Genomic DNA, 57,671 nt, shown 5'->3' on the forward strand with positions numbered 1-57,671 from the left:
CAAAACCTAAGATAATGAATCCTAAAAATGTGAACAACATCCATAATAAGTTGAGATATGCTAGCCTGGTAACCCATTCACAGATCTTATATAATCCTCCCATCCAACCATTCGACTCCATTTTGGTTCACTCCCTTTAAAAAAGATATTATTTAAAATTATATATTATCTGGAATCAAACCTTTGGAATATCAATATTTTTACTATTTTTTTCAAAAAATTTACTTTGTTAAACTTTTCGTATATACGTGATAACTAAAAAGGCGAGAAGTATCTTTAAAGCATTGAACTTCTCGCCATTATCAATTTATATAGATTTACTAGCTGAAGAAATCGTTCACCATTTTTCTAACAAATAATCTACATCAGCATTAAGAACGTTATATGTCTTATCAGAAATAAACTTATTTTCTTTATGATTGTCCAGTAACTGTTTGAATTTCTTCAGATGATGAGATGCCTTTTCCATTTCATCTTTTTCTACATAATTATCTACAGAATCCAAATGAGCTTGTAAGGATTGAGCAGCACCATGGTTGGTGAACTCTCCAGCTTCTTCAAAACCTTCTATAAGTATTTGCATATCAGCTGCACTTGTAGTTACATTTATCACATAAGACGCTTCTTTCACGTTTCCTGCTTTATCCTCGGCTTTCACTCCAAGATAATGTTCTCCAAGCTTACCTGCTAAAGCAATAGCTGTTCCTTCTTTGTACACTTTACCGTCAAAAGTCGCGGTTACTTCAGCGATACCACTTTCGTCATCATTGGCTTCCCAAGTAAATGTTACACTTTCAGTTTCCTTTACTGTTAATGCTTCATGGAACGCTTCTCCATTGGCCATTGTATTTATTGATGGTGCTGTTTTATCTTTCTTCACCATCAACGCATTGAATATCCAATGTTTTCCCGATTCGCCAGTAAACTCTAAGTCTACCTTTCTACCAGTTTCACCGCCGTCTATCCCAAAAGAAAGCACTTTAAACTCACCTTGAGCTGTACCCCCTGTTTCAGCAACCTTTGTTCCCTCAACAGTGATCATTGTATTTCCTTGACCATACTGACGATCTCCTGATATGACATAAACAGTATGGTAACCTGCAGGTATTGACAAACCAAGTGTAGCAGGGTTAAATGAAGCGATAAGATCTTTTCGTAATGAATCTACTTCTCCTCGATCTCGACTATCAGGTACTGTACCAATCCAGCCATACCCTTTAGCAGAATCCCATTTTTCATTCGGTGATAATGGATTATATTCTCCAAAAACTGTACTAGTAGAAGTACCAGCATCTAATGCAAATGCTAAATCCTCCGCTTTAGGTATTGCTACAATTCCATCTGCATTTTCCACTTCTTTACTATCGTATTTGACAGTCGTTTCTAAATTGAAAATAGCAGGAGCACCATTAGAAGGCGGGATTATAGGTATAGTTACTTCTTTTGAGTCAAGGCTGTCTACCTGTAATGTTATTTGCTCTGTTTTCCAACCAAATGGAACATTTGCATTTACTGTTATTTCCTTGTCGGATTCAGTATTGTTCGTAACTGCTGTTGTTAGCGTATACTGATTTCCGTAAAGTAACACATCTGAATCAAGTTCTAATTCTCCGACACTGACCGGAAGAACTACTGCAACTTTTACATTGAGGACTTTGTTCAATAATTCAGGGAAAGTCGCTTTTACAACTACATTACCTGGCTTTGAGAACTCATCCGCATCATACGACCATGTTACTGGTGTATTAAATGTTCCACCCTTAGGAATTGTAACATTAACAACACTCGGTAATATTGGTGTCTCACCAACCAATACCTTCTCAGGTATCTCAGTATTAATTGTGACTTTTCCCATTCTATCTAAAATATCCAACTTCCACTCATCATACCAATTTAAGACAACTTCATCTTCTTGACCAAATTCAATTGGTAGCCAAATATATCTTGAATTCGCTAAATCATTCCTATTCCATCTGTCACCCATAAAAATAAATTTTCCATTTTCAGGATCAACCGGTATAACAAATGTACTTTGGCTTCCATGGGTTGTACTTGCACCATCACCAAGTACAGGATTTCCCATATCAGTCCATTCTCCTAAAACGGAATCTGATACATGGTATCTAGCAGGATTTGCATCCCATCCAGTTGCTCCAGAGGTAATCAAATAGTATTTTCCATCATATTTGAACATGGCAGGTGCTTCACGATGCCCGTTATAAATCGCACGAATAAAGTCTTTACCATATTCATCACCTGAGATCGCTGTATAGTCTTCATTTAGTTTTGAAATATACAAGGAATAGTTTTCTTCACTAGAATAAATGATATAAGCCGTGCCATCATCGTCTACAAATAGATTCATATCTCTAGACATACCAGTATTACGAACCTTGTATTCATAACCCTCTGGCATTTTGTTTAAGCGATTACTTTCTATATATTCAAAAGGACCTGTTGGTGAATCACTAATCGCAACTCCAGCCTTTGCTTTAGCATAGTTTGAATCTGACCCTTCATATGGACCATCAACATGTAACCATAAAACATACTTATCCGTTTTCTCGTTATATATTACTTTTGGACGCTCTAAAACGCCACGTGCTGTATTGATATCACTAAAAATAACATCTTTTTCTGCTGCTGAGAGATTTTTATATAAGTCAATAAAATACGGGTCCGTATCCATGTCTTCACGGTTTTCAATAGCTTTCATGACAACGCCTTCATCTTTCCAGTTATATAAGTCTTTCGATGAATAGGCATGTACTCCTGTAGCTGGTAAATAGCCTTTTGTCTTATCCTCCCCATACCAGTAGTATGTTTTCGTCTTTTCATCATACATGATGCCCCCACCATGGGCTTGGATGATTTCTCCGTTCGTGTCTCTCCATTCTTCCCCTGGTTTAAAGGAATCATTTATAACCCCTTCTGCAGAAACTTGAGTATAAAAAGCACAAATCGTAAATATAAAGCTTATCATTAGTAGTAGTAATAATTTTTTGTCCTTTACCACGGACACCCCTCCTTGTCATAAAAAGTTTACTAGCCTAAATAACAAAACCACAACTAAACTTAAAATTTATAATGCATTTAACAAATTAATGCTAAAAATCACCTCCTTAAAAAGAGAACCAATTAATATATAGCTGATAAATTTATAATTATTAGGTGCAATAATTAAAATTGAAACATCATAATAGACATCAATTGACACCGGTTTCATTTTTGTGAAATGCAAGGGATGATTAAATTGTTAGTTTGATTGTTTATTCACTGAATGGCTTAACACTTTGAAAGAAAATTCACCTGTGTATAAGGAAGTAGAAGAAAATGCAGTTTTTTATAGAGCGCTTTCATAATGTTGTTCTCTCAATAAAGTTGATTTATTAAGTCCGCTCCTTTTAGAAATGAATATGGATATAGATAGATATGTTTAACCAGATTCATTATACACAATTACGTTTACATCTCTATAACATTATTTTGATAAGATATACTACTTTTTTTACTTGTTCACTCGTAGTCCACCTATTTTCACAAAAAACTTTATAATATATAGTACAAACAAAACTGATATTTAGTATGCATTAAAGGTAGGTAATAATTCTCCTTAGAACTGGCTTCAAATCTTAACTTAGCAAGCAGATTCTTAATGGTTTTCAACTTTCGAGGAGGTATTTTCAAAATGAAAATAAGTAATGAGCTACTAATAAGCGTTTACAGTAAAGCGATGAAAGTAAATGTCGATCCATACTTTATTAAGCTACTAAAAATAGAAATTCAAAAAAGAAATCTAGGATCAATTCGGTAATAAGTTTGTATCTCATTTGCAAATAGACCAATGAATGTAATCTATAAGATTACATTCATTGGTCTATTTTTTTATTTGGCTCTATTAAACTTGGTTGTTGATTTCCACTGTAGGCATTCACTTTCCAATCACCATAAAATGAACAACGAGCTTTAACAGAACCCTTTTTAATTAATAATATTCTCTAGCTGTGATAAGTAGGATTCATTACTTCTAAAATTAAAAGAAGACCTTTCGGAATGCAAAAGGTCTTCTAATAATTTAAGTTATCGCATTAAAAAAGGAATAGTAAAAACGTAAGATTATTAGATTGTTCATATAGAACATTTTCTACTGTTTTACAATCTTTATTCTTCCCATTTGCTTATTAGTTTTTGTGATGCGTTTTTTACTTTTTTAACGAAGGCAATTTTTAAAAATAACATTTATTATTAAGGCTGTTTTCTAAGAGATTGTTGCTTTTAAAACAAATTCAGGTTGATTTGAGCGGCAGTGCTAGACTCCTGCGGGAGTAGCGGGACAGGTGAGACTCATGCAGGCGTTTACGCCGAGGAGGCTCACCGCCCGCCCCGCGGAAAGCGAGCATCTCTCGCTGCAATCAACCACACTGCATTACTTGGTAAATAACAACAAAGTTTGCGAAAACAGCCATTGTTAAATATATGACTATATTTAACAAACTCTTAAAGAGAAATGTCCTCCCTTCTTAAACTGTAGAAGAGAGGCCCTGTTAAGAAACAAATAAATAACTCTCATTTATCCTTTTAATAAAAACTTATAATAAAATTTTCTTCCCGGTTTTTGCACTTTCCACTGCACCAAAAACCATCTCCATGCTTTTTATGTTATCACTGCAATCGGTTTCTGCTAAACGATTTTCTTCAAGTGAGGCAAACATTTCATCTAGACAGCCCCAATGTCCTTCTTGTCCCTCCCAATTGCTCTGTACTTCTATGGTTTTAATAGGGTCTATGAATTCAGTTGGTTGAGAATGATCAATCACTTCATAGAATGGTAAACGATTACCATCCCAGCGTGCACTACCCTTGCTGCCTGTAACACGCCAATCCGCTTCCCATGAGGTTTGCATTCCAATGGCACACCAAGAGCCACGATAGGTAAACACCGAGCCGTCATTCATTTCAAAAATACAGATAGCTGATGCATTACCGTTGTACCAAGATCCAGGTGGATTATATTCATGACAGTAAACCGATATTGCGTCCGCACCAGTAATGAATCTGGCCTGATCAAATGTATGAATAGCCATATCGACAATAAGGGGACTGTCCATCATATCTCGAAATCCTCCAAAATGAGGGCCGAGGAAAAAGTCTGCGTGGATTGAGCCCACTTTACCTATTACTTCACTTAACAATAAGTATTGATATGCACGAATTTGTTTTAAATATCTACGGTTTTGCATGACAGAGTACTTTTTTCCTGTTTTTTGAGACATATGTAATACTGCTTTAGCATCTTCTAGAGATTCTGCTATTGGTTTTTCACCAAACACATTACACCCTGCTTCAAATGCTGTCGTTACTATGTGTTTATGTGCTGCAGGAATGGTTACATCAAATACAAGATTTGCATTTGTTTCCTTAATCGCTTGTGATAAATCAGAAAAAGCAGGAACATTTAAGCTTCGACGCTCTGCCATACTTATCGCAGCATCTATATTCACATCGACTAATCCTACAATATCAGCATTTTTACGGCTTGCAGCGTAATCCAACCATGTGTTGGACATACTACCACAACCTGCCACAACTATTTTATGTTCTATCATGTGACTATCCCCTTTAATATATGATTTAAGCTTAATCACTTAATACCATTCCATTTTCATGTTAGCTAATCACTATGCACTTAGTTGAAAAAAATGTCCTTATTCCAATACTCAATTCCCTTTCATTCTTATAGCAACTGAAATACAAGTTCTACACAACATGTATTTTCCGGCTTTTTCACAGTAAAGTCCAAAATAAATAATTCTTCAGTTTCACCAAAATGATTTAAAAATTCCTTCTCACCGATCACTAAATTTAATTGATTGCGGTCAAATTTTAATTTTACTTTTTGATTTCCTTCCAGAATGACGCCCTCCTGATCTTCAGTAATTTGAAGTACAGGGGTGATAAATCTTTCAACAATTGATTCTGGATTTTCAGAGAACTGAAAAGTGTCTGTCAAAATCAGCTCTGGTTTCTTATTTTTTATCCACGTAAATCTTCGCGATAACGTTTCTAATGATGCAATGTTATATGCGTTTGCTATATTCATTTCCAATGTATCTATATCCTGCTCTATTGATACATCTGTTATTGTTGCGTTGTGAGAAACTCCCTCAGCTTGAAATTGATTATTTATGATTGGAACAGAATGGCCCTGTGAGCCATTACAAAAAATTGTATAGCGGTCTTCACTAAAGTAAGCATCACTGTATAACCCACTACCTAAATCTTTAAAGAACGTTTCACCATTTTTTTGTAAAATAAAATGACCAATGTCATTATGATTATGCGGCTCATCGTTGTGACCACCTTTACAAGCAAAAACATAGGGATCATTTCTAGAAATAAACCATTGTGAGTCACTAAGAAAATATGTTTTATCGTGCCAAGGCTTACCCTCAACTTGTTCATTAAACCAAAGTAAATTTCGGAACGCTGGCGCCCATCGACTACAATGATCTTCAGTATATGGAGCACGGAGTCCTTTCTCAGGGACTTCGATGTCTTGATAAATCTTTTTTAAATAATGACTAAGACCTAAAAATACTGTTGCCTGTTGATTAGAATCGGAAAAATTAACAACTTGATTTTTATGTATAAAGCATTTCTGTTGGAAAAGGGCAATTTGATGTACTTTTTCTGAATGAAACAAATCAATTTCCCCTGCTGTTTTTTTCTGCAATAAATCAGCAAAATAAACATAGAAACCAAAACCATACTGCCAATATCCATACCCTTCCATACATGCACCATCATCGTTAAACCCTTTTAAATAGTATCCCATGCTACTAAGAACACGTTCTAAAATGACTGAAAGGATTTCTTTATCTTCAATCAAATGTAATGCAGCTGAACCAATCGATCCTGCACAAACAGAAGCCCAGTTATGTGTTGATGTTTCCCAGCCAAATTGTGGTTGATTAAAAAATGGTAATAAAACTCTACGGTAGACTTCCTCTTGCATTCGTCTTTGTATTAATGGGTCAAGAATCTTCTTTGTTAATGTTAAAATTTCGCTTAGTGTAAATGCTGTTTCAGCAGCAAATAAATCGATAGAATAACTAGATTCTTGTATCGATTGGAGCGAAACATCCATATCTGTTGCCATTTCAGGACTATTCTTTAAATGAGCAGGTAAACACCATGAATACTCATTACATATTGACCAAATTGTATTTTCTAACTGTTCTAAGTAAATTGGATGATTTGGTTCAAGCAAAGCCATAAGGGCAAACGTATTTAACCGTCTTCTTTTTGCAAAATAAACTTTTTCGTACTCAAGTCTGGAACCTGTTTCTCTAAAAATAGTAAAGTTTGAAAATGATAATTCTTTATCAGGTTCACGGAGTAGTCTTTCCGCCTCAGCCCTAATCTCTTCAAGTAAGGGCTGATATGAGTTTTTATGCTTAATTGAATGAAACCAAATATCCTGCTCCTCTTGGTTTGAAAATAAAAGTGAAACATTCTTTCTGTACATTAATTTTTTTATTTGATCAGATTTCATATACAAGTTCAGATCCACCTCATTTGTATTCAAAAGTATAAATCAATTTCACTAGAAAAAAAGTCGAAGAAATGAAGGACGTTTCAAAGGTTGAAACTACGCCTAACATTCTTTCGACGATTCTCGTATGATTAAATGTGTATCTATTAACTTGCCTTTTTTATTCGTTTTTCCCGCAATTATATTATCAATGGTCTTCATTATCTCATTAACTAGGATCTCATAATTATGATTAACGGTTGTTAGACTAGGATAAACAATGTCAGACGGATAAATATCATCAAACCCAACGAAGGAAAAATCATTGATAGAGATATTTTGATCTCTACATTCTTTGACAGCACCATAAATGATCAAATCATTTATCCCGATAATTGCTGTGGGTAGAGACTCGTTTTCCAATAATTTTTTCATCGCTACTCTTCCAGATTCTACTGAGAAATCCGAAAAAATTTGCCAATCCTGGTTAAATTCCAAGTGGAATTCTTTTAGAATACGTTTGAAACTACTTAGCTTATTATCGGCAGAGGAAATCCCTTTAGAACCTCCTATTAATGCAATTTTTGAATGCCCCAATGAAACTAAATGCTTCACAATCGAACGAATTCCTTCTTCCTCATTTGTTCGAATCGTATAAGATTTAACACCCTTCATTTTACCGTTTATCATAATGATTGGAACACGACTCATAACTTCCTGCATTTCAGTTACTTCATACATATCTGGATTTGTTTTATTAATTCTTCCACCCATGAAGACAATGCAAGCTGCTCTTCTTTCAGTAAATTCACGAAGGTGAGTTGACTCCATTGCACTAATATTCATTGAATTTCTTAGTAAAATAGTATATCCTTTTTCGAGCGCCTTCTTTTCTACTTCAATATAAATTTGGGAAAAGAAAGGATTTGTAATATCAGGTAATATAAACCCAATTAAATCCGTCTGCTGCTTCGTTAACCTTCTTGCTGCTTCGTTAGGTGAAAAGTCTAATTCTTTCATAATAGCTAGAACTTTTTGTCGTGTACTTTCCTTAACTACTGGATTACCAGTTAATACTCTTGAAACAGTTGTAGGTGATACACTTGCTTCTTTTGCAATGTCATAAATTGTAAAGTTTCTTTTATTCACTTTCATGAACCCCTCTTTTGAAACCGGTTGCAATTAAACTATAAACCTTCGAAAATTTCTTGTCAAATGATATTTTCATTTACATTTAGATTCTTATTCATGCATCCATAATGCCTACTTTCATAACTCCTTTCTTAATGAAGATTCAATTTAAATATTATCAAATTTGTATTGACAAAATGACTTAAAAAAAGTATATTGAAACCGGTTGCAGTTGTTAGAAAATTCTAAATCAATTCTCCTCCCCCCTCTTTTGAAAAATAGTTATTCGTTAAAATAATAACTTCTTACCCCAAGAATGACACACCTTAACATCAGCTTCTTGTTGGATCTGTATACATAAATCTTTCTTCCTTACAAGAAGTAGAGTGAATTTCAAATCTATCAATATCCAACCCTATAAGGAGGAATGCAATTGTCTAAGGTAGTAAAATTTTTTTCACTATTACTGACAATATTAATTCTCGTATCATCAACTTATTCGATCACACCAGCTTTTGCAGCAGGCACAAAAAGTGAAAATACAACAGGCTTTTCTGATCAAGAACTTAATGATAATGATTATATCCTTTATTTTGTGAATGCTGGTGATCCAACTCCTTCAACTGTTGAAGGAATAGATAAAATGGGACTATATGCTAGTAAAACGGAGCAGATGTATGGCGCTGATCCTGTCACAGGGAAAAAGTGGGGACTGGTTACCACGACAAGCAATACAACTGTTAATAATGCAGAAAACAAATATGGATCTCTGCGATATTATAATGGTCCACAAATACGTGAGAAGGCATTGAACTATAAGTTTGAATTACCTGACGGTGAGTATGATCTTACTCTAGGCTTTAAAAATCCATGGAGTGGTCGAAGTGTTAATATTTTCGGTGAGGGACAAAATCTATCAAATGGAGATTTTGATATTGGTAGCTATTCCGCTGAAAAAGAGGTTACCTATCAACAGGTTTCAGTAACAGACGGAGAATTGGATGTTGCTATTCAAGGACCTTCAACTGCTAGTCTAACAAACTATAATGATCCTTTGGTTAATTACATCATTGTAAAAAAATATATAATCATTCCACTTTCTGATTTGGAAGCAAAAATTAATACCGCAAAGGTTGAAGCGGAAAAAACAGATACTTATACAAAGGTCAGCCTAGATGCACTTAAAATGGCAATCGAACAAGCAGATGCTTTGGTTAAAGAAATCAATGACGATAACTTAGATATAACCACAAAAGAAATACAGACAGAAATTCGTGCAAAAATAAAGAATTTGGAAACATCATTAGCAGGGCTCGCGCTAAACATTCCAAATGAATCCTTTAAACCTGGGGAAGTATGGAGAGATACAAACGGCGCGGTCATCCAAGCCCATGGCGGCGGAATCATGTACGATGAAGAAACTAAAAAATACTTCTGGTATGGTGAAGATAAAACAAACGGTTATCTTCCAGCAAGAGGTGTAAGAGTTTATTCCTCTACAGACCTTTATAATTGGAAGGATGAGGGTCTTGCATTAACTGCAATTGAATCGATGGAACAATTTGCTTCAGATCCATTGATTTCAAAACTTTATGAAGGCAGAACAGATAAAGCTGATATTTTAAATGATATTGGTACAGACAGGGTAATAGAAAGACCTAAAGTCATTTATAACGAAAAAACGAAGAAATATGTCATGTGGATGCACACGGATGGCCCTTCAGAAACATCGAATGCAATATATGCAAAAGCTGAAGCTGGTTATGCATTAAGTGACTCACCTACAGGTCCTTTTATCTATCAAGAGAGTAACCGGATGGACCGAGCTCCTGAGGATGCAGAATATAATGGCCAGCCTAATCAACCAGGGATGGCGCGTGATATGAACTTATTTAAGGATGATGATGGTACAGCCTACCTCATTTATTCAAGTGAAGAAAACATGACGATCTATATATCAAAACTGAATGAAAGCTATACAGATGTTGTTGGTTGGCATAGAGATGGGAATGTCGAACGTGATACGACTTATAAAGCTGTATATGGCGAGGATTACGTTAGGGTATTTCCAGGTGCACAACGTGAGGCACCTGCAATGTTCAAATATAATGGGAAGTACTATATGATCACTTCTGGAGCAACTGGATGGGCACCTAACCCAGCTAGATTTACAGTTGCTGATGAGATTTTTGGAGAATGGAAGCCATTGCGCGATCCAGCAGTTGGAGAAAAATCCTCCACAACATTTGATTCACAAAGCACTAATGTTATTCCTGTTGATCCTGAAAAAGGGAAATTTATATTCATGGGTGACAGGTGGAATTCAAGCAAATTACAGGATTCCCGCTATGTATGGCTTCCAATTGAATTTGGACAAGATGATGAAATTATTTTGCAATGGTATGATGAGTGGAAATTAGATATTTTAGACAGAATGGGAAGAGTTACAATCAACACTGAATTACCCGAAAAGGTAGCCGTAGATCAATTGCCAAAACTACCAAATGTTATTCAGGTTACAAATTCAGAAGGAAATCAATTGGAAACGCCGGTATCTTGGGAAATTAATGCTGAAGATTTTGCAAAGCCTGGCACTGTTATTGTTGAAGGTACACTTTCTGAATTAGCAAATAAGGTTATTAGGACAAAAATACTTGTCATTCCTGATCATGTAACTTATTTTGTCCATGCTGGTGGTGCTGAAACTAGCGATTACAAGTTATGGTCTTCTTATATGCAAAAAACGCTTATAAACAAAGAGATTATCGACCAAAAATATGATCCAGAGAATGGGCAATCATGGGGATATGTAGGAGATCGTACTAAACCTGCCGGCAGTGAAGGTGGCGATCTATTCTCTGCATTACGATACCTACTAAGTGGCTCTGGAGATGACCTTTCTTATAAATTTGATTTAAAAAATGGAAAATATACAGTTTATACAGGGCTTTATGACCCTTGGTATACTTCCACAAGAGGAAGCAGAAAAGCGGATATTTTACTGAATGGTGAAACGAAAACGAAAGGATACGTCTTTACGGATTCATATGACGTACTTGGCTACAATAATGTGAACATTACGGATGGAAAGCTTGACCTTACTGTTCGTAGGGTACCTGGTTCTCCTGATCCTCAAATTAGCTGGATCATGATTGTTGAGGAAGATACAACAGCACCTACTGGAGATTTTACGATTAACTCTGGAGCAGAATTCACGAATGATCAACATGTAAATCTTTCCCTGAATGCAGAGGATGATTTAAGTGGAGTGAATCAAGCACGCTTTTCTAGTGACTCAGAAAATTGGACTGAATGGGACAATTATGCTTCATCAAAGGATTTTGTTTTACCAACAGGTGATGGTGAGAAAACAATATTTGTTCAATTTAAAGACAATGCCGAAAACATTAGTCCTACCTATCAAAAGCAAATTTCGTTAGATACAAATGGACCTGTGATTGAGTTTTCGGGAAATGAAGAAACATATACAGTAGATTCGAAAGTAGCCATCTCCTGTCGTGCTGTTGACGAATTATCAGGTATCGCTAATGCAGAATGCCCAACTATTGAAGGACCTGCTTACAATTTCACACTAGGTGAGAATAAAATTTCAGCTACTGCGACTGACAACGCTGGAAACAAAGGTGAAGTTGAAGCAACATTTACGGTTACGGTTGATTTTAACAGTTTAAGCCATTTAACAGAAGAATTTGTGAATCAAGAGAGCATTGCACACTCTCTTACAACAAAGCTTTTATCTGCTGAAGAAGCAGCTGAGCGAGGGAATACTGAAGCAATGGAAGGCAAAATAAAAGCTTACATTAACCAGTTATCTGCTCAAAGTGGGAAGTCAATTTTAAATGAAAATGCTGATTTATTGATTTCTTTGTCGAATAAACTAAAATAGTACTCCTTTAAGTGTTTAAAAGGAAGGGCATAAGTCCCTTCCTTTTCTTGGTTTTATTTTATTTAATCGTGACATCGTGACACCACATTCATCTATTTGGTTAATACTTATAGCTACATTGTAACTGCCTATACTTAATAAAACATCAAACCATCTTGTATAAAAATGATAGAATCATGGGGGTGTTTATCTAGATAAAATGCGAAAAGGAAGTAATAATTTAGATTATGAATTTATACGTGTTCCATACTATTAAAGACAAAGTGGGAAAAACAAACCAAATGAAACTCTCTGCCCTTCCTCTAAATTGATAACTTTTAATTTAAGCTTAAATCTTAAATCTCATAATCTACTACAATGACATTATCTATAATTCCCGATAAAGACGAAACAAATTCTTGGTGAAATGGATGGGGTAAATAATCATCAAGAGCTTGCTTATTTTTAAAGGTTATACGCAAGCCCAATATGTATCCTTGGATTTGTTCTATTTCTTCTGTGACGTTAATACCTGCAGTGAGTTCAACGATACCAGGGATTCTTCCTTTAAAAGATTTAAGCTGATTAAGAAGGTTTTGTTGTTTTTCAGGGGTAATGTTTTCATTAAATTTAAACGTAACAATGTGTTCGTACATGTTCATTCCTCTTTTCTGTAATGAATTATTGTTCTAGCATTTAATGATAAGAAAAAGTCAGCATTTGCTGACTTTTTCTTATCGAGTATTAACTACCTACAGAATCTAATTCCACCTCTAGTGCATTTAGGTCATTAATAAGTTCATTAAGCCTATCCTCAGTCATCTTTGTCATTGGATTTTCTAGCAATTTATTAATTGGATGTATTCTTAATTGAGCAAGAATACCGTGAGGATTGGAAATACCAGGTATAGTTTTTTCTAATACTTGTGCTGTATCCTCATCTGCTAGCAAGTCAATGATTAGAGAATCTGCAGAATAAATCGTTTTAAGTCCTCGCTCATTCGTATAAGCAAAACGATACGAACCAGACCCAACTACAAGGGAGATCCCCTCTTCTGTTTGAGTTACATCTAGTACACCTTCTGTTTTCATGATGGCGATACCGTTTTCTTTGACATCGTCTATCCTAGCATATGGCAAGATAATAGTTGCTGTTGTATTTGATGGAACTTCTACTTCGACTCTTACTTCTTTATGAGTTATATTCCATGCAGATTCGATTTTTCCGTACATGGATTGGTGTGTTGCACGTGCGTATGTCATTTCTTTTCCGCCGATTCTAGGCTTGATACGAATTCGTTTATAAGCTGGCTCTGACTCATCCATGTCTAGTCCTGCAACAATTCTGTACATCCAATCACCAATGGCACCATATGCGTAATGATTGAACGAATTCATATCATCACTCCAAAATGAGCCATCTTCTTTAATTCCGTCCCAATGTTCCCATATAGTTGTTGCCCCTTTTATTACAGGGTATAACCATGAAGGATAAGCCTCTTGGAGGAGTAGCTTCATTGCTGTTTCATGATAGCCATTATTGGAAAGAGTTAAGTTTAAGTATGGTGTACCAACAAAGCCTGTGGTTAAATGGTAGTCATTATCTAAAACCATCTCATTTAAATCACGTGCCACTCGTTCTTTTACTTTTCCTTCGACAAGGTCAAACATTAACGTAAGGACATGTGCAGTTTGTGTAGAAACAGCTAATCTACCCAAAGGTGTCACAAACTCATCTCTGTAATATTTCTTGATCTGATTCAATAGATCGGTATACAGTTTAACATCTTCTGTTTTGTTTAATACATTTGCCGTGTCACGTAAAAGTTGTGTTGAGTAAGCATAATAAGCAGTAGCAACTAATTCATTTGGAGTAGCACCAAAATAGCTGTCTTCTTTTGCATCTAAAGCAAGCCAATCTCCAAAATGGAAGCCTGTATTCCAAGCGAATTCATTATTACCTTGGGCACGGATATATTCCACCCAAGCTTTCATACTAGTATACTGTTCTTCTAGAAGTCTTTTATCACCATAGCTAAGGTATACTGTCCATGGACAAATGACGGCCGCATCACCCCATGCTGCAGATGAATGACCATCAATTACATTTGGAATAACAAAAGGAACTCCACCATCTGGAAGTTGATCTGCCTCTAAATCACGAAGCCACTTAGTAAAGAATTGTCCTCCATGATAATTGAATAGTGCTGTTCGAATGAACACTTGGGCGTCACCTGTCCAGCCTAAACGTTCATCACGTTGTGGACAATCTGTTGGTACATCAACAAAGTTTCCTCGTTGTCCCCATTGGATATTTTGTTGCAGCTGATTAACCATTGGGTTTGAGCACTCAAAATCTCCCTTTGGTGCCATGTCTGAGTGAATGACCTCACCAACAAAATGATCTAATGAAAGATCGTTCTCTTGATTAGGGAAGCCTTCTACCTTAACATAGCGGAAGCCTTGGAATGTGAAATATGGTGCATAACTTTCCGTTCCCTCACCCTTTGTTATATATTCAACCGTTTGTTTTGCTGTCCTAAGATTACCGAAATAAATATTGCCGTCTTTATCAAGGATTTCTGCATGCTTTAAGACAATTTTTGTACCTTCTGGAGCATTAACTGTAAATCGAATTCGGCCAACCATGTTTTGCCCCATATCTAAGACAGTATCACCGGCAGGAGTGACAAATACAGAAACAGGTTTAATCGTTTCTGTTACTCGAGTTGGATTGTTTTCTTGGGCAACTAATTTTGTTAACTGGATATTATTGACGACTACATTTTTCCAATTTCCATCATTAAAGGAAGGATTGCTCCACCCATCTTGGTCAAGCCGCGCATCATATGTTTCCCCATGATAAATCTCTGAGTAAAGAATTGGTCCTGTGGCAGCCTTCCAAGTTTCATCGGTTACGATAACTTCTTCTGTTCCGTCATGATAGTGGACAACCAATTGAATTAATACTCCTCGCTTTTCACCGTAAATATTACTCTTACCTTCCCAAGCGAGATTACCTTTGTACCAACCATCTGCTAACATAACACCAATAGCATTCGATTGTTCATTCAACTGAGCTGTCACATCATATGTTTGATATTGGATACGTTGGCAATAACTAGTCCATCCAGGAGTTAGTAATTCATCGCCAACTCTATCACCATTTAATGAAATCTCGTAAAGACCAACACCTGTTGCATAAATACGTGCAGATGCAATACCATCTTTTAAATCAAATTCTTTCCGTAATAGAAAAGCAGGCTCAGACATTGGATCAAGTTCTTCTGGATTCGGAGTAATCCACTTTGCTTGCCACTCAGACGTTTCAAATAGGGCTGTTTCCCACCATGCAACATTACTCCACTCTGATTCACGTCTATGGTTATCCCATAACTTAACACGGTAATAGTATCTTGTGCGAGATACTAGATCAGGACCTTCATATACGATATGAAGTGATTGATCAGAAGCCGTACACCCTGTATCCCAGAGCGGCTTTTCAAAATTATTTTCTGAAAGAGAAACTTGAACTTGGTAAGCAACTTGTATTGTTCCTCGTTTGTCAGACTTAATTTGCCAACTCACTCGTGGTTTTCTTACATCAATCCCAAGTGGGTTCGTTTTATACTCACACGTTAAAGCGGATACATGTAATTCGTTCATCATAAATCTCCCCTTCATTAGTAGTAGCTTTTCACTAAATTAGTCTGAAAAAGTATAAAACCTTTTTCATCTGATGAATAATGCTTACCATTCACTAGAACTTTTGTGTTTTTTGTTGGCGTTTTGATTTGTGCTTCAACCTGATCTGGAAGAGTAATTTGCAAGTCAATATATTCTCCTAAATCCTTACAATAAATATCGATTTTTCCTTGTGGAATAGGTACTGATCCTTTTATCCACTTTAATCCATTTAAATTAGGGGCAATTGCTACTCTCGTAAATCCTGGTTCTAATGGTTGCACACCTAAAAAGAGCACTCCAAACACATAAGTCGGGGCAGCAGACCAGGCGTGGCAATGGCTTCGGCTGAAGTCCCCCTCAATTAACTCCCAACCTTCCCAACATGTTGTTGCGTCATGTTCTAACATATAACCGTAAATATCTCGTATATTATCGATTACCAAATCGTTTTTCCCTAAACTCATTAAAGCTTGATAATAGAAAAATAGAACAAAAGGACTTTTAATTTGTACAAAATCCTCAGGGGGTCTTTTTATATACTCCTCTATTAAATTCCTGCGTTGTCCTTCTGCACAATCTGTAATTAAGGCAATCAGATTTGTTTGAATACTCCGGTTTTTAGATGGTGTTCCATCCTCATGAATACTATCAAAATAAACTTTGCCATCTTCATCCCATAAGTGTTCATTTATCGCTTGTTTTAAGGCATCAGCTATCGATAAAAAAGTTCTTTCATCTTCATTTTTTCCTATTATGGACGCTAAGTAAGCTGTATGTTTTAAGGCATCGACCAGGAGAACATTTTGATGCGTAACTATTTTATGTTCTGTATCCATCGGTGCCCAATCTAACATATTCCAAGCTGAAATTTCTAATAACCCATCTTTGTTAATGAATTCTTGAAAGCGTTGGACCGTCAGCTTAAGTTCAGGGTAAACCTCTTTTATAAACTCCAAATCTCCAGAAAATCGATAATATTCTCTGCATGCCATCATCCATAGAATTGACCAAGCAGTTAATACATTTTGCCATCCACTAGGTACATGTGATTCTGGTAAGGGAGAACGATAAACAGATTTAGAGATTAACCTTAAACAACGTCTAATCAAATCATAGTTTCCAAACGTGTAGTAATTCATTAAGGATATGTTATACGAATCACCAGTCCAAAGCGCCTGTTCATAAGCTGGACAATCAATGATTGTATCTTGAGCACACATACGAATGGTGTGCTTTGATATTTCCCAAATTTGATTTAATTGATAATCAGAACTACTAAAGTCCCCAACATTTCCAGTAGAAAAAGTGGTTACATCTACTTTCACACGGAAGATTTTACATGGCGTGTTAATATTTCGAATCGTTAACAACATGTAGCGAAATCCTCTTGGAATAAAGGATCGATACACTTGCCTGCCGTCCTTAGCAATATATCGTAATGAATTGTTCAATGAAAAAGTATGTTCGATCCGTCCATCCTGATGAATACTTTCAAATAAGAAAAAGTCGAAGATCGTTCCTTTTGCAGCCTCTAGTTCAAATTCTATATGGCCTAAGTATTCCTTACCAAAATCAATTAGATATTCTGTATCCCCTTGTTCCATTGGTTCTACTTTTGTAAAACTCTGATTTGGCAATACCATATTTTGATGCTGAAAATTCAAAGAATGTGTCCTAATGTCTTCTTTAAACATAGATAGAAGACTGACATTATCTGTGCATACATGTTCATTTGGAATGGCTTTAGCCCACATGTTAAATGATTCTAATTCGCTTAAGGAACATACATCCTTCATTTTCAAATATGCTTTTTCTAATGGAATGGATTTTGAAACAGGTTTACCAATTTGAAGTCGAGTATCAGTATAAAATGGTCCAATAGCTAAAAATCTTGATTGGCTCTCACTAAAAGGTGCTATTAAATCAACTTTTTCAGGAAAATCAAAAGATATGTGTATGATAGGTTCATGAAAAGATCCACCAACATCAACTATTAAAAGGTTAGCGCCATTTCCTAATTTTATATTTTCATATTTTCCATTCTGAGTTTTATATTCAATCCCGTTAAGCTTAAATTCCCATTTGACTTCTGCATGTGCATCAAATGTAAGGGTCATCACTCCCTCAACCTCTTGACTCGAATAAATCTCAGTGACGATATATCCTTGCATTACTTTCCCTGAGTTACTAGCCAATTCCCCAGGAAAAAAAGTTGGTCCTAAATCAATAGAAAAATGCTGTGAAATCGGCATCACTTCTTTTAAAGACAATACACTTTTAGGAAACGTAGGTTCATTCGTTAATTCAGGTATATCTCTAGGAATAAGGGTATTCCAGGGGGACATCCCATAAGAACCAATAATCTCAGCGTTATTCCATGAGGTATCGTCAAAATCTAACTGTTCCCAACCATTAGGAAATAACCCCGCATCATAAATTTCTGACCATGATAAACAATTAGACATTTTTACAGTTTCCTTAATAAAGCCATCATGATTTTCCGTCTTCCAATTGTCATCCGTCACTAATTGATTAATCAATTGACCTTTATTGTAAAAATCAATTTGTGATAGTAATCCACTGCGACCTTCTATATAATGCATCGTTCCAATTCCATAATGATTAACTAGCACTGCAATAACATTTTGTCCTTGATTTAATCTGCTTAACTCATATTGATCGAAATACCATTCAGATGTCCAACCACGTACTGGACCCGATCCAATAAGCACACCATTCATATAAACGGAATATTTTGTGTCAGCGGATATCGATAACGTTGCTGAGTCAAAATCTGCAGGAACAGTAAATGTTTTTCTAAAACAAGTCCATTGATTTCTTGGATGTTCTCCGCTTCCATCCCAAATCCAATTCGCTTTCCACTCCATAGAGTTACCTCCAATGTAAAGACCCGATTTATTCAGTAGAACTAGTAACCTCGGGTCTTTACCTAAACCTATATTTGTGAATCTAATTAAATGAAATAGAAATCAGTCTAGTAAAATTAATTCCTTTTACTTAACTGATCCTGCCGTCATTCCGGCCACAATTTGCTTATTAAATAATATAAATAAAATAAGTGGCGGAATTGAAATTAATAAAACATTTGTAAACAGTAGATTCCACTGCGTATTGTACATACTCATAAAATTATAGAGTGTTAACTGTAATGTGACATTTTCTGCCCCTGGAAAGAAGTATAACGGATTAACGAAGTCGTTATAGACGTTCACTGCAGTCAATACAATGACAGTTGCTGATACTGGTTTTAGCAAAGGCAGAATGATATTAAAGAATAATCTGAATTTCCCGCACCCATCTATTAGCGCAGCCTCATCAAGTGATTTCGGAATGGTAACCATAAACCCTCGATATAACAAAATGGTAAATGGCAGGTTTAGTGCTACCTCTATAAAAACAATCCCAGGCATTGTTTTAAATAGTCCAATTTCTTGAAGTACCCATATGGTCGGGACTACTGCCGGAGGTATAATAAGCCCGGCAAGAATGAGAAAATTAAAGAAAGGAGTTGCTTTTGTTACTTTTCGTTGTAATACATACCCAGAAAGAGCACCTAGAATGATTAAGAGAATAATCGATAATACGGTAATCAAAATACTATTAAAAAATGCACGAAGGATCATACCATCTGACGCACTAATTACTTCTTTCAAATTCTCTATCAAATGAATTGAACTTGGCCATTCCATATTTAATAAGGATGACTCCTTCGTGTTTTTCAACGCGTTAATGATAACAAAATAAAATGGTATTCCAAAAAATACTAGAGTTCCTATAACGGCAAAACATTCAACAAAAAACTTCCACAGCTTTTTAGCAGTCTTGCTTTTGCTTTTCTTATGAACTACTTGAGATTCATAGTTACTTATTACAACCTTGCTCATTATAAATCCACCTCTTTTTTATTTAAATATGCAAATAGAGGGAATGCTAAAGCAGATACAAGTACAAATAAGATGACGTTTCCTGCAGTTGAAAGGCCATAGAAACCAGCCTGATATTGCTTATAAATAATAGAGGCAATCAAGTCGGTACTAAAACCTGGTCCTCCTTTTGTCATTGCCCAGATTAAATCAAAAGAACGTAAACCACCAATAAAGGAAAGAATGATGACTGTGTTCATTGCAGGACGGCTAAGCGGTAGGATAATACTTTTAAATTTATGCCATGAATTTCCACCATCAATCATTAGTGCCTCATAGTAATCCTCTGGAATCGACATAATTCCTGCGATAAAAATAACCGTTGCCATCCCTATCCCTTTCCATACATCAACGAATGCAACGGATAAGAGAGCGATCTTCGTATCACCTAACCAGTCTGGTCCAACAATTCCAAATCCTTGAAGTACAACATTAATAAGACCTTGTGATGGATGCATCATCATCGTAAAAGCAATTCCAACAGCAATTGTACTTAACAGCGTAGGAAAGAATATCATTGAACGTATAAACCCGACTGTTTTAAGCTTTGAACTTAGGAATACACCAAGCAATAGACCAAAAATCACTTTCAAACTACATGTTACAACTGCGTATATTAGTGTGTTTTTAAATCCAATATTTAAAGAAGGTTCAGTTAAAAACGTCTTAAAGTTTTCTAAACCAATAAATTTCCAATCAGTTAACGTCCACCAAGTCATACTGAAAAAAAGTGACATAATTGTTGGCAACAAGAAAAAAACAAAATATATAATTCCTGCAGGTAAAAGGAAATAATGAGTATAGGTGTTACTTGTTAACTTATTCATATGGTGCTCCTCTCTTTACCCTTTCTAATATATTAGCCCTGCTAGAATCTAGTCAGGGCCAATAGTTAATAGAGTAGAATATCTTTTTTACCAGCCTTCAAGACCAAGCTGTTTCGCTTGTTTTTCAACATCCTTGTCGTATAACTCGGCTCCTTCTTTTGCCGAACTAATTCCGCTTCCTATTTGTGTGGTAATTTGCTCTAGGCTAGGTCCTTTTACAGGGCTAAGGAACTCTAGTGCAGGAGCAGTATTTCCTGATTCATAATATGGAAGCATATCCTTTACTGCTTGGTAAACATCTTCAGGAAGTTCTACACCTTTAATTGCAAAAGGTCCATCTGGAGCAACTTTTGACGTATATAAATCTACTGCTTCTTGAGAAACATAGAATTCCATCCATTTTTTAGCTGCATCAATGTGTTCACTATTTTTGTTCAGATATACCGCACCAGGCATCCATACAGTCAAACCATTCTTATCAGCGCTGTCACCCGGTTGAGGGAAAAATCCGATATCATCAATTTGATCAGGATAGTTTGCAGCTAAAGGAGCTAGAGCAAATGTTAGCATTGGGTAATGAGCACCAGTACCTTCAGCTAGCATTTTCAAGCCTTGGTCATAAGTTGTAGCAAGGAAATCTTCATTTAAATAACCCTTTTTATATACTTCTTCTAATTTCTCGAAGCTGCGAAGTGCTGCAGGGGTGTCAGCAAATTTTGCTTTATTTGCTGTAAATTCTTCAGGGAAATTCGGATTCTCTGCAAGGACGTTGTAGTTATCTGCTAAAAAGATCAATTGTGACGTCCAAGAATCTTTAAACGTTCCGATTACTGGAGTTTTACCAGCTTGTTTAATTTTTTCATTATTCGCCATTAGTTCGTCCCAAGTTTTTGGAACAGTAAGACCTAATTCTTCATAGACCTTTTTGTTATACAACCAGCCGCCTGCATTTGTTGCATTTCCTGGAATTCCATAAACCTTTTCATTTACAGTTACAGCTTCTTTAAAATTATCCATCACATTTTCCATGAAAGGTTCTTCTGAAAGGTCAACAAAATTTTGTTCTGGGTTAAGTGCCTGTAAAAGGGATCCTGAATTATACCAAACTAAATCAGCCATATCCCCTGTAGCTAGGCGTGTTTTTACAATATTATCGCCTTCTGAGCCGCCAGGACGCGTTTCAAATTCTGTTTTTATGTTGTATTTCTCTTCGAATGCATCTGTAATTGCTTTGATTCCATCTACTTGGGTTTGATTATCTATCAAAAATGTAAGTGTTTCTGGTTCTGCACCTTTACTACCAGATGCACTTTCCTCTTTTCCACTACAACCAGCTAAAATTCCTGAAAAAAGAGCAACAGTTGAAATGATTGATAGAAGTTTCTTTTTTTTCTTAACCATAAATAAGACCCCATTTCTATTATTTTCACTCTCAAAATCATGTAGCCTTTTCTTTCTTGTTTCAAGGCTTTGTTTTGTTTCTATAACTAAATTGTAAGTGTTTTCATCATTCGTTGTAAGTGCTTACTTTTTTAGGTTTGTGTATGTTTTTTTTGTTTTATGATTGTTTTTTCAAAATATTAGGACCCACTCCATACATATCCAATCAAAAGTTGCTGTTTAATTAACAAAAAAAGACTTGCTGAATTTATAACATAGCAAGTCTTTTTATGTTCATTTTATTTACTATTTAGGTGTTATACTGAATCCTTATATTCACTCGGCTTAACGCCCGTATGTTTTTTAAAAATATCAGAGAAATGCCTATAACTGTGATAACCAACCTTCTCACTTACAACAGATACCTTATTTCCTTCCTTTAGAAGTGCTTTAGCACGGTCTATCCTAAGCTTAGTTACGTATTTAATATAAGATAAACCCATTTCTTCTTTAAACAATACACTGAAATAAGTCGCATTCATACCAACATGTTCAGCTACTTCTTGTAGAGTTAAATCTCGGTTCATATTTCGCTTCATATAGACAATTGCTTTTTCAACTGCAGCATGTTTCGTTGTATCTCGAACATCTAATGTCCAATTCATGATCATTTCCATTTGAGAGCAAAGCCAATTAAGCATTTCTTCCTTCGTCTTTTTCTCTTTAATCTCTACATGTGGCAAATAATTGCTTTGCTTAATTTTCAAAATATCTCCACCAGTTTCCTTTGCTACTTCCATAGCTAAATAAACAAGTTTCAATATTTCTCGTTCAGCAATTTCTCGATTCAGATTCTCTGCTCCAAGCTCATTTGCAAATAATTCAACCTGCTGTAACAATCCTTGTTTATTTCCTGTTCGTATATAAAAAATAATTTCTTCTCCTTGTTCTAAAGCTTCCCCAGGTAAATTTGTGTTACTTCCAACATTCTCATAACGAGTCCAACCGTTTTTCTCTAAAAAACTTCCATATTTTAATGCTTCTAGAGCTTCTTTATAACTTTTTGATAGATCGCTAATTAAAAAGTATGTTTGACCAGAGCCAACATGATATGAAATTTCTTCTGGTAAAAACAATAGCTGATTCCATAAATCATCAATGTCATTATTGTAGTGGAAGACAAAATGCAAATACTCCGAACCATTTCTAATAGATACAACACGATAGGAAGGATTATCATGAATTAAGAACTCTTCTGAAGAAGCAGCAATCACTGTTACAGCTATAATTTGATCTGATCCCTCGCCAAAATGCTCCTTCCATTTTGGTAAAACTTCGGAACCAACTTGAACCAAATCTAAAGTAGCCTTTTGCAAAAGTTCATACTGACTACTCTCCCATTTCATTTTTAATGAAGAAATCATTCTTTGTTCTCCAATTTTTTCAAGAATTTTGTTAATGGCATCTTCAATCATTGATATGGTAATTGGTTTTTCTAAGTAGTCAACCACACCTAATTGAATAGCACGTTTGACATATTCGAATTCATTAAACCCACTAAATACGATACATTGAGTCTCTGGTGCTCTAGAAAGGATTCTTTCGACTAACTGTAAGCCATCGATCCCTGGCATCCTTATATCGGTAAATATAATATCTGGTTTGCATTCTTCAAAAAGCGAAAGCGCAGCAGTTCCATTTTCCGCGGTACCTACTAATTCAATGCCGTATTTTGACCAATCAATCATTTTCTTTAGTCCTTCTGTTACAATAAATTCATCATCAAAAACTGCAGCTTTTAACAATGTCACTCCTCCCCTCTACTTAGAAAAAATCGAAATTCTACTTTCGTTCCCTTATTTACTTCACTTGTAATTAAGAATTTGCTATTAGATCCATAAAAAAGAGTTAATCTTTCGCGTACATTTTTTAATCCATAACCCTTATCTATAACCTTTAAATCCTTTATCCCAATTCCATCATCTTCGACTATGAAGGTTACCAAATTATCATTTAGTTTACCTTTTACATAAATTGTTCCTTCCCCTTCTTTAGGTTCTAAGCCATGATATATGGCATTCTCTACAAGAGGTTGGATCAATAACTTTAAAATTTCAATTTCCATAAGTTCGGAATCAACTTGTTCTATATATCTAAACCGTCCATTGTATCTTAAATTCTGAATGGTCATATAATGATTGATATGTTCTAGTTCCTTCGAAACAGGTATTAATTCTTTTCCACTATTTAAGCTTAACTTAAAGCTTTTTGATAAAGAATATGCCATTTTTGCAATTTCAGGGTTATTTTGCAAAGTCGCCATCCAATAAATGGAATCTAATGTATTGTAAAGAAAGTGCGGCTTAATTTGTGCTTGTAATGCTCTAAGTTCTGCTTCTCTTTCTTTCAATTCAGAACGAATCAGCCTATCACTTAGTTCTTTCGTTTTTACATTCATTTGATTGAATGTTTCACTTATAGCCCCTATTTCATCTTTATCAGGAGGCACTTCAAAATTATATAATTCCTTAGCCCCACCAGCTACTAAGCTCTTTAACTGATGTAACGGTCTTGTCAATCTTCCCGAAAGAATAAAAGATAATAACAAAGCAATTAAAGCTATAAAAAAGGCAATAATCCCCGTAATTAATCCAATTTTATTTGATTCCTTTAAAAGTTCCTTTTCTTTCCTTAATAGCATCAAATCCCAGCCAGTTGTTCTATTAGTGTAACTGTTTACAATATAATTTTCACTTTTTAATTCCTTCAAAAAACTTGCCTTATCTTGATTTGTCATAATTTCCGATCTAAAGGTTGGCGGATAATAATACAAAGGATTAATACTATAAAGATCGTGATCTAGAATGACAAAATTACTTTCCTCATTTTCTTCAAAAACCTTTGTAAACATTGACTTTTTTATGTTCACGACCAATAATCCAATTGTCTTTTGCTCAAATAACTCATGTGGATCTTTTAGTAGTTTTACAGAAGAAAATGTATTGGAATCACTAGTAAGAACATTATAGCTATAAAAAAGGGGCTTACCATTCGCTTCTACACTATCCCTATACCAGTTGGTTAACGAAATATACTGGTGTGTACCTTTTCTGTCAGAAGCACCAATACTTTTAGATGATCCATAACAAACTGAATTAAACTCTTGATCAAATAAACAGACAGAATCTATATCTTCAGTTTCTATGAGATAAGTTGAAATTAGATCTCTTAAACGTTCTTTTGTGTCTTCACCTATTTCCTTTTGTCCCCCTATTTCAACACTTTCAACTAATTCTTGGCGAATGCTATCATTCCATGATATAAACCGTTCCATTTTTATGATGTTTTTAAATAGCAAATCTGCAACATCACTAGAAGTTTTAAGATGTTCCTGTGCATTTTGTACTTGATTCTCAACTAAAGTATTTTTTGCAATATTAAAGCTAATTAAACCTAATATAAAAAGCGGTGGAATTGATAATAAGATCATAAATAAAAAGTATTTATTTCTAATTTTTCTTGGTCGAAAAAGATATAGTATTTTTTTTAGATTAGTCTTCATTATAAACCTTTCCTTTGTGGCTTATTATTAAATGTAAAACTAGCAAACCTTTTTATTAATATAACGCTCTTAAGGATGAAATCAAAGAATAATCTTAAGGACCTGTAAAAAGAGTAAATTAAAATGTAAAACGAATACTTTTCATTTCAAAGCAACCGAGTTTACCTATATAGTAAATCATTTGAATCAACCATGGGATTCATAATTTGCAAAGGCTGTTTTCGAAAAACTTTGTTGCTATTTACATAGTAGTGCGGTGTGGTTGATTTCCGCTCCAATCAACCTAAAATAGTTTTTGTTTTTAAAAGCAACAATCACTTAGAAAAGAGCCTTTGCAAAAAAAACTAACGGATACAAAACGAGTAATGAAGAATTTCGTAATAGATCATTAATTCCTTCGAGTACACATGCCTATAAAACCCCATATGTAAAAGGAGCAATTTATTCTGTAAAACGACCATTGTATACGCATTTACAAAACGTTTTAATAAAAATAAGCAAATTCATTAACATGTGTAATGGAAAACAGGAAAGAACGCATAACAATTTATCTAAAAGGATGGGGAGCCCGGAATGGCTGAAGCAATTCAAAAAGTAAAAAATCAAGTAATCATAAGAAATGAAGAATTTATTACTACTGCTGAAAAGTTAATGCCTAATCTAGAAAATGAAACCGTTAAACCTAAAAACTTGATAAAAATAGAGAAAGATCCCAATAAAATACATTGTTGGGGGACAAAAATCATTGAATCTGCTGAACAACTTCCTAGCAATGATTATGGTAAAGGCGATGAATTCATCCTTGATTTTGGAACACATCTAGTTGGATATCTATCAATGAAGGTTATCCCTGTTGGAAGTCCTCCAGATGCTCCACTTCATCTTAAATTAACGTTCGGCGAAATGCCGGTCGAAATGGCTGAGCCATTCTCAGAATATAATGGTTGGATAAGTTCATCTTGGTTACAGGAAGAAATGCTTCATATTGATGTCATGCCTGGTCTTATCGAATTGCCACGTCGTTACAGTTTTCGTTATTTAAAGATTGAGGTTTTGGATACATCACGTAAATATCGTGTAGCATTTGATGATGTTCAATGTCTTACAGTAACTTCGGGGGATTCATCTCGTGTGAAAGAATTGAATCATAAAGATACAATGTTAAATGAAATTGACAAAGTAAGTATCAAAACGTTGCAGGATTGTATGCAAGAGGTGTTTGAGGACGGACCAAAGCGTGATCGTCGTTTATGGCTAGGGGATTTACGCTTACAGGCTCTTGCTAATTATGAGACCTTCCAAACGAATGATTTAGTTAAACGATGCTTGTATTTATTTGCAGGCGTTCCAGATGATAATGGGAGAATTGCCGCTAATTTATTTATCGCCCCTTCACTTATTGCAGATGATACGTATTTATTTGATTATTCATTGTTGTTCACAACAACTTTATTCGATTATTTTGAGGCAACTGAAGACCTTGAGACACTAACAGAGCTATGGCCTCTTGCCTATCGACAAGTTGAGCTTGCATTAGAGCGTTTGGATGAGCAAGGAATTGTTACAGACGATGAGACTTGGTGGTCATTTATCGATTGGCAAGAAAAACTTAATAAGCAAGCTCCTTCACAAGCAATTTTGATTCACACATTGCGAAGAGCCATTAAATTGGCAGAAGTTCTCAAGAGCGATAAATTGACATTATTAGAACAAAAATTACAAGAAACTGTAGAGGCAACAATCACACACCTTTGGGATCAAGATAGCGGATTTTTTGTAAGTGGATCAGAGCGTCAGATTTCTTGGGCTAGCCAGATTTGGATGGTCCATGCTGAGGTCTTAGCGCCAGAAGATAACTGTAAGCTTATTAATCACTTGTTATCAACCAAGCCAGAGATTGGTCTTACAACACCATATATGTATCATTATCTTGTGGAGGCCCTCATATTAGTTGGTGAAAAAGATCAAGCTATTACTCAACTTAAAGCATATTGGGGAGAAATGATTAATGACGGCGCTGATACGTTTTGGGAATTATACGATCCAGAGAACAAAAGCTTTTCACCATATGGTAGTTATTTAATTAATAGTTATTGTCATGCTTGGAGCTGTACTCCTACTTATTTAATTCGAAAGTATGGTCTATAAGCAAAATAACCTCGTACACTTCGTCTGTACGGGGTTATTTTAAATTTTTCCGAAATCGACTTGGAGTTTCACCATAATGCTCCTTAAACTTACGATAAAAAAAGCTTAGACTATCATAGCCAACCTGATAGGCAACTTCATCTATACTTTTATCTGTATCATTCAATAATGATGCAGCTTCAATCATTCGCTGTGTTTGCACGAGTTCGAGAAACGTTTTCCCTGTTCTTTCTTTTAGCATATTCCCCAGGTAATTCGCGTTAAAACTAAATGTTTCTGCCAAAGAGGTTAATGTACACTCTTTATAGTGCTGCTCAATATACTGCAAAATTTCAATAATATTTGTTTTCCTTGATGTTTTCGAAAGCTCGAAGTTCTTGTCTAACTGGTAAACGCGCATGAGTTCAGTAAACAGGATTGGCATGTAATAATTCACCATTTCCAGTGAGTAATCTTGCGGATCAAAATATTCACAAAGCATATTTCGAATGATAAATTGTAAATTTTCATTATCCTGAGAGTGAAATAAAAGATAGCGATCATGGCGTTGATTTTCAGACACTGCATCTACAAGAAAGCTCGAAACAATCCCCTTGTTGCTAAGTTGTCCTAAAAAAGCCATCGAAAACGTTTCTTTTTTCATAATAATGTTAACTAAAATATCATTTTCTCTTAGTGCAGGAAGACTGTGTGGTACATCCTTATCTAACAAACAAATCTGCCCCTGCGTCAGTTTAACTTTCTTTCCATTTAGGATTTGATGACATTCTCCTGAATACACATAGTTCATTTCGATAAACGTGTGCATATGTAGGGGCATTTCAGCAAAACGGTGGTGTTTACTAATGTAAATTGGTCCTTTATTAAAGAAATATTTCTCTTGTAAACGGGGGATTGAACTATCGCTTTCAACGATTAGTTCATTTCCATCATAATCATTTACATTTTCATGTGTGATGATTTGTATTTTTTCAATATCATCGAGTTTACGCAGGTATTGATCTAATTGTTGATGGTTCATTTGGACACTCCTGGTTTGTTGAAACTGATTTATTTTCATTTTATTCTATTTACTATTTTCTTTCAAAGTAGTTAGATTGTTAAGAAAGTCAATAACTCTTCTGAAGCATTCCAGAAGAGTTATTGACTTTTTCATATCTATAGTGTTTTTTATATTTTGGCTGTTTTCGCAAACTTTGTTGCTATTTATCTAGTAGTGCGGTGTGGTTGATTTCCGTTCCAATCAACCTGAATTAGTTTTAGTCTTACAAGCAACAACCTTTTAGAAAAGTGCCTATATTTTAAACAAGTACATGGATATAATGATAAGACACTAAGCTTAACACCGTTTCAATTCTAAATATACTAGTGAGCTAGGGCTAAAATATATCCCCTGCTTTCTCGAAATTATAAAATTCTTGAACTGTGGATAAGCACACAACATCCAGCTCCAGCGCATAGCCCTTCGAGGTCATAAGCTAATTTAGAATTGAAGGCAAAGAACGCCTTCTATTCTAAATCATCTTATTTGCCTTAGGTGATCAAGGCGCTTGCACTTTTGTTCTTATCTATTAAATGTACCTTCCATTATTTCTTTGTAATTCTTAATCCCATATATGGCTTACCAGGCAACTCAATTTTGCTAGTGTCTGTATAACTTCCATCTAGAGGTGTTATTGTCATATCCCATGTATCAATCAGTTCAATTTTGTAACGATTTCCTTTTGGGAGTGGTAGTATTTTAAACGATGGTCTACTTTGTCCGAAGTATACTAGCATATATTCGTCTCCAATTGCTCCTGCTGCTACATCCCAGCTGAAATCAATTGGATTTAATCGTTTAGCAGGTCCTTCTTCTAAAATCCTTCGTAAAAAGGCAATTCGCTTTGGACTCTCACCATGTAATTCTCCGCCATGAGACCACCAAATAACTCCTTCTGGATGCATATAGGTTTCTCCATGTGTTACATATCCACCGCGACATACACCTTCCCAGAACAATTCAACCATTTTTTCAGCTGTTATATTCCCCCACCCATGATTAATATTTCCCTCATAGCGACATTCATCATTAATGATTGGTTTACGATAACCCTCACGCCATTCCTTAATAAAATACATGTCATGATGCTGTATACTTGCATGAGTCACCCATGGCTTGTTATGGTCATACCAATGATTATTGCTACGATAGTGGATAGTTGGATTTTGCCAATTATGTATTGACCTTAGATGCTGTGATGGGTCTTTCTCCTGAACAATTTTAAAGAAACGGTCCCAGTCATGCATGTTTTTACTCTTAATCAAATCAAATTCATTAGCAAAAGACCACCACACATTACGGAATGAAGCTAACCTTGCTACTAAATAGGATAAATAACGATCATCTGCTTCCTCCCCCATATTGGAGAAACCCCAACGATCGTAAGGATGGAAAATAATTAAATCTACTTCAATACCAAGTTCATTCAAATCATCAATTTGTTTTTCAAGCCTATTAAAGAAATTAGGGTTAAACGTGGTGAAATCAAATCCTTCTTCCTTTGAACCTACATAAGCAAAATCAACAGGTTCATGAAGGTTATAATCATAATGCTTTGGAAAAACACACATACGTATTTTATTAAATGGTGCATTTTTAAGAGATTCTAATGTTTGTTTTTCAAGTTTCTCTCCTTGATGATTCCATGCATAAGCTGTTGTCCCAAATGGATAAAAAGGTTTTCCATCTGCGTATTGGAAATGAGTTTGTTCAGTGACTTGTACGGGCCCGTGATTATTCTCCTTAGGAGTCGTACAGGTAAATGAACCACTAATATCATTCAAAGAAGAATGATTACTTATTGTAGTAAATTTCCACTCTCCTAGAGTATCAGGCATAAAACGAATGCGGTATTTCCCATTTCCATCATAAAATCCATCAGCTTCTACTGTTCTGTTCCTGTATGTAAAAGCTCCTGTAATCTCAATATCGGCAAATGGATTCCCATTAGCTGGACCTTCTAGTTCTAGTTCAATTTCAAACCGCCCCCAACGCTCTACATTCGCATTCCACTTTTTATTATTCATAATATCCTCCTAGACTACTAGTTTGCTATAGTTAGAAAAAGGAACAGCCACTAAGCTAAGTGAATGTTCCTTATCATCTACTTACACTAAATTATTTTAATTCTTCCGCAGACTTCTGCAAAAATTCAGCAGCATCCTTAGGTGAGAATTCACCAGTAATTACGTTATCTTGCGCTTCAAAAAACTTTACGACCATTTCTTGTGGTAATGCTTGGTCAGTAATAACAAACGCTCCGTTATTAAAAGCCTCTACTAATTTAGGTGCATTAGGTAGATTCTCAGGGACCTCAACACCAGCTGCAGCTACTGGGAATTGTACGATGTCTTTATGCTTTTCTATTACTTCCTTGGATGTTGCATATAAAGCAAACTCAATTGCAGCATCTTGTTGTTCTTTCTTTGCATCACCTTTTATTTGAAGCATCTCAACAAAGCTTGATGTTCTTAAAGGCTCTTGTTCAGTCGGGAAAGTAAACACTCCAATTTTTTCTAAATCGAACTCATCCTCTGTAGCAGTTGTGTCAAACCATGGTCCTTCTAAAATCATAGCTGCATCACCACTATAGAATGGCATCTTTGCCTCGTTAGGATCTGATGTGATAAATCCTGTTGGAAAATAGCCTTTATCTTCCCACTCTTTCAATTTTGCGTATGTCTTCTCAACAGCTGGATTATCCCAAGACTCTTCAAGATTGATTAATTTATCCTTTAATTCTGGTCCAGCGTAATGCTCTAGAACAATTTCAGTAAACCTCATTGTATGCCAACCAAACTTCCCTCCAACAGAAACAGGTGTTATATTATTTTCTTTTAATTTAGCCATTACAGCTTCAAATTCCTCAAATGTTTTAGGAACTTTAATTCCTAACTCATCAAAAATATCTTTTCTATAAAAAATACCTAAAGCAGCTAGCTTTGTTGGTACACCTGTAATTTGATCTTCATACTTTGTTAATTCGATTGCTTTCTCTAAGTATAATTCATTCCATTTACCAGCCTCAGCATGCTCCGTCAAATCTAGTGTCAATCCATTTTCAGGATAAAATGAGCCTAGAGATCCCCCCCAGTTAAACCAAATATGTGGAAGCGTATCTGAAGATGAAGCTACTTTTAATCCCTCTTTATGCGCATCAACAGTTCTAGTAGACATATTTATATCAATGTCAGCATGCTCTTTTTCAAACTCCTCAATAATTGGCTCATATATTGATTTATGATTATCAAGAGCCCAAAACTCTACAATAGTCTTATCACTGGATTCATTACCGCTAGCGCTTTCATTCTCATTAGAGCTACATGCACTTAAGATTGACAAAACTAACACTGTGATAATTGTAAGTGAAAATAATCTTTTCAAATGAATCTCCCCCTGTTTAATTTATATAAATTCTAGGAAAAATAATTAAGAACTATCTCCTCTCCTAAAATATATCTATTAAAAGTAATAGAATACGCGGTTTAAAACCTATATTCTGTTACGATTAAACCCTAATATAGTAAACTCATACTAACCTTTAACTGCACCACCGAATCCATTAACAAAATGTTTTTGGAAGATAATATACACCAGAAGCACTGGTAGTACCGATAATAGAACTCCTGACATCATTAATGGATAATTTGTCGAGTGCTCACCCTTGAATGACATAATTCCTGTTGTGATTGTCTTAAGTTCATCTGATGTCAAAAATATTTGTGCTAGCAAGAATTCATTCCATGTTGCTAAAAAGTCTAAAATGATCAATGTTGATATTGCTGGTAGTGCTACTGGTAAAATGATTCTAATAAATAAGAATAAATCACTACAGCCATCAATTCTAGCTGACTCATCCAATTCTCTTGGGATCCCCTTAAAGAACCCGTATAGTATTAATGTAGCCATTGGAATTCCAAATCCTATATAGATAAAAATCAATCCTACATGTGTGTCCATTAAATTCACTTTATTTAACATAATAACTAACGGAACTAAGCAGGCCTGGAATGGAATCGTCATCCCAAGAATGATAAATAAATACACAGGCTTTTCCCACTTGAAATTCAGTCGAGTTAACCCAAACGCTGCAAGTGAAGCTACAAATATCCCTAAGGGAACTTTTATGAGAGAAATGATAAGACTGTTCTTCATATACATTCCTAAATTGCCTTGATTCCACGCCTCAACAAAATTTCCCCACTGATATTCCTTTGGTAAAGCAAATAAGGAATTACTAAATAAATCTCCAGGTGACTTTAGGGAAGTGAAGATAAGAAAGAAAACGGGTATTAACCAGACCAAAGCAAATGAAGTTATGAAAATGTAAAATAAAAGTTTAGATAGTTTCATATTTTTCACACTCCCTCTTAAACATGAGATTTCTTACCCTGCCATAAAATATAAGGAACAGCAATTATCATAACTAAGAATAGTAGAACCATTGAAATAGCAGACCCAGTGCCGATATTATTTAATGTAAATCCTTGATAATACATCCATGAAGCTAATACTTGTGTACTATGAGCTGGGCCACCACCGGTCATGGCGTATATAATGTCAAAAACTCGCATTGAATAAAATAACGTAGTTGCAAAAACAATAATAAATGTTTCACGTAGAAGCGGTAATGTTATGTTATAAAAAGCTTGGAAGCTATTCGCTCCATCCACTTTTGCAGCTTCAAAAGGTTCTTGGGACATTGATTGTAATCCTGCTAGGAATATAACCATTGAACTTCCGACATGTTGCCAAGTTGCGGCAACAAACACTGCATATAAGGCTATTTTGGGATCTGCTAGCCAAGCTACACTTTCAATACCCAATTTGTTAAGTACTTCATTAATTAACCCCATATTCGGGTGGTAAATCCACACCCAGATAATCGCAACAACAATATTTGATAGAATAAAGGGTAAGTAGAAAACAGCTCTAAATATTGCTCTTCCTTTAAAACTTTTATTCAACAATAATGCTAGTATTAGAGCAAATCCCATGCTAAACACTAATGATAATACTGTCCAAATTACATTATTTTTTAAACCTTTTGAGAAGACGGTATCATTGAAGAACAAGTTAACATAATTTCCAATTCCAACAAATACCTTCTCAGCTGAAACTCCATTCCATTCAAACAAACTTAGATAGAATGTGTAAAAGGTAGGTATTACAATTACTAGTAAATAAATAACAAGGGCAGGTGCCATAAAAAGAAGCGGCTTCAGTTGCTTCTTTAATTGTGTTCTTTTTACCATTTTAGCCGTATTGATCGTAATCTTTTGTTCAGTTATTAATTCTTGTTTCATTTTTCCTCCCCCTTATCACTATAATTAATCATTTCTTAAGATAAGTTTAGTTGACTTTAAGACTTCCCTCCAATTCCATAATTGGTTGTAAACTCTAGTACAAAATTAATATAAACGCTTACAAAATTAGAGTGGAAAAAATTTCACTTCCTGATTTTTTAGTAATTTCATAAACTTTTTTATAAACTATCACTGTATTTATTTAGATTATATATTAAACAAACCGACTCAGTCAATTGAATTTTCTGATTTTTTTTAGTTCATATACTCCCTTTTAATCATAACCAACTAGATATTTTCACTATTAAAGGCCAATAAATCTTATTAAACATTATGTTTTCACTGATTTTAACTAGTTTAGTTAGTTAACTAAACTAACTTCAACTAACTAAACACCTAATTAAGCACCTCTCCTATTACTTTATATGTATTTGTTAAAAAGTACTATCTTATAGAATGTTCTCATAGCTATTCTTAATACGTTTATTAGTTAAAAATCCTATTATTACAGTAATTTAAATCTCCTTAAAAGCTAAATCTACTTTTTTCTGGAATAAAAGTTGACTTATTTTTAAAAACTATTGCATTTTAGTAGTAAAACTAAAAAATTGTTCGTTTTAACTAAACTTTTTTATTGAATACGCTACCAATAACTGCTATTATTTATTTATAACAATATTAATCACAGTTATTAGGGGGTTCTATGTTGAAGCATCCATTCGATATTCCTGAATCTAAGAAAGTCCGTTTAATTATTAATACTGATGCAAAAAATGAGGCAGATGATCAATTCGCTATTGTTCATGCTTTATTAACACCTCGATTTAAAATTTCTGGAATAATAGCCGCACATTTTGGTACACTTCGAACTGATCATTCTATGGAAGAAAGCTATGAAGAGGTTAATAAGGTTCTAGAATTAATGAACCTTAAAGACGAAATATCTGTATATAAGGGAGCAAAACAAGCTTTTCCTAATGAGCAAACTCCTGAGTTGTCTGAAGGAGCAGAATTTATCATTAATGAAGCAATGAAAGATGATCCATCTCCTTTGTATGTAGCGTTCTTAGGGCCTATTACGGATTTGGCAGCAGCTTATATGAAGGAACCTGCAATTGCTGACAAGTTAACAGCACTATGGATTGGTGGTGGCGCGTGGCCTGAGGGAGGATTTGAGTTTAACTTAATGAATGATATCCATGCTGCAAATGTTGTTTTCCGTTCCACTATTCCGTTATGGGTTATCCCACAGAATGTCTATAAAATGATGCGAGTGAGCATTGCTGAGTTAGCAGTAAATGTAAAGCCTTATGGAGAAATCGGTAATTACCTTTATCAACAACTAGTAGACTTCAACTTTGATGTCGTTAATAAGCATATACCTACAATGGTAGAAAGGGCTAGACAAGCAGGGAAAGAAGTCGATCCAAAGGATTATGAAGGATGGCCAAAAGGAGAAATGTGGCACTTAGGTGACTCTCCAGTCGTTAGTCTTCTTTTAGATGATCACCAATATGGTTATGAGATGAAGCCTGCTCCAAGAATTACTGAAGACATGCACTATGTCCACTATCAAACAGAGCGTATGATTCGATGGTATCATCTTGTTGATTCTACTTTTACGTTACAAGATATGTATGCTAAATTAAAACTTCATTATGGATAAGAACAAAAGCGCAAGCGCCTTGATCAGCCTCAGGCAATAAGACGCAAATGAATAGAAGACGTTCTTTGTCTTCAATTCATTTGTGGCTTAGACCCAAGAGGGGCTAGGCGCTGGAGCTAGACACCAAAACTAAGTACAAAATTTTATACTTTCTTTTTTAACTGTAAAAATAGGCTGATTTGTATCAGCCTATTTTCGTTTCATCACTTATTTTTCATCTGACATATAAACATCAACTAAAACTTCTTCTTCTGGCTTTGTTCCATCTTTCAAGAAATCATTAACATATTTTACTGCTTCTGAACCAATAAATTCAAAATCTTGAACAGCAGTTACGGACATTTTTCCTTGCTCAATTAAATCATACGCTTCTTTTGCTCCATCAAAACCAATTATAACAATTCCATCATCTTGTCTACCTGCAGTTTCAATTGCACGAGAAACTCCCACAGCCATTGTATCGTTTTGCGCAAATACAACATCAATATCATCATGTTTAGCTAATAAATCTGACATTGCGGCTTCTGCAGGAGCCATTGAAAAATCACCTACTGCAGTGTCGATAACTTCAAATTTACTATCAGGGTTTTCTTTTGGATCAATTACACTTAAGAATCCGCCACCACGTTCACGTTGTGGTGCAGTTCCAATGACTCCTTCAATATGGATAACCTTTCCACCCTCAGGCATCTTCTCTTGTAGCCACTCACCAACGAGCTTTCCTCCTTTTAGGTTATCAGTAACTAAGTAAGAAAGAACTCCCTCAACATCTACTGATCTATCGACTGTTACAACTGGTATTTCTTGAGCAATAGCATCTTCTAGTGCATTTGCAGTAGAAGATTCATCACCAGGATTTATTATAATTGCACTAACACCTTTTTGAAGTGCATCCTCTATCTGTGAAGGCTGTTTCGATGCATCATTTTGACCATCGTACACTAGCACTTCATACCCTAACTCCTCACCTTGATTGACAACAGCATCACGAAGAACATGGAAGAACGGGTTTCCTAAGTCTGCCATAAGAAGGGCTATTTTTTCTTTCCCTTCTCCTCCCCCTGATCCCTCTCCACTGTCTCCCCCTGTTTGACTACTACATCCGGCCACAATTAGTAAGAAAACTGTCAATAGTATAAGTGAAAACTTTTTCATCTTTTCTCCCCCTATTTTTTAATTTATCTAGAACTCTTGCGATCCAAAATAATCGCAAATAGTATAACTAGCCCTTTTATAAATTGCTGGTAGAATGCAGAGACCCCAATAATATTTAACCCATTATTCAAGACTCCAATTATTAGAATTCCGATAAAAGTTCCAAATAACCTTCCTCTTCCACCTGCTAAACTAGTACCTCCTATTACAACAGCTGCTATTGCATCTAATTCAAATCCCGTACCTGCTGTAGGTTGGGAAGAACTTAAACGTGATGTCAAAATGACACCTGCTAATGCAGACATTGCACCACTTATGACATAAACAAGAGTTTTTATTCTATTCGTTGGAAGTGAAGATAGTCGAGCCACTTCTTCGTTACCTCCGATCGCATAGACTCCGCGGCCAAAAACTGTATTTTGTAAAAGAATTAATAATAGAATATAGAAAAATATAAGTACAAACATAGGAAACGGTATGCCCAAAATACTACCTTGACTAAAGAAATCTAAAACAGGGGCATTTTTTGTTATTCCCATCGCTGGAATTCCATCAGATATAATCATGGTCAAGCCACTAAACATTGTCATAGTTGCTAAAGTAACAATAAATGCTTGGAGTTTTAATTTAGAAATTAAAATCCCATTAAAACACCCTAGTAGAGCACCAATTATTAAAACAGTCGGTATAGCTACAATATCCGGAATACCTGCAACTACCATCAACCCTAGCAACATTCCTGATAACCCCAAAATCGCACCAACCGATAAATCTATCCCACCAGTGAGAATAACAAATGTCATTCCAAATGCAATTAGTCCATTTATTGAAACCTGACGAAAAATGTTTAATATATTATACATTGTTAAAAATTTAGAGTTTATAAGGGATACGATAATGATTAAGACAAATAGAACAATTAATGTACCGTATTTTCTATAAACACTTTCAAATTTATTCATTCTATATCCCTCCTACTGTCGCATATTCCATTATTTTTTCCTGGGTGGCCTCTTTTCGATCAATAATCTTCACTAGTTTTTTCTCATGCATAACCCCCACCCTGTCACAAATCCCCAATATTTCTGGTAATTCACTAGAAACAATGATGATCGCAACTCCCTCTTGTTTCAATTGATTAATAATTTCATAGATTTCTTTCTTAGCACCTACGTCGACTCCCCTTGTTGGTTCATCAAGAATTAATATTTTCGGTTTTGTTATTAACCATTTGGCAATGACGATTTTCTGTTGATTTCCTCCACTTAATTTACCAACTGAAATTGATTGACTAGCTGTTCGAACATTCAGCTTCTTAATATATTCGTCAACAACCTTAGTAATTTCCCCATCCTTTATAAGTTTCTTTTTCGTAAACGAAAGAAGTGATGGCAATACAGTATTATCTCGTACAGAAAAATCTAAGACTAAACCTTCATTTTTTCTGTCCTCTGTTATAAAACCAATTCCTAATTTTTTTGCCACGATAGGTGAGGTAATCTTTACTTCTTTCCCATCGATTGAGATCTTCCCAGAGTCTGCATTTGTACTACCGAAAATTGCGTGCATGACATCTGTTCGCCCTGATCCCATCAAACCTGAGAAACCAAGAATTTCACCTTTTCTAACGTCAAAATTAACATTTTCAAATCTTCCTTTTTTTGTGAGATTTTGCACAGAGAGTGAAACCTCACCAGGTTCTCTTTCAATTCTAGGAAAACGCTCATCTAAGTCATAACCAACCATCATGCTTACAATTTCATCAAAGGAAGTTTCACTAATTTTTTTCTGTCCAATAAATTTACCATCACGCATTATTGTTATTTCATCACACAATTCAAATATTTCTTCCATCCGGTGAGATATGTAAATGAACGATACGCCTTTGTCTCTTAAATTTCTTGTAATACTGAACAGCAAGTCTATTTCTTTAGAGGTTAGAGCAGCTGTTGGCTCATCCATGATGATTAGTTCTGCATCCATTAATAATGCTTTCGCTATTTCGACTAGCTGTTGATTCCCCACTGAAATGTCTTTAACTAATGTATTAGGATCAATATCTAATCCTAATAATTGGAGTTTCCCTTTTGCTAGGTTAATCATTGACTTTTTATTTATTAGTCCAAACTTGTTCTTATGTTCTTTTCCTAGAAACATATTATCTACAATACTCATTTCATTTAATACATTTAATTCCTGATGAATAAAGGCAATTTTCTTATTCTCACTATCTTTAATACTGCTAATCTCTTGTTCTTCCCCGTTAATCAAAATTTTCCCATTATCTTTTGAATAAACACCTGTAAGTATTTTCATTAATGTAGATTTCCCCGCCCCATTTTCCCCCATGAGTGCGTGAATTTCTTTTTCTTTAACTGTTATTCCAGCATTATTTAATACTTGAACATCCCCAAAGCTTTTATTAATTTTACTCATACTAAGTATCACTGTAACACCTCCAAATCTATTAATTATCTAAACATCTCACTTCGTATACGCTTTCATTTCTTGTGTAATACAAATCAAAAATTCTTGGGGAATATATTTTTTCGCTTACTTCTATAAAAGTTTATTTAATCGTTATGAAAATATAACTAAATTATTTTATAAAAGACCTTAGAAAAAAATCTGAAAATTATAAATCATTTCAATAAATCCCTTGTTATTTACCGCAATACAACAATAAATTATTTTAAGAGATTATATCGTAGTCATTTTTCCTGTATGAATAATCTAAACTTATTCACAAAACAATAACACCTAAAACATAGACATTTAAGCGCTATTGTTTTTGATTACTATAAACTATTAAATTCTCACACGAGTAATGATTGATCATTTGACTAGAACACTATTAACCGTTCGCTTCCACCCTTGATACCATTCGTTTCTTAAATCGATTGCTATCATAGGTTCGAATAACTCATTCTCCAGATTCAATTTCCTTATTTCATCAAGAGAATTCCAGATTCCGATACCTAATCCTGCTAGATAAACTGAACCCATTGAAGATAATTCAGATACATTAGAAGCAATCACATTGGCACCTAGCATATCTGCCTGAAACTGCATGAGAAAGCTGTTTGCTGTTGCTCCTCCATCAACTTTTAACTCTTTTATGTTAATAGAGGATTCTGTTTCCATTAGTTCAATGGCATCTTTAACCTGGTATGCGATGCTTTCTACAGCTGCGCGCACAATATGTGCTTTTCCTGTATTTCTGCTCATCCCCATAATGGCAGCGCGTGCATACGAGTTCCAGTAAGGTGCACCTAAGCCAACAAACGCCGGTATAAAATAAACTCCTTGATTATCTGAAAGAGAACGAACAAATGTCTCAACTTCACTTAGGTCCGTTATTAATTCTAGTTCTTCTATCAACCATTTGATGGTATCACCTGTACTATGAATAATGCCCTCAAGTGCATAGCTAACTTCTCCGTTTATTCCCCATGCAATTGATGTAACTAATCCATTTTCTGCACGGACCATTTCACCAGTGTGCATTAATACAGAAGTACCTGTTCCATATGTTGCTTTAGCCATTCCCTTTTCAAAACACTTTTGACCAAATAGAGCACCTTGAGAATCCCCAATTACTCCTGAAATAGGTAGCTTGGATAATAGAATCTCTTTATCTTCAGTTTCACCAAAAATGTCATTAGAATCCTTTACTTCTGGTAACATAGACTTTGGAATAGTAAACAATTCAAGTAATTCATGGTCCCATTCAAGAGAATGAATATTAAACAAAAGTGTTCTACTTGCATTTGTATAGTCTGTAGCATGGACTTTACCACCTGTTAATTTCCAGATAAGCCAGCTATCGATCGTACCAAGTAAAAGCTTACCGTCCCCCGCTCTTTCTTTTACACCATCTATATTATCCATGATCCATTTGACCTTTGAAGCCGAAAAATATGGATCAAGAGTTAAACCTGTTTTCGACTTAATTTTTGATTCATATCCATATTCTTTCAGTTGCTTGCACATATCTGATGTTCGTCTGCATTGCCAAACGATTGCATTATGAACAGGAAGTCCTGTTTCTTTATCCCATACGACAATAGTTTCTCGCTGATTTGTAATCGCTAAAACCTTTAATTCAATTGTAGAAATTGCTGCAGACTCAACAATCCCATTTATTAAAAATTTCACATTTTCATAGATTTCAATAGGATCATGCTCTACCCAGCCAGGCTGTGGATAATATTGCTTATGACTTGCTGATTTTTTATGTGTGATCGTGCCATTGGAATCAACTAGCAGAGCCTTTGTTCCTGATGTACTTTGATCAATAGCAAGAATATAGTCTGTTGTCATCATTTCCACACCTCTATTAGTTAGCAGCTAACAGTTGTCCCGCTACTTTTTTCACATTTTCAACACTTAGTCCGTAATGGTCAAATACTTGACCTGTCGTTCCGGCAATTGCTGGTTCATCAGGGATACCAAGAATTTTCATTGGTACAGGATGATTTTGAGTTACAACTTCAGCTACTGCTGCACCTAAGCCACCATAAATACTATGTTCTTCAATTGTGATAATCTTACCGGTTTCCATTGCTGCTTTGATGATCGCTACCTCATCTAAAGGTTTGATCGTATGAATATTAATGACTCGACAATTAATCCCATCTTGCTCTAATGCTTCGGCAGTATCTAAAGCGATGCGAACCGTTTCACCGCTAGCAACTATAGTTAAATCGGTACCTTCTTTCATCGTGACGGCCTTTCCGATTTCAAATTCATAGTCATCTGAAAGATAGGAATCTTCGACTGGATTACGTCCAATTCGAACATAAACCGGTCGGTCATAGTCAACTAACGCTTCAATCATTTTTTTCGCTTCATGGCGATCTGCGGGCATCATGACATCTAAACCTGGAATGGCTCTAGTGACTGCTAAATCCTGTACAGAGTGATGTGACATTCCTAGTGCACCATAACTCACACCACCACTAACACCAATTAATTTTACATTTGTTTGGGAGTAGGCAACATCAACCTTAATTTGTTCAATACTTCTCATACTTAAGAAACATGCTGGTGAGGCAACAAATGGTTTTTTCCCAGCATGGGCTAGACCTGAAGCCATTCCCACAATGTTTTGTTCTGCAATTCCAACTTCAACAATTTGATCTGGTAGTTCTTTGCCGAATTGTACCATAGACGCAGATCCCCTAGAATCGCTTGTAAGAACTAATATATCTTTATCCTTTTTTCCTAACTCTAACAAAGTATCACTGATGACCTGTCGATTGGCTACCTTATTGGTACTAGTAGTTTTTAAAGCAACATTTCTCATACTAAAACCTCCAATTGTTGTGAAAGTTCTTCCATAGCTAAATCGTACTCTTCTTTCGTTGGAACACGATGATGCCATGCCCCTACATTTTCAGCAAATGAAATCCCTTTCCCTTTCACTGTGTTTGCAACGATCATTGTCGGCTTCCCCACCACTTTAGGCGTATTTGAGAATACTTCCACTAGTTGCTCTACATCATTACCATCTACTTCTACAACTTCCCAACCAAAGCTTCTCCACTTATCTCCCAGCGGTTCTAGTCCCATGACATCTTCCGTGCTACCTGTAATTTGTAATTTATTCCGATCAATGATGGCTACTAGATTATCAAGCTTGTATTGCGAGGCAGCCATGGCACCTTCCCATACAGAGCCTTCAGCTTGCTCTCCATCACCCATTAATGTGTATACTTTATAAGACTTTCCATCCAGTTTCGCTGCTAAAGCCATTCCAACAGCAATTGGTAGTCCATGACCTAAAGCACCCGTATTCATTTCTACACCTGGCACTTTATTATTTGGATGTCCTATTAATCTAGTTCCAAATTGAGAAAACGTTTTTAACTCTTCCTTAGGAAAAAAGCCTTTATCCGCTAATATTGCCCAATAGGATTCAACTGAATGTCCTTTACTTTGTACATAACGATCACGTTCATCCCAATTTGGGTTGTTTGGATCAATATTCATGATTTTATAGTATAAAACCGTTAGGATATCTGTATTTGATAACGAGCCACCGGTATGTCCTGTTTTTGCTTCATAGATCATTGTTAATAATTCCATTCGTATTTCAGCTGCTTTTCTTTTTAAAAAGGTGATTTCTGCCATGGGTAAACCCTCCTACTTTGATTATTTATTAAGATCGCTTCCTCGCAACCATGCTTTTATTTCTTCAACTGTTGGATCTACTGGATCTGGTGTTAAACCAGGAATATATTCACAAGCTTCAAAAAGAACTGGGATAACGTTCGCATGTATACCAACTGAATGGTGAATATATGGACCTTTCACTAACGTTTCTTCCCATAATGGCCAATCGTTTACTTCCACCCAGACGTATGAGCCTCTAGTAAACGGTCCTTCGATACCTTTTGCTTTGCCAAGGAATATTGAATATTCACCATGGTCTCCATCAAACCGAGCAAGTGTCATATCCCCACCTTTAATTTGTCCTTCATGAGTACCTGGCGAGTGATCATCAAATAAGAAATGTTTATTTAACTTCGGCTTTTCTTCAACACTTAACGACACTGGGAAGTTACCGCAATGGAATAATAATTCACCATTAGGATTTTCAGGATGTCTAATTGTAATATCTGCAAAGAAAGTAGGCTCTGTATTTAAGGTTGCTGCTTGAACCATGATCGATGTAATGGCACCATGAATATCTGTTTCACATGTGACAGGGATTTGCTCATCTGTTAAAATAGCATTTGCTAAACATGGCATAATTCCAATAATGTCTTGTAATGTAGACCAACATTGAATCGCTATCGCAGTACTTCTTGTATCTGTTGCCAATTGCTTCATGGCAACTTTTAATGACGCTATTCGACGAACATCATTTTCTGTGACTGCACTCCAATCAAGCTTTTCTTTAATGTAGTTCATCGCCTCATCTAATTCTGGACTATCCGTTTTTTCGATTTTTAATGTTGCTTTTTTCAACTCATCAAGCGTGATCGGGTGAATTTGAATTCCGAAGGTCTCTAACAATTCACCTTCATTACAGATAACTGACCAAAAATCGGATGGTCTTGTTGAAATTTGTAAGATTCGTAGATTCGTAAAGTGTTTTACGACATTTGCTGCACCTATAAAGTTCTTAAATCCTCTTTCAAAAATTGGGTCATCTACTCGACAATTTGTAATATAGGTGAACTTAACATTAAATCTTCTTAACACTTTACCTGTTGCAAAAATTCCACATTGTGTATCACGTAGACGCATTCCATCCTCTAGTGGTGCTTCATCTCTTGGTCCCCAAAGTAATACTGGCTTTCCAATTGCCTTAGCTATTCGTGCAACAACATCTTCTGTCCCAAAGTTACAATGAGGGAAGAACAATGCATCGACTTCAGCATCTCTAAATCGTTTAATAATGGCTGATTCTTCATGTCGCTCATGTAACAAACCTTCCTCGTTTATCCCTTCCAAATCAACGATATCAATATCCATTCCAAAGCTTTCCATCTTTTCTCTAATTAAATTTTTGTATTTTAATGCATCCTCTTTACTAAATGTAAACCTACGTGTTGGCGCATATCCTAGTTTTAACTTTTCCATTTCCCCAAACCTCCTGGTCATTTAAACAAACTATTATTCCGAATAGTAATCTGACAATCTTTCTAAATTTGTAATTTATTAAAAATCATTAATCGTGATACTGAAGGATCCTCATCACCTTTAAATTTAGTTTATTTTTTTCTAGTATTTAGCAAGATTGACTAAAATAAAGCGCATTCAAATATAATTAGGTGTTTATACACCACCATTTAGTCGTACACTTTATATTTATACTAAACTTATTTAGTGATTATTACTTCCTTGACTGTATAATAGCAACAATAAATTTATCAGTCAATATTTTATATAGAAAAATTTAGTTATATTTTAGTTGTTTTATAAATTCATTTAAGTAATATCATTCACTTTCATACTATGCATTTATATACATATCCTAATATACGGCTATTTATATTAGATTTTTTTTCGTCTATCGAACTAAACTACAACTAAATGAATTTTATTTATGATATAATTGATTTAATTTCGTTTATATAAATAAATAAAATAATTTTGTATAAGTAGGTGCAGTCATTTCATGAAAATAGATGATATCGCTAAACTCGCGAACGTTTCCAAATCTGCTGTCTCATTAGCGCTAAATGGAAAAAATGGAGTAAGTCAAGAAACACGTGAAAAAATTTTAAGAATAGCCCAGGAACATGGATATATCCCTCGCCCTATTGTTAAAGCAGACCAATATTTTCAATCAAATTCAAAACTATTAAGGTTTGTTGCCTGTACAAATGAAGGGATTGTTACCGAACAATATGAATCACTTCCGTTTTTTATGGAACTAATTAACAATATTGATAAACAAATTGGTTCTAGTGGTTACTCGCTTATGGTTTCATCGATCAATATCGAAAATCTTCAAGATGAAATATCTAGGCTTGAAAAAGAACAAAAATCTGCTGGTATCTTATTATTAGGTACGAACTTAACACCCGAACAAATTAAACTTGTCTCATCTATTCAGCCCAATTTGGTTGTATTAGATACTTGTTTTGAAACATTAGATGTTAACTTTGTTGTAATGAATAATGTTTATGGAGCATATCAGGCAGGTAAATATTTAGTCGAGTTAGGTCATGAAAATATTGGGTATGTGGAATCACAAACAAGAATGTATAATTTTGATATGAGGAAAAAGGGGTTTATACAAGCAATTACTGAGAGTGGTGTAAAAATAGCTGAAAAAAACTATTTTTCAGTAAACCCTACTGTAATTTCTTCTCAAGAAGAATTTAAAGATAAAATAAAAGATCGTCTTAATCACCTTCCAACTGCACTATTTTGCGAAGCCGATTACATGGCAATTAGTGTAATAAAATCATTAACTGAATTAGGCCTTAATGTTCCGAAGGATATCTCAATTATTGGTTTTGATAATATCTTTGAATCACAGGTTATCACCCCGGAACTTACTACAATACATGTAAAAAAAGATAAAATTGCTTTATTAGCAGTTGAAAAACTTATTAGAGAAATTGATAACAAGGAAGTTGAAAAGATAAAACTTTTTGTCGATACTGAGTTGATAATAAGAAAATCATGTAAGGCCACAAAGTAAACACAGGTAATTATCTCTTGATCAATAAGCAAAAATATAAAAGTGATTTTTCGTTTTTTACTTTCTCAAAACACTAATGCTAAATTCTATAATGTAAAATAGAAAAAGCGCAAGGTAAGGAGTACGCTCCATTACTTTGCGCTTTTTATTAGGAAATCAACCATATAAATATGTTTTATACTGATTTTACATTATCCCCATTTAATTTCCCCTCATTCGAAATGGGCAAAGTAATAACCTTTCCACCTATTTGGACATGAATCGTATCTTTAAAAATTGCTTTTACTATGCCTTTCAAAGAAATTGTTGAATCAACAGTGATTGGATGATTAGTTTCTGCTGTCATCTACTTTCACACCTTTCTAGCTAGTTTTTAATAAGTTGATAGTTTTTGTGGGAAACAACTGTTAGTGGTGTTTCAACATTTATTCCTTCTGCATCAGATTTGCTTATTGTTACGATGACACTTGCCTCTCTTACTTTAAAGACTTCACCGATTATAACCAATCCGTTGCGTTCAAAGAGGACTTTATCTCCTTCTTTAGCTAGATGATTAGTTGTCATTTTTACTTTACACTCCATTTTTATATTTAATTAAAACCAGTTTAATAAGAAATGAAATTTTAATGAAGGAAGTAGGAAAATACTAGTCTAGTAATAACTAACCACGATACTCTTTTTTTCCTCCATTTTTAAATATGTCCTATCCTTTTTATCGCTTTTATTGAATTATAGTTCAAGTATTACATCTCGATATTGCTGTGTCAATAAATATGAACCCAAGTTCACATTTTGGTTTTTTATGTTATGATAATGCTGAGGTGATACTATGTCAGAGCATGAAGATGAACAACTAGTTGGGGAATATCCTTCTTTACCAAAACAAAAACGATCCCAGCAAAAAAGAGATGCGTTACTTGAAAGTGGCCGTGCTTTGTTTATTGAGAAAGGATACGAGCAAACCAATGCTAAGGAGATCGCATCACATGCCGGGGTGGCAACAGGAACATTTTACAGATATTTCACAGATAAACGGCAACTTATGATGTCTCTTTTGGAGGATCAATTGGAAAAGCTGCTTCCACCTGAACCAAACTGGACTAATGTTGATCCAGAATCATTTTTTGCAACACTTTTAGAACAACATTACAAACGACTTAATCGACTAGGATTGCATCGAGTATTACCTGAATTATTGTTAAAGGATTCTCAATTAGCAGAAGTTGTAGCTGAGGCTAGAAATAAAATACATGCAAGAATTCTTATGAGTTTAAAGAATGCTAGAGAACAAGGAATTATATGGGATGATTTAGATTTGGATACAGTATCCTGGTCTATTATGGTGTTATCAGATAAAATCCCAGAAAAGATGACAGAATGTGGTAACCAAGTAGACTACTGTGAACTAGCTAAAGTGATATGCCGTTTGGTGTTTCCTCCAGACGTCTTACAACAGTTGAAATTGAACATAAAATAGACAAGCATACGATGAAAGGACTAGAGCTATTGAATACAGAGCATATTGATCTTAACGAGATAAAGAAAATGAAAGTTGAAATGACTAGGTTCATGATGGCCTATAAGTTTGCTTTAGATGAAATGAATACAAAAATTAATATTTTGAAGGATGAGTTTAATTATATTCACGATTATAATCCAATAGAACATATAAAATCCCGATTAAAATCACCTGAAAGTATTTTTAAAAAGGTTGTTAAAAAGGAATGTTCTTTTTCCTTCAACTCAATAAAAGAATCAATAAGAGACATTGCAGGAATTAGAATTTCTGTATCATTTATTTCGGATATATATGAGTTGAGTAAAATGCTTGAAAGCCAAAAGGATATTAGGGTAATTGAACGGAAGGACTATATTAAGAATCCTAAACCTAATGGATATCAAAGCCTTCACCTCATCTTAGAAATTCCAATATTTATGTCTGACCGTGAGGATTTGGTCTACGTAGAAGTCCAAATTCGGACAATTGCAATGGATTTTTGGGCAAGCTTAGAACATAAAATCTACTACAAATACAATAAGGAAGTACCAAATAGACTCGTACAAGAGCTAAAAGAAGCTGCTTTAACTGCCACTGCATTAGATAAAAAGATGGAGCGACTAAATAAAGAAATAACAGCTTATAAAGAAACAACAGCAGTTATTGAAAATGAAGAGATGCTGCTGAAAATAAATAAAGATCAGTTTTATCTCCCTATGAACTTAATAAAATCCTTTATTCAGAATAATAAATAATGTTGAATGCAAAAAAACGTAAAGCCAGGCCGCCCCTTGCTTTACGCTTTTTACTTTTAAAATTGACCGGCACTATTTAATCGCCTCATCGTTTATTTGTAGATGTTCAAAATATTTTGAACGATAATTTTTACCCCATTCATACATAGCTTCAAGAATTGGCATTAACGTTTGCCCTTGTTCTGTCAGAGAATACTCTACCTTTGGAGGAACAACAGGATAAACTTCACGATGTATGATAAAATCTTCCTCAAGTTCTCGTAATTGATTGACTAGCATTCTCTGGGTTATGCCAGGGATTAACGCTTTTAATTCACTAAAACGAAGTGTACCATCTTTCCCTAAATGCCACATAATTAACATCTTCCATTTACCGCCAATTACATTTAATGTCAATTCTTTTTCACAATTAAATATTTTTTCATCAAAACGACTCATAACCATCACCTCACCCCTTATTATAGCCCATAGTATACTTTTAGACACTATATGTATTTAAAGTGCGTACTATTATTCCTAATCATTTTAAATGATAATTGTAGCTAAGCACGAACTATAACACTTTAGGAGGAATTATTATGGAACTACAATTGGCATTGGATCTAGTAAATATTGAAGAAGCAAAACAAGTGGTACGCGAGGTTCAGGAACATATTGATATCGTGGAAATCGGTACTCCTGTTGTAATTAATGAAGGACTTAGAGCGGTAAAAGAAATCAAAGAAGCTTTCCCTTCGTTAACTGTTTTAGCAGATTTAAAAGTGATGGATGCTGGTGGATATGAAGTGATGAAAGCCTCTGAAGCAGGTGCAGGGATCGTTACTATTCTTGGAGCAACAGATGATGCAACGATTAAAGGTGCTGTAGAAGAAGGAAAGAAACAAGGAACAAAAATACTGGTCGATATGATCAATGTAAAAGATATTGAACAACGTGCTAAAGAAGTTGATGAACTAGGTGTAGACTATATTTGCGTTCATACTGGCTATGACCTTCAAGCAGCAGGTGAAAATTCATTTGAACAACTAAGAAAGATTAAACGTGTTGTCAAACATGCAAAAACAGCTGTTGCTGGTGGAATCAAATTAGAAACACTTCCAGAAGTGATTTCTGTTCAGCCAGACCTAGTTATCGTAGGTGGTGGAATTACTAGTCAAGAAGATAAAAAGGGCGTTGCTGCACAGATGCAGAAATTAGTGAAGCAAAAAGCACTTGTTTAAGGTTAGGTTATAAATTCATGGAAACATCTTACTATTTATCAAGAGTGATCGACGAGTTAAATCATTCAACCAATCAAATTTCAGATGCAGAGTCTGAAAGCTTAGTTAATATGATGACAACTTCATCAAAAGTCTTTGTTGCAGGTGCTGGTAGGTCAGGCCTTATAGCGAAATCCTTTGCTATGCGAATGATGCACATGGGGATCAACTCATATGTCATAGGCGAAACGGTTACTCCAAATGTTGAACAAAATGATTTGCTTCTAATTAGTTCAGGTTCTGGCGAAACGAAAAGTTTAGTTTCAATGGCTGAAAAAGCAAAAAGTCTTGGAGCTAAAGTAGCGATCGTTACAATTATACCTGAATCAACAATTGGCAAACTAGCAGATATAACTGTGAAGCTACCAGGTTCACCTAAAGATAAAGAAACAAGTCAATATAAGACAATACAGCCGATGGCATCTTTATTCGAACAAACATTGTTAGTATTCTATGATGCCCTAATCTTAAGATATATGGAGAAAAAGTCATTAAACTCTGACTCTATGTTTAGTAGGCACGCGAATTTAGAATAATTTTATTGAATTCTTCAAAATCTCGAGTAAAAAGAGACTTTTGGAGATTTTTTCTTTTTAAGAGAATCATTCATCCCAAGCGTAAAATGTTTCTTTTAAAGTTAGGCTTAACCATATGAAACTCATTTGTATGATCTTGCGTCTTATATAGTAATACGGAAACAAATCATAACCCTGCTATCTAAGTTAACACTTACTCCTTCCGTGTAAATCAACACAAATATTGGAGGATTATCATGAAGAACAATAAGTTTAAGCTGTTAAAAATTGCAGTTTTAACATTAGGTTTAGCTACTGCAGCTACTTTTGGACATACTCAAGCAGATGCCTCAACTATCTATGAAATTAAAAAGGGCGATACGTTATATAGTCTTGCTAAAGCAAGTCATCTATCAGTTTCACAATTCATGCTAGTAAATAATCTTACTTCTACAACCATTACGCTTGGCGAAAAGCTTATCATTCCAACTACGATTACAATTAAAAAAGGCGACACGTTATACAGCCTTGCAAAGAAATATGATACAACTGTCTCACAACTAAAACATATAAATCAGCTTACTTCTAATACGATCTACACTGGTGAAAAACTAATCATTCCTACAAATGTTATTGTTAAAAAAGGGGATACACTTTATCGCATTGCAAAGAATTACGGACTTACTGTTAGTGAGTTAAAGGAAATAAACAGTTTAACCTCAAACACTATTTTTATCGGCCAAAAACTGATCGTGGCTAAGAATGGAAAAATGGAGTCTGTTGATGAAAAATATGATGCTTCAAAAGTAAGCGTAGAAGTAACAGTTAAAGATGGCTTTACTTTTGACGCTGAAGAACCAAGAAGGTTCATTGTCCAATACACAAAAAATGATTCCTATTTTTCAAGAATTGAAGTATTAGATGCAAAAGCGAACATGGTTGATGTTAAGGAAAATTCAATTGCCTATTTAAAAGGAAACAAGATAACTGAATACTCAACTAAACGGATTAGTCACCCATTTTATCAAGATGCCGAATTTTTTCTCCATGGAACAAATAGCAAAACACAGACAAATATTGTCGTGAAAGAGATTGATGGAAAATTAATCAGGTTTACGATCCATTACTTGAACGAGGAAGCATCTGAAGGAATTACCCCATATATAATTGATATCTTGAATACGACAAAGGTAAAGTAAATTCATTTGCTGTCAACTAAAATTGACCGACCTACTCATATATCCACCCTAGATAAATCACAGAATATGAATGATCCATATTATATGAGCCTAAGCCTTGTTAAATCAGGCTTAGGCTCATTATATGATTCGTCTAATCTAAAAACCTTATTATTCTAGATTCGTATGATAAACTTCCATTGCTTCTTCTGAGACTGAAAGCTTCTCTTTTAATTTTACGACAATTAGCTCAAATAGCAGTAGCTGTGCCTGCTCAAATAAAGCCCCCATCGGTTGAGGTGATGTCCGTTTTTGAATATCATCTTTCATAGTTTGTGCTTCAATGTGAACAAGATGATCTACATATTGCAATAACGGTGATTCGTCAGATGCTGTCATAAAAACGACTCTTGCATTCTCTGCCTTTACGATTTTCAAAAGGGCTTCAACAGTTGATAAATAACCAGTTCCAGAACTTGAAATAAACAAATCACCAGTTTGTATTCTTTGTGTTGTGACATCCCCAACAACGTGTACATCTAATCCTAAATGCATCAACCGCATCGCAAATGCTTGAAGCATCAATCTTTCTCTTCCAAGTCCATATAAAAATATTTTACGAGCCTGAGAAATTTCGTCAATAAACCCTTGAATATCTTCATCTTTAATCGATGAAAATGCAGTCTTTAATTCTTCTAGCATCAAAGATTTTAGTTGTTCCATTATTTTTCCCTCCCTATATAGCCTTTAGTGCTCAAAGCTGTTTTCCAATAATCGACGCTCTCTTTAATTTCTTTTAAAACAAGATTATCATCTTGTTCGAAAGGATGACCAATTTCTAGCAGGAGAATAACTTCATCTTTTTTAGTCTTTTCAAGGGAATCAAATAATTTAGTTGGATTAATTGTACCAATTCTATTTTTTTGTTCTGTAAATGCCCAATGGCGGTCTAAGCGACCATCGGTTTGTTGCAGGTGAATTATTGGAATATGATCATAAAGTGATTCGATCCATTGATATGGATTACTGTCTTCTGTGCTAAGAATAGGGTTTGTCGTATGCCCAACATCAAAACAAAGCGAAAATGTTGCTGCTTCCTCCCCTGCTAGATCATTTATTTTTTCAATAAAAGCTTTAGTATCTTTAATTGTTATCGATCCTTCTCGTTCTACTGGTGTTGCTTCCCAATAAAAATCCTTCACACCATATTTTTTTGCTTTTTTTAATAGATTGATTAATAACTTTTCCGCATTAGCTTGAATGATGCTATTTTTATTGTTTTTATTTAAGAAAGTAGAAATATCCATTCCACCAAATGGACCTCCAGTTGCGTTACACCCTAGTCTTTGTGTGACAGCAAATGCCTTTTCAAACCAATCAATGCCATCTAACCTTCCTTCTAGTAGTGGATGATAAAGTAGATTGTGTGAATAAATTGATAGTCCTGTAAAAGTCGAATGAAGAGTTACATTATATTTATCACATTCATAACGTACGAGATCACAATATTTATTAATAAAATCGTTTGTTGATCTCGGATCTATTTGGTCAAAAGAAAATTGGATAATATCCAAACCTAGTTCCTCTTTTACTAATCGAACCCAGTCCACCGGATGAGCCCAACGTTTAATTGTAAATCCAGTTGAAATCCCCAATTTTACGTTCATTTTTCACCGCCTATTTCTTGTTAGTAAACTTTTCTGCTGCCTTTAATTTTTCAACAACTTGATCATACTCTTGAAAGTTTGTAAAAGATTGAAGAGAGTAGTGGATTTTATCTGGAGCAGCTTCTTGCACTTTTTTCAAAAATGCTTGATGACAAATAATTAAATCAACGTTAGAGTCAATATCCTGAAGCGATGTATTATTTACGTCAATTTCTAAGTCAGCAAGTTTTAGCTTTTTTCTTAGCATTGCAGCCCCCATTGAACTTGATCCCATACCTGCTTCACAAACAAATAAAACCCTTTTAATTGGTTTTTGAGAATCAATTGCTTCAATCTCATTTATTTTCAATTCCGATTTTTTAATCTCGATTGTATGTTTGACTTTAGAAAAATGGTCGATATTTTGTAATGTATTAATCGTGGCCATTTGTGTTTCAAACTCTTGATCTATCGAACTAAGCGAAGAACGACCTAAAATTACATATGATAACAGAAATGATACAATAGCTGAAATAAATATTCCGATGATTATACCTGGTATATCAGATCTCGGGCTCATCCCAATAATTGTAACGATACTGCCTGGAGAAGGAATGGATACTAATCCAACATTAAACTTTTGGAAAACCAAATTCCCTGATATCCCACCTCCTATTACAGCAAAAAGCAACTTCCAATTTTGTAATACATATGGAAAATAGATTTCATGAATTCCACCTATTGATTGTATAGCCATCGAAAGCTTAATTGACTTTCTTTTCCCGCGAACAGCCCTGAAAAAATACGCTAATAAAACGCCAAAACCAGGACCTGGATTTGACTCCATTAGGAAAAAAATAGACTTTCCAAGCTCCTTTGCTTGCTGGATTCCTAAAGGAGTTAAAACCCCATAATTAATGACATTGTTAAAGAAAAACACTTTTGCTGGTTCTATAATTACTGCAGTTAACGGTAACCATTCGGAATAAATAAGCGATTGTACCATGCTATTTATAAATTTTATTCCTGCTGACAATGTTTGCCCTACATATAAGAAGCAAATGATTGTTAAAAAAACACCGACAATTCCAGTTATTACATTTGAAATTAATAATTCGTAACCGATTGGTATTCTATCTTTTAATTGTCGTTCAATTCTATTTACGACAAAACCAGTAAATGGACCAATTATCATGGCACCGATAATAATTGGTACAGAACTAGCCAATGTTAATCCGTATACAACTAAAGCAGCAACAACAGCACCACGTCCACCGCCTATTAACCTACCACCTGAATAGGCTAATAGAATAGGTAATAGTGTCTCATAAATTGGGTTAACAAGAAGTAGTATTCTGTCATTATAAAAATAACCATAAATTCCGAATAACTCGTGAATAACCCCAACTGCAATAATGACTGCAATGTTTTGGTAAATGATCGCACTGAGTAATTGTCCAAATTTCCTCATTTAGTGCTAGGCTCCTTTAATAAGGCTTTTACTTTTGTGAAAAAAGCATTTGATAAAAGAGACTCCACTTCAGTTTTAATTTCTTCCTCTGTCCCTTTCAAAAGTACATGAAGGAATGGCTCTTCTATTAAATTAGCACTTATCACACTAATCATTTCTATATGTTCTTTCGGGGCATCAACAGGTGCAGCTAACAATAACAAAGATTGAATTTCAAATCCATCCCAAATGGTTGAACCATTAAAATGAAAAACTGCAAGAAGTAGTTCACTCACACCAGATGTTTTTGCGTGGACCATCGCTAGATTATCTAAGACAAATGTACCCTGCTTTTCTCTCCTATCTAAATCAAGCAAGACTTGTTTTGGTTTTACTACGATTGAAGTATTACTTAATAGCTCTGTTACGTTTTTCAAGTTGGCGGAACTCGCTGGTAATTCGAAAACAGTGAGATTCCTCAAGATTTGGACCATTCCTTCTCCATACCTTGCCGATCCTACCATCGATAATGTATTCGGTTCTGTATTTTCCTTGGGTACTTCTTCATTTTTTATTGCAAACGATCCTAATTTGTTATAAATCAGATTGATCTCATCGTCACTCAAGAACGGAGAGACTAAGATATAATTATCAGGATGCAAAAATGGTAATGAAACAGTAGAAATAATGACCTGATCAATTAAGCGATTGTTGATCTTATCTTTTAATTCAGTTAATGATAATATGGAATCAATTTGGAGATTAGCTATCTCCTTTTCCACTTTAGATGCTAAATAAGTAGATGTTCCCATTCCACTAGCGCAAACAATTACTGCTTTATAGATATGTTTTGTATGTTCTTTCATCCGAATGGCTGATGCACCAATGTGAACTGCTTAATAACCAATTTCGTCTTCAGGTATTTCTTTTCCTATCTTTGTAGATATCGTAACCCCTGCCTTTTGACAAGCTGAAAAAATATCAGGATAGCGTTGTTTAATATCTTTCAACATTGGATTATGAATTTGCAAGCCTAATTTTAATCGATTTACAGAGGGAACTAGGTGTGCCAGCAATCCTTCAAAAAGGGATAAGTCTTCTTTAAGTGAAATTGAAAGCTCTTTTTCAGCAGCATGAATAAAGCTTTGCGTTAAATCATACCATTCAATGTCGTTATCACTGTTAAAGGTTGAAGAATTATATTGTTGAGAAAAATTAGCCCCAAACAAATGGAGAGTAATATAACTAATTTCATTTTTAGGAATCGAAATATGTAAGATTCTCTCTAATTTTTGGACAATTTGTTTTGCTACGATATACTCTTCCATTGTTTCAATCTCAGGTAATATATTTTCATCTTCACTAACATAATTAACTTGATGATTAATTCTTTCCATCGCTAATATAAGATGTACAATTAAATTGACATAACTTCGGTCAGACAACTCAATAACAGTTTGAGAGTCAAGAACTTCTTTTACAGCATGTTCTACCTTTAAAATATTAGAAGTTTCTACAAATTTTCGTAATCGCTTACAAACTGATTGATTAAGTTGACTGCTTTCAATTGTTTTTTCCTCCTGTTCTGAAAGTTGAAATAACTCAAACCACTCTTCAAAGGTTATATCTTTATGAAGCAGTTTAGATAACGCAGATCTTTTGTCATTTTCTAGTCCATCAATCAAAACACCAAAACCTGCTTTTCGAATAATCGTTAAATTATTTTGCTTACACGTAGATTCTAGCTTATCTAAATCGTTACTAATAGTGGCTTCAGTTACTCCATATTTATTACTCAACAAGAAATACTTAATGGGTTCAGTGGCAATAAGTAAGTCAAATAACATACCCTCTTGTCTTTCCTCAGGGGAATAAATTTGGAATGTATTTGCCTTTAACATTGTTTTATCAAGCAAAGCTTTGTCTTCAAGATTACCATCAATCATAATACCAGAGCCCATCTTACTTACAACTTTCAAATTAAAATCTTCTAAGATTGATTTTAAAGCGGAAACTTCCCTCTGGATCGTTCGTGTACTTAATTTTAATTGGGTAGATATTTGTTTATAGGAAACAGGTGTAGTTGTAAATAATAGTGTCCGTAGTAATGATTCCTGTCTTGAGCTAAGTAATTGAATTTTACTCATTCTATCTCCCCGTTTCATAGAATTTTAAGTTTTTAGAATATTATTTATGCCCTATTATATATTAAACTTAAAATCTATGAAAACAGGAATATTAATAGATTAATTAAATGGATAGACTAACACTTTACACTCACTAGTACTTTTTGGTTGTGATATCCCCTCTTATTTGTTTATTAATCCCCTATACTTTTCGATTCTTTTCCGTGCATTTGACTTTACTCTTCAATAATCCCATTTGGATAAACGATTACTTTTAAACTCGCTTTTTTATTTAAACGTGCTCTGTCCATTGCTGCCTTTGTTTCTTCTAAGGAATAACGATCTGTAATCAAGGATTTTAAATCAGTCGATTTTGATTGTAAAAACTCAATTCCTTTAGGGTATGTGTTTGAATAGCGGAAAACACCAAAAATATCAAGCTCATTGTCTGCTATTAATGGAACATTAAGACCGATTTCATCTTGTGGGGGAAGTCCGACAATTGCCATTTTCCCACCGCGTTTGACAGCTTGAAGAGCTGATTTTAATGCCTTAGGATTACCCGCCGTTTCAAATGCAACGTCAACCCCTTTTCCGTTTGTAATGTTAAAAATCTCTTCATTTGGATCGTTTTCTAATACATTGATTACATGAGTTGCCCCTAACTTTTTTGCAGCTTCTAGACGATTAGCTTCTAAATCTGTAACAATGATTTTTGAAGCTCCAAAGGCTTTAGCAGCTGCAATTGCAGTCAAACCAACAGGTCCCATCCCCATAATTGCTACAGTTGAACCAGGTTGTAGCTTTGAA

Annotated in this window: 44 protein-coding genes (2 of these 44 running past the window's edge); 10 read left to right on the plus strand and 34 right to left on the minus strand. The window is 34.8% G+C overall.

The features are described 5' to 3' along the window. Positions 1-121, minus strand: partial view of a YesL family protein gene (locus I7822_RS03155; RefSeq protein WP_207975329.1) — the 5' portion only. It extends 500 nt beyond the left edge of the window; only the first 121 of its 621 coding nucleotides appear in the window; the start codon lies at positions 119-121; its stop codon lies beyond the left edge, outside the window. A gap of 216 nt (positions 122-337) precedes the next feature. Continuing rightward, entirely contained in the window at positions 338-3,016 is a 2,679-nt protein-coding gene (locus tag I7822_RS03160) for an FIMAH domain-containing protein (RefSeq protein WP_207975330.1), read from the minus strand. A 672-nt stretch (positions 3,017-3,688) separates the two neighbouring features. Here I7822_RS03160 and sda point away from each other — a divergent pair. Then, positions 3,689-3,814 carry a sporulation histidine kinase inhibitor Sda gene (gene sda / locus I7822_RS03165; RefSeq protein WP_207975331.1) on the plus strand — a complete coding sequence of 42 codons (126 nt, stop codon included), beginning with the start codon at positions 3,689-3,691 and terminating at the stop codon, positions 3,812-3,814. A 775-nt stretch (positions 3,815-4,589) separates the two neighbouring features. On the opposite strand, the gene I7822_RS03170 is transcribed toward sda, so the two are convergent. From I7822_RS03170 to I7822_RS03180, 3 genes are all read right to left on the minus strand, one after another. After that, complete coding sequence (locus I7822_RS03170; protein ID WP_207975332.1) at positions 4,590-5,606, minus strand: Gfo/Idh/MocA family protein; 1,017 nt, start codon at positions 5,604-5,606, stop codon at positions 4,590-4,592. 128 nt (positions 5,607-5,734) lie between these two features. Continuing rightward, the gene (locus tag I7822_RS03175) at positions 5,735-7,555 is read right to left on the minus strand and encodes a heparinase II/III domain-containing protein (protein ID WP_243459259.1); all 1,821 of its coding nucleotides are present in this window, start codon (positions 7,553-7,555) and stop codon (positions 5,735-5,737) included. A 102-nt stretch (positions 7,556-7,657) separates the two neighbouring features. Then, the gene (locus I7822_RS03180; RefSeq protein ID WP_207975334.1) at positions 7,658-8,683 is read right to left on the minus strand and encodes a LacI family DNA-binding transcriptional regulator; all 1,026 of its coding nucleotides are present in this window, start codon (positions 8,681-8,683) and stop codon (positions 7,658-7,660) included. A gap of 415 nt (positions 8,684-9,098) precedes the next feature. On the opposite strand from I7822_RS03180, the gene I7822_RS03185 reads away from it, so the two are divergent. Beyond that, the gene (locus I7822_RS03185) at positions 9,099-12,572 is read left to right on the plus strand and encodes a family 43 glycosylhydrolase (protein ID WP_207975335.1); all 3,474 of its coding nucleotides are present in this window, start codon (positions 9,099-9,101) and stop codon (positions 12,570-12,572) included. A gap of 335 nt (positions 12,573-12,907) precedes the next feature. Here I7822_RS03185 and I7822_RS03190 read toward each other — a convergent pair whose 3' ends face one another. The 8 genes from I7822_RS03190 to I7822_RS03225 all read right to left on the minus strand — a co-directional run bounded on the left by I7822_RS03190 (position 12,908) and on the right by I7822_RS03225 (position 25,951). After that, a complete protein-coding gene (locus tag I7822_RS03190) occupies positions 12,908-13,207 on the minus strand; it encodes a Dabb family protein (protein WP_243459242.1) in 300 nt (99 codons plus the stop codon). 88 nt (positions 13,208-13,295) lie between these two features. Continuing rightward, entirely contained in the window at positions 13,296-16,217 is a 2,922-nt protein-coding gene (locus I7822_RS03195; protein WP_207975618.1) for a family 78 glycoside hydrolase catalytic domain, read from the minus strand. A 17-nt stretch (positions 16,218-16,234) separates the two neighbouring features. After that, complete coding sequence (locus I7822_RS03200; protein WP_207975337.1) at positions 16,235-19,126, minus strand: family 78 glycoside hydrolase catalytic domain; 2,892 nt, start codon at positions 19,124-19,126, stop codon at positions 16,235-16,237. A gap of 126 nt (positions 19,127-19,252) precedes the next feature. Beyond that, positions 19,253-20,143, minus strand: coding sequence for a carbohydrate ABC transporter permease (locus I7822_RS03205; protein WP_207975338.1), 891 nt, complete (start codon positions 20,141-20,143; stop codon positions 19,253-19,255). Continuing rightward, entirely contained in the window at positions 20,143-21,009 is an 867-nt protein-coding gene (locus tag I7822_RS03210; RefSeq protein ID WP_207975339.1) for a carbohydrate ABC transporter permease, read from the minus strand. The genes I7822_RS03205 and I7822_RS03210 overlap by 1 nt, the downstream gene beginning before the upstream one ends. An 87-nt stretch (positions 21,010-21,096) precedes the next feature. Further along, a complete protein-coding gene (locus tag I7822_RS03215) occupies positions 21,097-22,410 on the minus strand; it encodes an ABC transporter substrate-binding protein (protein ID WP_207975340.1) in 1,314 nt (437 codons plus the stop codon). A 296-nt stretch (positions 22,411-22,706) separates the two neighbouring features. Next, on the minus strand, positions 22,707-24,194 hold the full coding sequence (locus I7822_RS03220; protein ID WP_207975341.1) for a response regulator: 1,488 nt from the start codon (positions 24,192-24,194) through the stop codon (positions 22,707-22,709). 2 nt (positions 24,195-24,196) lie between these two features. Next, entirely contained in the window at positions 24,197-25,951 is a 1,755-nt protein-coding gene (locus I7822_RS03225) for a sensor histidine kinase (protein ID WP_207975342.1), read from the minus strand. A gap of 573 nt (positions 25,952-26,524) precedes the next feature. On the opposite strand from I7822_RS03225, the gene I7822_RS03230 reads away from it, so the two are divergent. After that, complete coding sequence (locus I7822_RS03230) at positions 26,525-28,099, plus strand: alpha-L-rhamnosidase-related protein (protein ID WP_207975343.1); 1,575 nt, start codon at positions 26,525-26,527, stop codon at positions 28,097-28,099. A 34-nt stretch (positions 28,100-28,133) separates the two neighbouring features. Here the strand turns inward: I7822_RS03230 and I7822_RS03235 are convergent, their stop codons facing one another. From I7822_RS03235 to I7822_RS03255, 5 genes are all read right to left on the minus strand, one after another. Beyond that, on the minus strand, positions 28,134-29,120 hold the full coding sequence (locus I7822_RS03235) for an AraC family transcriptional regulator (RefSeq protein WP_207975344.1): 987 nt from the start codon (positions 29,118-29,120) through the stop codon (positions 28,134-28,136). A 566-nt stretch (positions 29,121-29,686) separates the two neighbouring features. Beyond that, complete coding sequence (locus I7822_RS03240) at positions 29,687-31,168, minus strand: DUF5605 domain-containing protein (protein WP_207975345.1); 1,482 nt, start codon at positions 31,166-31,168, stop codon at positions 29,687-29,689. A 91-nt stretch (positions 31,169-31,259) separates the two neighbouring features. Further along, complete coding sequence (locus I7822_RS03245) at positions 31,260-32,525, minus strand: ABC transporter substrate-binding protein (protein WP_207975346.1); 1,266 nt, start codon at positions 32,523-32,525, stop codon at positions 31,260-31,262. Positions 32,526-32,675: 150 nt separating this feature from the next. After that, the gene (locus I7822_RS03250) at positions 32,676-33,494 is read right to left on the minus strand and encodes a carbohydrate ABC transporter permease (RefSeq protein ID WP_207975347.1); all 819 of its coding nucleotides are present in this window, start codon (positions 33,492-33,494) and stop codon (positions 32,676-32,678) included. A gap of 17 nt (positions 33,495-33,511) precedes the next feature. Next, positions 33,512-34,447, minus strand: coding sequence for a carbohydrate ABC transporter permease (locus I7822_RS03255; protein WP_307847670.1), 936 nt, complete (start codon positions 34,445-34,447; stop codon positions 33,512-33,514). Between the two features lie 703 nt (positions 34,448-35,150). Between I7822_RS03255 and I7822_RS03260 the strand changes: the two genes are divergently transcribed. Beyond that, entirely contained in the window at positions 35,151-36,113 is a 963-nt protein-coding gene (locus I7822_RS03260) for a nucleoside hydrolase (RefSeq protein ID WP_207975348.1), read from the plus strand. 207 nt (positions 36,114-36,320) lie between these two features. On the opposite strand, the gene I7822_RS03265 is transcribed toward I7822_RS03260, so the two are convergent. The 7 genes from I7822_RS03265 to I7822_RS03295 form a co-directional block, all read right to left on the minus strand. After that, positions 36,321-37,268, minus strand: a complete 948-nt coding sequence (locus tag I7822_RS03265; RefSeq protein ID WP_207975349.1) for a sugar ABC transporter substrate-binding protein — start codon at positions 37,266-37,268, stop codon at positions 36,321-36,323. Positions 37,269-37,291: 23 nt separating this feature from the next. Next, positions 37,292-38,230, minus strand: coding sequence for an ABC transporter permease (locus tag I7822_RS03270; protein ID WP_207975350.1), 939 nt, complete (start codon positions 38,228-38,230; stop codon positions 37,292-37,294). A gap of 1 nt (position 38,231) precedes the next feature. Next, positions 38,232-39,704 carry a sugar ABC transporter ATP-binding protein gene (locus I7822_RS03275; RefSeq protein ID WP_207975620.1) on the minus strand — a complete coding sequence of 491 codons (1,473 nt, stop codon included), beginning with the start codon at positions 39,702-39,704 and terminating at the stop codon, positions 38,232-38,234. A 399-nt stretch (positions 39,705-40,103) separates the two neighbouring features. Next, a complete protein-coding gene (glpK, locus tag I7822_RS03280) occupies positions 40,104-41,594 on the minus strand; it encodes a glycerol kinase GlpK (RefSeq protein ID WP_307847671.1) in 1,491 nt (496 codons plus the stop codon). 13 nt (positions 41,595-41,607) lie between these two features. Beyond that, positions 41,608-42,576, minus strand: coding sequence for a transketolase family protein (locus I7822_RS03285; protein WP_207975351.1), 969 nt, complete (start codon positions 42,574-42,576; stop codon positions 41,608-41,610). Beyond that, complete coding sequence (locus I7822_RS03290) at positions 42,573-43,403, minus strand: transketolase (protein ID WP_207975352.1); 831 nt, start codon at positions 43,401-43,403, stop codon at positions 42,573-42,575. Before I7822_RS03290 ends, I7822_RS03285 begins: the two co-directional genes overlap by 4 nt. Positions 43,404-43,424: 21 nt before the next feature. Then, on the minus strand, positions 43,425-44,861 hold the full coding sequence (locus I7822_RS03295) for an L-fucose/L-arabinose isomerase family protein (protein ID WP_207975353.1): 1,437 nt from the start codon (positions 44,859-44,861) through the stop codon (positions 43,425-43,427). Positions 44,862-45,399: 538 nt separating this feature from the next. Between I7822_RS03295 and I7822_RS03300 the strand changes: the two genes are divergently transcribed. Then, positions 45,400-46,434, plus strand: a complete 1,035-nt coding sequence (locus I7822_RS03300; protein WP_207975354.1) for a LacI family DNA-binding transcriptional regulator — start codon at positions 45,400-45,402, stop codon at positions 46,432-46,434. Positions 46,435-46,609: 175 nt separating this feature from the next. Here the strand turns inward: I7822_RS03300 and I7822_RS03305 are convergent, their stop codons facing one another. Both I7822_RS03305 and I7822_RS03310 read right to left on the minus strand, forming a co-directional pair. Continuing rightward, on the minus strand, positions 46,610-46,780 hold the full coding sequence (locus I7822_RS03305) for a hypothetical protein (protein ID WP_207975355.1): 171 nt from the start codon (positions 46,778-46,780) through the stop codon (positions 46,610-46,612). 20 nt (positions 46,781-46,800) lie between these two features. Then, positions 46,801-46,998: a DUF2187 family protein gene (locus I7822_RS03310; protein ID WP_207975356.1), complete on the minus strand. Its 198-nt coding sequence runs from the start codon at positions 46,996-46,998 to the stop codon at positions 46,801-46,803. 265 nt (positions 46,999-47,263) lie between these two features. Here I7822_RS03310 and I7822_RS03315 point away from each other — a divergent pair, with 265 nt between their 5' ends. Then, entirely contained in the window at positions 47,264-47,911 is a 648-nt protein-coding gene (locus tag I7822_RS03315) for a TetR/AcrR family transcriptional regulator (RefSeq protein ID WP_207975357.1), read from the plus strand. 68 nt (positions 47,912-47,979) lie between these two features. Continuing rightward, positions 47,980-48,687 carry a GTP pyrophosphokinase gene (locus tag I7822_RS03320; RefSeq protein ID WP_372442100.1) on the plus strand — a complete coding sequence of 236 codons (708 nt, stop codon included), beginning with the start codon at positions 47,980-47,982 and terminating at the stop codon, positions 48,685-48,687. Positions 48,688-48,759: 72 nt separating this feature from the next. On the opposite strand, the gene I7822_RS03325 is transcribed toward I7822_RS03320, so the two are convergent. Beyond that, entirely contained in the window at positions 48,760-49,125 is a 366-nt protein-coding gene (locus I7822_RS03325; RefSeq protein ID WP_207975623.1) for a winged helix-turn-helix transcriptional regulator, read from the minus strand. Positions 49,126-49,265: 140 nt separating this feature from the next. Here I7822_RS03325 and hxlA point away from each other — a divergent pair, with 140 nt between their 5' ends. From hxlA to I7822_RS03340, 3 genes are all read left to right on the plus strand, one after another. Further along, positions 49,266-49,907 (plus strand): 3-hexulose-6-phosphate synthase, encoded by a 642-nt coding sequence (gene hxlA / locus I7822_RS03330; RefSeq protein ID WP_207975358.1) that lies wholly within the window; start codon positions 49,266-49,268, stop codon positions 49,905-49,907. Positions 49,908-49,924: 17 nt separating this feature from the next. Beyond that, a complete protein-coding gene (hxlB, locus tag I7822_RS03335) occupies positions 49,925-50,482 on the plus strand; it encodes a 6-phospho-3-hexuloisomerase (RefSeq protein ID WP_207975359.1) in 558 nt (185 codons plus the stop codon). A gap of 236 nt (positions 50,483-50,718) precedes the next feature. After that, complete coding sequence (locus tag I7822_RS03340) at positions 50,719-51,660, plus strand: LysM peptidoglycan-binding domain-containing protein (protein ID WP_207975360.1); 942 nt, start codon at positions 50,719-50,721, stop codon at positions 51,658-51,660. A 150-nt stretch (positions 51,661-51,810) separates the two neighbouring features. Here I7822_RS03340 and hxlB (I7822_RS03345) read toward each other — a convergent pair whose 3' ends face one another. The 6 genes from hxlB (I7822_RS03345) to gutB all read right to left on the minus strand — a co-directional run. After that, positions 51,811-52,362, minus strand: a complete 552-nt coding sequence (hxlB, locus tag I7822_RS03345; protein ID WP_207975361.1) for a 6-phospho-3-hexuloisomerase — start codon at positions 52,360-52,362, stop codon at positions 51,811-51,813. Further along, positions 52,362-53,306 carry a sugar phosphate isomerase/epimerase family protein gene (locus I7822_RS03350; RefSeq protein ID WP_207975362.1) on the minus strand — a complete coding sequence of 315 codons (945 nt, stop codon included), beginning with the start codon at positions 53,304-53,306 and terminating at the stop codon, positions 52,362-52,364. Before I7822_RS03350 ends, hxlB (I7822_RS03345) begins: the two co-directional genes overlap by 1 nt. 10 nt (positions 53,307-53,316) lie before the next feature. Further along, positions 53,317-54,756, minus strand: coding sequence for a PTS transporter subunit EIIC (locus I7822_RS03355; RefSeq protein WP_207975363.1), 1,440 nt, complete (start codon positions 54,754-54,756; stop codon positions 53,317-53,319). After that, on the minus strand, positions 54,753-55,601 hold the full coding sequence (locus tag I7822_RS03360) for a PTS sugar transporter subunit IIA (RefSeq protein ID WP_207975364.1): 849 nt from the start codon (positions 55,599-55,601) through the stop codon (positions 54,753-54,755). Before I7822_RS03360 ends, I7822_RS03355 begins: the two co-directional genes overlap by 4 nt. Before the next feature lie 30 nt (positions 55,602-55,631). After that, positions 55,632-56,882, minus strand: a complete 1,251-nt coding sequence (locus tag I7822_RS03365; protein ID WP_207975365.1) for a BglG family transcription antiterminator — start codon at positions 56,880-56,882, stop codon at positions 55,632-55,634. Positions 56,883-57,097: 215 nt separating this feature from the next. After that, positions 57,098-57,671 carry the 3' portion of a sorbitol/xylitol/iditol dehydrogenase GutB gene (gutB, locus tag I7822_RS03370; RefSeq protein WP_243459243.1) on the minus strand. The gene runs 530 nt beyond the window's last position, so the window shows 574 of its 1,104 coding nt (coding positions 531-1,104); its start codon lies beyond the right edge, outside the window; its stop codon occupies positions 57,098-57,100.

Origin of the sequence: Metabacillus bambusae (assembly GCF_017497975.1) — a bacterium.
Taxonomy (GTDB): Bacteria; Bacillota; Bacilli; order Bacillales; family Bacillaceae; genus Metabacillus; species Metabacillus bambusae.

What these genes read in the sequence shown, in the direction of transcription:
- sda (WP_207975331.1), top strand. Translation starts at nt 3,689, where the DNA reads ATGAAAATAAGTAATGAGCTACTAATAAGCGTTTACAGTAAAGCGATG.
- I7822_RS03170 (WP_207975332.1), bottom strand. Translation starts at nt 5,606, where the DNA reads ATGATAGAACATAAAATAGTTGTGGCAGGTTGTGGTAGTATGTCCAAC.
- I7822_RS03175 (WP_243459259.1), bottom strand. Translation starts at nt 7,555, where the DNA reads ATGAAATCTGATCAAATAAAAAAATTAATGTACAGAAAGAATGTTTCA.
- I7822_RS03190 (WP_243459242.1), bottom strand. Translation starts at nt 13,207, where the DNA reads ATGTACGAACACATTGTTACGTTTAAATTTAATGAAAACATTACCCCT.
- I7822_RS03195 (WP_207975618.1), bottom strand. Translation starts at nt 16,217, where the DNA reads ATGAACGAATTACATGTATCCGCTTTAACGTGTGAGTATAAAACGAAC.
- I7822_RS03200 (WP_207975337.1), bottom strand. Translation starts at nt 19,126, where the DNA reads ATGGAGTGGAAAGCGAATTGGATTTGGGATGGAAGCGGAGAACATCCA.
- I7822_RS03205 (WP_207975338.1), bottom strand. Translation starts at nt 20,143, where the DNA reads ATGAGCAAGGTTGTAATAAGTAACTATGAATCTCAAGTAGTTCATAAG.
- I7822_RS03210 (WP_207975339.1), bottom strand. Translation starts at nt 21,009, where the DNA reads ATGAATAAGTTAACAAGTAACACCTATACTCATTATTTCCTTTTACCT.
- I7822_RS03215 (WP_207975340.1), bottom strand. Translation starts at nt 22,410, where the DNA reads ATGGTTAAGAAAAAAAAGAAACTTCTATCAATCATTTCAACTGTTGCT.
- I7822_RS03225 (WP_207975342.1), bottom strand. Translation starts at nt 25,951, where the DNA reads ATGAAGACTAATCTAAAAAAAATACTATATCTTTTTCGACCAAGAAAA.
- I7822_RS03230 (WP_207975343.1), top strand. Translation starts at nt 26,525, where the DNA reads ATGGCTGAAGCAATTCAAAAAGTAAAAAATCAAGTAATCATAAGAAAT.
- I7822_RS03235 (WP_207975344.1), bottom strand. Translation starts at nt 29,120, where the DNA reads ATGAACCATCAACAATTAGATCAATACCTGCGTAAACTCGATGATATT.
- I7822_RS03240 (WP_207975345.1), bottom strand. Translation starts at nt 31,168, where the DNA reads ATGAATAATAAAAAGTGGAATGCGAATGTAGAGCGTTGGGGGCGGTTT.
- I7822_RS03250 (WP_207975347.1), bottom strand. Translation starts at nt 33,494, where the DNA reads ATGAAACTATCTAAACTTTTATTTTACATTTTCATAACTTCATTTGCT.
- I7822_RS03255 (WP_307847670.1), bottom strand. Translation starts at nt 34,447, where the DNA reads ATGAAACAAGAATTAATAACTGAACAAAAGATTACGATCAATACGGCT.
- I7822_RS03260 (WP_207975348.1), top strand. Translation starts at nt 35,151, where the DNA reads ATGTTGAAGCATCCATTCGATATTCCTGAATCTAAGAAAGTCCGTTTA.
- I7822_RS03265 (WP_207975349.1), bottom strand. Translation starts at nt 37,268, where the DNA reads ATGAAAAAGTTTTCACTTATACTATTGACAGTTTTCTTACTAATTGTG.
- I7822_RS03270 (WP_207975350.1), bottom strand. Translation starts at nt 38,230, where the DNA reads ATGAATAAATTTGAAAGTGTTTATAGAAAATACGGTACATTAATTGTT.
- I7822_RS03275 (WP_207975620.1), bottom strand. Translation starts at nt 39,704, where the DNA reads ATGAGTAAAATTAATAAAAGCTTTGGGGATGTTCAAGTATTAAATAAT.
- glpK (WP_307847671.1), bottom strand. Translation starts at nt 41,594, where the DNA reads ATGATGACAACAGACTATATTCTTGCTATTGATCAAAGTACATCAGGA.
- I7822_RS03285 (WP_207975351.1), bottom strand. Translation starts at nt 42,576, where the DNA reads ATGAGAAATGTTGCTTTAAAAACTACTAGTACCAATAAGGTAGCCAAT.
- I7822_RS03290 (WP_207975352.1), bottom strand. Translation starts at nt 43,403, where the DNA reads ATGGCAGAAATCACCTTTTTAAAAAGAAAAGCAGCTGAAATACGAATG.
- I7822_RS03295 (WP_207975353.1), bottom strand. Translation starts at nt 44,861, where the DNA reads ATGGAAAAGTTAAAACTAGGATATGCGCCAACACGTAGGTTTACATTT.
- I7822_RS03300 (WP_207975354.1), top strand. Translation starts at nt 45,400, where the DNA reads ATGAAAATAGATGATATCGCTAAACTCGCGAACGTTTCCAAATCTGCT.
- I7822_RS03305 (WP_207975355.1), bottom strand. Translation starts at nt 46,780, where the DNA reads ATGACAGCAGAAACTAATCATCCAATCACTGTTGATTCAACAATTTCT.
- I7822_RS03310 (WP_207975356.1), bottom strand. Translation starts at nt 46,998, where the DNA reads ATGACAACTAATCATCTAGCTAAAGAAGGAGATAAAGTCCTCTTTGAA.
- I7822_RS03315 (WP_207975357.1), top strand. Translation starts at nt 47,264, where the DNA reads ATGTCAGAGCATGAAGATGAACAACTAGTTGGGGAATATCCTTCTTTA.
- I7822_RS03320 (WP_372442100.1), top strand. Translation starts at nt 47,980, where the DNA reads ATGAAAGTTGAAATGACTAGGTTCATGATGGCCTATAAGTTTGCTTTA.
- I7822_RS03325 (WP_207975623.1), bottom strand. Translation starts at nt 49,125, where the DNA reads ATGAGTCGTTTTGATGAAAAAATATTTAATTGTGAAAAAGAATTGACA.
- hxlA (WP_207975358.1), top strand. Translation starts at nt 49,266, where the DNA reads ATGGAACTACAATTGGCATTGGATCTAGTAAATATTGAAGAAGCAAAA.
- hxlB (WP_207975359.1), top strand. Translation starts at nt 49,925, where the DNA reads ATGGAAACATCTTACTATTTATCAAGAGTGATCGACGAGTTAAATCAT.
- I7822_RS03340 (WP_207975360.1), top strand. Translation starts at nt 50,719, where the DNA reads ATGAAGAACAATAAGTTTAAGCTGTTAAAAATTGCAGTTTTAACATTA.
- hxlB (WP_207975361.1), bottom strand. Translation starts at nt 52,362, where the DNA reads ATGGAACAACTAAAATCTTTGATGCTAGAAGAATTAAAGACTGCATTT.
- I7822_RS03350 (WP_207975362.1), bottom strand. Translation starts at nt 53,306, where the DNA reads ATGAACGTAAAATTGGGGATTTCAACTGGATTTACAATTAAACGTTGG.
- I7822_RS03355 (WP_207975363.1), bottom strand. Translation starts at nt 54,756, where the DNA reads ATGAGGAAATTTGGACAATTACTCAGTGCGATCATTTACCAAAACATT.
- I7822_RS03360 (WP_207975364.1), bottom strand. Translation starts at nt 55,601, where the DNA reads ATGAAAGAACATACAAAACATATCTATAAAGCAGTAATTGTTTGCGCT.
- I7822_RS03365 (WP_207975365.1), bottom strand. Translation starts at nt 56,882, where the DNA reads ATGAGTAAAATTCAATTACTTAGCTCAAGACAGGAATCATTACTACGG.